Annotated in this window: 57 protein-coding genes (1 of these 57 cut by a window edge); 29 read left to right on the forward strand and 28 right to left on the reverse strand. The window is 69.6% G+C overall.

Features of this window, described 5'->3' with window-relative positions; genetic code table 11:
* The 12 genes from secY to MT347_RS01725 all read left to right on the forward strand — a co-directional run.
* On the forward strand, nt 1–700 hold the 3' portion of the coding sequence (gene secY, locus MT347_RS01670) for a preprotein translocase subunit SecY (protein WP_243497396.1). 623 nt of this gene lie to the left of the window's left edge; only the last 700 of its 1,323 coding nucleotides appear in the window; its start codon lies beyond the left edge, outside the window; its stop codon occupies nt 698–700.
* The gene (locus MT347_RS01675) at nt 697–1,293 is read left to right on the forward strand and encodes an adenylate kinase (RefSeq protein WP_243497401.1); all 597 of its coding nucleotides are present in this window, start codon (nt 697–699) and stop codon (nt 1,291–1,293) included. The genes secY and MT347_RS01675 overlap by 4 nt, the downstream gene beginning before the upstream one ends.
* A 1-nt stretch (nt 1,294) precedes the next feature.
* Complete coding sequence (gene map / locus MT347_RS01680; RefSeq protein WP_243497407.1) at nt 1,295–2,134, forward strand: type I methionyl aminopeptidase; 840 nt, start codon at nt 1,295–1,297, stop codon at nt 2,132–2,134.
* Nucleotides 2,134–2,841 (forward strand): thioredoxin domain-containing protein, encoded by a 708-nt coding sequence (locus MT347_RS01685; protein WP_243497412.1) that lies wholly within the window; start codon nt 2,134–2,136, stop codon nt 2,839–2,841. The genes map and MT347_RS01685 overlap by 1 nt, the downstream gene beginning before the upstream one ends.
* Nucleotides 2,842–2,982: 141 nt before the next feature.
* Nucleotides 2,983–3,204, forward strand: a complete 222-nt coding sequence (infA, locus tag MT347_RS01690; RefSeq protein ID WP_013583992.1) for a translation initiation factor IF-1 — start codon at nt 2,983–2,985, stop codon at nt 3,202–3,204.
* A 58-nt stretch (nt 3,205–3,262) separates the two neighbouring features.
* Nucleotides 3,263–3,379, forward strand: coding sequence for a 50S ribosomal protein L36 (gene rpmJ / locus MT347_RS01695; RefSeq protein WP_005050492.1), 117 nt, complete (start codon nt 3,263–3,265; stop codon nt 3,377–3,379).
* A gap of 167 nt (nt 3,380–3,546) precedes the next feature.
* Nucleotides 3,547–3,921, forward strand: a complete 375-nt coding sequence (gene rpsM, locus MT347_RS01700) for a 30S ribosomal protein S13 (protein ID WP_243497414.1) — start codon at nt 3,547–3,549, stop codon at nt 3,919–3,921.
* A 34-nt stretch (nt 3,922–3,955) separates the two neighbouring features.
* Entirely contained in the window at nt 3,956–4,354 is a 399-nt protein-coding gene (rpsK, locus tag MT347_RS01705; RefSeq protein WP_013583990.1) for a 30S ribosomal protein S11, read from the forward strand.
* A gap of 189 nt (nt 4,355–4,543) precedes the next feature.
* A complete protein-coding gene (locus MT347_RS01710; protein ID WP_058230893.1) occupies nt 4,544–5,533 on the forward strand; it encodes a DNA-directed RNA polymerase subunit alpha in 990 nt (329 codons plus the stop codon).
* A 42-nt stretch (nt 5,534–5,575) separates the two neighbouring features.
* On the forward strand, nt 5,576–6,127 hold the full coding sequence (rplQ, locus tag MT347_RS01715) for a 50S ribosomal protein L17 (protein ID WP_243497416.1): 552 nt from the start codon (nt 5,576–5,578) through the stop codon (nt 6,125–6,127).
* 108 nt (nt 6,128–6,235) lie between these two features.
* Nucleotides 6,236–7,093, forward strand: a complete 858-nt coding sequence (truA, locus tag MT347_RS01720) for a tRNA pseudouridine(38-40) synthase TruA (RefSeq protein WP_243497418.1) — start codon at nt 6,236–6,238, stop codon at nt 7,091–7,093.
* A 68-nt stretch (nt 7,094–7,161) separates the two neighbouring features.
* Nucleotides 7,162–7,854: an endonuclease/exonuclease/phosphatase family protein gene (locus tag MT347_RS01725; protein ID WP_243497425.1), complete on the forward strand. Its 693-nt coding sequence runs from the start codon at nt 7,162–7,164 to the stop codon at nt 7,852–7,854.
* A gap of 86 nt (nt 7,855–7,940) precedes the next feature.
* Here the strand turns inward: MT347_RS01725 and MT347_RS01730 are convergent, their stop codons facing one another.
* Both MT347_RS01730 and MT347_RS18325 read right to left on the reverse strand, forming a co-directional pair.
* On the reverse strand, nt 7,941–8,495 hold the full coding sequence (locus MT347_RS01730; RefSeq protein WP_243497430.1) for a hypothetical protein: 555 nt from the start codon (nt 8,493–8,495) through the stop codon (nt 7,941–7,943).
* Between the two features lie 189 nt (nt 8,496–8,684).
* On the reverse strand, nt 8,685–10,451 hold the full coding sequence (locus tag MT347_RS18325) for a DUF4012 domain-containing protein (protein ID WP_243497436.1): 1,767 nt from the start codon (nt 10,449–10,451) through the stop codon (nt 8,685–8,687).
* 110 nt (nt 10,452–10,561) lie between these two features.
* Here MT347_RS18325 and MT347_RS01740 point away from each other — a divergent pair, with 110 nt between their 5' ends.
* Nucleotides 10,562–11,140, forward strand: a complete 579-nt coding sequence (locus tag MT347_RS01740) for a hypothetical protein (RefSeq protein WP_243497438.1) — start codon at nt 10,562–10,564, stop codon at nt 11,138–11,140.
* 64 nt (nt 11,141–11,204) lie between these two features.
* Here MT347_RS01740 and MT347_RS01745 read toward each other — a convergent pair whose 3' ends face one another.
* Nucleotides 11,205–12,869: an ATP-binding protein gene (locus MT347_RS01745; RefSeq protein WP_243497440.1), complete on the reverse strand. Its 1,665-nt coding sequence runs from the start codon at nt 12,867–12,869 to the stop codon at nt 11,205–11,207.
* 89 nt (nt 12,870–12,958) lie between these two features.
* Nucleotides 12,959–14,038 (reverse strand): hypothetical protein, encoded by a 1,080-nt coding sequence (locus tag MT347_RS01750; RefSeq protein WP_243497443.1) that lies wholly within the window; start codon nt 14,036–14,038, stop codon nt 12,959–12,961.
* A 143-nt stretch (nt 14,039–14,181) separates the two neighbouring features.
* On the opposite strand from MT347_RS01750, the gene MT347_RS01755 reads away from it, so the two are divergent.
* On the forward strand, nt 14,182–15,636 hold the full coding sequence (locus MT347_RS01755; protein WP_243497449.1) for a glycosyltransferase: 1,455 nt from the start codon (nt 14,182–14,184) through the stop codon (nt 15,634–15,636).
* A gap of 82 nt (nt 15,637–15,718) precedes the next feature.
* Here the strand turns inward: MT347_RS01755 and MT347_RS01760 are convergent, their stop codons facing one another.
* Together MT347_RS01760 and MT347_RS01765 are read right to left on the reverse strand one after the other, a co-directional pair.
* Nucleotides 15,719–16,585, reverse strand: a complete 867-nt coding sequence (locus MT347_RS01760; RefSeq protein WP_243497451.1) for a response regulator transcription factor — start codon at nt 16,583–16,585, stop codon at nt 15,719–15,721.
* 114 nt (nt 16,586–16,699) lie between these two features.
* A complete protein-coding gene (locus MT347_RS01765; protein ID WP_243497453.1) occupies nt 16,700–17,722 on the reverse strand; it encodes a glycoside hydrolase family 6 protein in 1,023 nt (340 codons plus the stop codon).
* Nucleotides 17,723–17,793: 71 nt separating this feature from the next.
* Here MT347_RS01765 and MT347_RS01770 point away from each other — a divergent pair, with 71 nt between their 5' ends.
* The gene (locus tag MT347_RS01770) at nt 17,794–18,108 is read left to right on the forward strand and encodes an ATP-dependent DNA ligase (protein ID WP_243497455.1); all 315 of its coding nucleotides are present in this window, start codon (nt 17,794–17,796) and stop codon (nt 18,106–18,108) included.
* A gap of 7 nt (nt 18,109–18,115) precedes the next feature.
* Here MT347_RS01770 and MT347_RS01775 read toward each other — a convergent pair whose 3' ends face one another.
* Nucleotides 18,116–18,571 carry a MarR family winged helix-turn-helix transcriptional regulator gene (locus tag MT347_RS01775; protein ID WP_243497457.1) on the reverse strand — a complete coding sequence of 152 codons (456 nt, stop codon included), beginning with the start codon at nt 18,569–18,571 and terminating at the stop codon, nt 18,116–18,118.
* A gap of 217 nt (nt 18,572–18,788) precedes the next feature.
* Nucleotides 18,789–19,082 (reverse strand): hypothetical protein, encoded by a 294-nt coding sequence (locus MT347_RS01780; protein ID WP_243497458.1) that lies wholly within the window; start codon nt 19,080–19,082, stop codon nt 18,789–18,791.
* Between the two features lie 152 nt (nt 19,083–19,234).
* Between MT347_RS01780 and MT347_RS01785 the strand changes: the two genes are divergently transcribed.
* The 4 genes from MT347_RS01785 (at nt 19,235) to MT347_RS01800 (ending at nt 21,275) form a co-directional block, all read left to right on the forward strand.
* Nucleotides 19,235–19,612: a hypothetical protein gene (locus MT347_RS01785; protein WP_243497459.1), complete on the forward strand. Its 378-nt coding sequence runs from the start codon at nt 19,235–19,237 to the stop codon at nt 19,610–19,612.
* 7 nt (nt 19,613–19,619) lie between these two features.
* Nucleotides 19,620–20,162: a 2'-5' RNA ligase family protein gene (locus tag MT347_RS01790; RefSeq protein ID WP_243497460.1), complete on the forward strand. Its 543-nt coding sequence runs from the start codon at nt 19,620–19,622 to the stop codon at nt 20,160–20,162.
* The gene (locus MT347_RS01795) at nt 20,156–20,533 is read left to right on the forward strand and encodes a PPOX class F420-dependent oxidoreductase (protein ID WP_243497462.1); all 378 of its coding nucleotides are present in this window, start codon (nt 20,156–20,158) and stop codon (nt 20,531–20,533) included. The genes MT347_RS01790 and MT347_RS01795 overlap by 7 nt, the downstream gene beginning before the upstream one ends.
* 250 nt (nt 20,534–20,783) lie before the next feature.
* Nucleotides 20,784–21,275: an FBP domain-containing protein gene (locus MT347_RS01800; protein WP_243497464.1), complete on the forward strand. Its 492-nt coding sequence runs from the start codon at nt 20,784–20,786 to the stop codon at nt 21,273–21,275.
* An 84-nt stretch (nt 21,276–21,359) separates the two neighbouring features.
* Here MT347_RS01800 and MT347_RS01805 read toward each other — a convergent pair whose 3' ends face one another.
* The 11 genes from MT347_RS01805 to MT347_RS01855 form a co-directional block, all read right to left on the reverse strand.
* Nucleotides 21,360–22,325 (reverse strand): TIGR03557 family F420-dependent LLM class oxidoreductase, encoded by a 966-nt coding sequence (locus tag MT347_RS01805; protein WP_243497466.1) that lies wholly within the window; start codon nt 22,323–22,325, stop codon nt 21,360–21,362.
* Nucleotides 22,326–22,432: 107 nt separating this feature from the next.
* Entirely contained in the window at nt 22,433–23,455 is a 1,023-nt protein-coding gene (locus MT347_RS01810) for a TerC family protein (protein WP_243497991.1), read from the reverse strand.
* A 246-nt stretch (nt 23,456–23,701) separates the two neighbouring features.
* Nucleotides 23,702–25,261 (reverse strand): glycoside hydrolase family 32 protein, encoded by a 1,560-nt coding sequence (locus tag MT347_RS01815; RefSeq protein WP_243497993.1) that lies wholly within the window; start codon nt 25,259–25,261, stop codon nt 23,702–23,704.
* 78 nt (nt 25,262–25,339) lie between these two features.
* Nucleotides 25,340–26,734, reverse strand: a complete 1,395-nt coding sequence (locus MT347_RS01820; protein WP_243497468.1) for a glycoside hydrolase family 32 protein — start codon at nt 26,732–26,734, stop codon at nt 25,340–25,342.
* Nucleotides 26,731–27,720: a LacI family DNA-binding transcriptional regulator gene (locus MT347_RS01825; RefSeq protein ID WP_243497470.1), complete on the reverse strand. Its 990-nt coding sequence runs from the start codon at nt 27,718–27,720 to the stop codon at nt 26,731–26,733. Before MT347_RS01825 ends, MT347_RS01820 begins: the two co-directional genes overlap by 4 nt.
* A gap of 16 nt (nt 27,721–27,736) precedes the next feature.
* On the reverse strand, nt 27,737–28,648 hold the full coding sequence (locus MT347_RS01830; protein ID WP_243497472.1) for a carbohydrate ABC transporter permease: 912 nt from the start codon (nt 28,646–28,648) through the stop codon (nt 27,737–27,739).
* Nucleotides 28,648–29,526, reverse strand: a complete 879-nt coding sequence (locus tag MT347_RS01835) for a carbohydrate ABC transporter permease (protein WP_243497995.1) — start codon at nt 29,524–29,526, stop codon at nt 28,648–28,650. The genes MT347_RS01830 and MT347_RS01835 overlap by 1 nt, the downstream gene beginning before the upstream one ends.
* Nucleotides 29,527–29,602: 76 nt before the next feature.
* The gene (locus tag MT347_RS01840) at nt 29,603–30,940 is read right to left on the reverse strand and encodes an ABC transporter substrate-binding protein (protein WP_243497479.1); all 1,338 of its coding nucleotides are present in this window, start codon (nt 30,938–30,940) and stop codon (nt 29,603–29,605) included.
* Between the two features lie 39 nt (nt 30,941–30,979).
* A complete protein-coding gene (locus tag MT347_RS01845) occupies nt 30,980–32,452 on the reverse strand; it encodes a glycoside hydrolase family 32 protein (protein ID WP_243497487.1) in 1,473 nt (490 codons plus the stop codon).
* A gap of 98 nt (nt 32,453–32,550) precedes the next feature.
* Nucleotides 32,551–34,440, reverse strand: a complete 1,890-nt coding sequence (locus MT347_RS01850) for a glucose PTS transporter subunit IIA (protein ID WP_243497997.1) — start codon at nt 34,438–34,440, stop codon at nt 32,551–32,553.
* Between the two features lie 225 nt (nt 34,441–34,665).
* A complete protein-coding gene (locus MT347_RS01855) occupies nt 34,666–36,273 on the reverse strand; it encodes a glycoside hydrolase family 68 protein (protein WP_243497489.1) in 1,608 nt (535 codons plus the stop codon).
* A 268-nt stretch (nt 36,274–36,541) separates the two neighbouring features.
* Between MT347_RS01855 and MT347_RS01860 the strand changes: the two genes are divergently transcribed.
* From MT347_RS01860 to MT347_RS01870, 3 genes are read left to right on the forward strand one after another with little or no spacing between them, the layout of a single operon-like run.
* Complete coding sequence (locus tag MT347_RS01860; protein ID WP_243497490.1) at nt 36,542–37,666, forward strand: choice-of-anchor L domain-containing protein; 1,125 nt, start codon at nt 36,542–36,544, stop codon at nt 37,664–37,666.
* Entirely contained in the window at nt 37,663–38,745 is a 1,083-nt protein-coding gene (locus tag MT347_RS01865) for a hypothetical protein (RefSeq protein ID WP_243497491.1), read from the forward strand. The genes MT347_RS01860 and MT347_RS01865 overlap by 4 nt, the downstream gene beginning before the upstream one ends.
* Nucleotides 38,742–40,373 carry a glycoside hydrolase family 32 protein gene (locus MT347_RS01870; RefSeq protein ID WP_243497494.1) on the forward strand — a complete coding sequence of 544 codons (1,632 nt, stop codon included), beginning with the start codon at nt 38,742–38,744 and terminating at the stop codon, nt 40,371–40,373. The genes MT347_RS01865 and MT347_RS01870 overlap by 4 nt, the downstream gene beginning before the upstream one ends.
* Before the next feature lie 142 nt (nt 40,374–40,515).
* Here MT347_RS01870 and MT347_RS01875 read toward each other — a convergent pair whose 3' ends face one another.
* Nucleotides 40,516–41,490, reverse strand: coding sequence for a LacI family DNA-binding transcriptional regulator (locus MT347_RS01875; protein ID WP_243497496.1), 975 nt, complete (start codon nt 41,488–41,490; stop codon nt 40,516–40,518).
* A 42-nt stretch (nt 41,491–41,532) separates the two neighbouring features.
* On the reverse strand, nt 41,533–42,129 hold the full coding sequence (locus tag MT347_RS01880) for a TetR/AcrR family transcriptional regulator (protein ID WP_243497498.1): 597 nt from the start codon (nt 42,127–42,129) through the stop codon (nt 41,533–41,535).
* A gap of 118 nt (nt 42,130–42,247) precedes the next feature.
* On the opposite strand from MT347_RS01880, the gene MT347_RS01885 reads away from it, so the two are divergent.
* Together MT347_RS01885 and MT347_RS01890 are read left to right on the forward strand one after the other, a co-directional pair.
* A complete protein-coding gene (locus MT347_RS01885; protein ID WP_243497503.1) occupies nt 42,248–44,845 on the forward strand; it encodes an MMPL family transporter in 2,598 nt (865 codons plus the stop codon).
* Between the two features lie 161 nt (nt 44,846–45,006).
* Complete coding sequence (locus MT347_RS01890) at nt 45,007–45,195, forward strand: hypothetical protein (protein ID WP_243497505.1); 189 nt, start codon at nt 45,007–45,009, stop codon at nt 45,193–45,195.
* A 235-nt stretch (nt 45,196–45,430) separates the two neighbouring features.
* On the opposite strand, the gene MT347_RS01895 is transcribed toward MT347_RS01890, so the two are convergent.
* Entirely contained in the window at nt 45,431–45,679 is a 249-nt protein-coding gene (locus tag MT347_RS01895; protein ID WP_243497507.1) for a hypothetical protein, read from the reverse strand.
* A 120-nt stretch (nt 45,680–45,799) separates the two neighbouring features.
* Here MT347_RS01895 and MT347_RS01900 point away from each other — a divergent pair, with 120 nt between their 5' ends.
* On the forward strand, nt 45,800–46,504 hold the full coding sequence (locus MT347_RS01900; protein ID WP_243497508.1) for a triacylglycerol lipase: 705 nt from the start codon (nt 45,800–45,802) through the stop codon (nt 46,502–46,504).
* 72 nt (nt 46,505–46,576) lie between these two features.
* On the opposite strand, the gene MT347_RS01905 is transcribed toward MT347_RS01900, so the two are convergent.
* Nucleotides 46,577–47,368 carry a transglutaminase family protein gene (locus tag MT347_RS01905; RefSeq protein WP_243497513.1) on the reverse strand — a complete coding sequence of 264 codons (792 nt, stop codon included), beginning with the start codon at nt 47,366–47,368 and terminating at the stop codon, nt 46,577–46,579.
* Nucleotides 47,365–47,958, reverse strand: a complete 594-nt coding sequence (locus MT347_RS01910; protein WP_243497515.1) for a MarR family winged helix-turn-helix transcriptional regulator — start codon at nt 47,956–47,958, stop codon at nt 47,365–47,367. Before MT347_RS01910 ends, MT347_RS01905 begins: the two co-directional genes overlap by 4 nt.
* Before the next feature lie 81 nt (nt 47,959–48,039).
* Here MT347_RS01910 and MT347_RS01915 point away from each other — a divergent pair, with 81 nt between their 5' ends.
* Nucleotides 48,040–48,411, forward strand: coding sequence for a hypothetical protein (locus tag MT347_RS01915; RefSeq protein ID WP_243497517.1), 372 nt, complete (start codon nt 48,040–48,042; stop codon nt 48,409–48,411).
* 123 nt (nt 48,412–48,534) lie between these two features.
* Here the strand turns inward: MT347_RS01915 and MT347_RS01920 are convergent, their stop codons facing one another.
* On the reverse strand, nt 48,535–48,762 hold the full coding sequence (locus MT347_RS01920; protein ID WP_243497519.1) for a hypothetical protein: 228 nt from the start codon (nt 48,760–48,762) through the stop codon (nt 48,535–48,537).
* Nucleotides 48,763–48,904: 142 nt separating this feature from the next.
* On the opposite strand from MT347_RS01920, the gene MT347_RS01925 reads away from it, so the two are divergent.
* Entirely contained in the window at nt 48,905–49,483 is a 579-nt protein-coding gene (locus MT347_RS01925; RefSeq protein WP_243497521.1) for a hypothetical protein, read from the forward strand.
* A gap of 30 nt (nt 49,484–49,513) precedes the next feature.
* Here MT347_RS01925 and MT347_RS01930 read toward each other — a convergent pair whose 3' ends face one another.
* Both MT347_RS01930 and MT347_RS01935 read right to left on the reverse strand, forming a co-directional pair.
* Nucleotides 49,514–50,452: an aldo/keto reductase family oxidoreductase gene (locus tag MT347_RS01930; RefSeq protein WP_243497526.1), complete on the reverse strand. Its 939-nt coding sequence runs from the start codon at nt 50,450–50,452 to the stop codon at nt 49,514–49,516.
* A 33-nt stretch (nt 50,453–50,485) separates the two neighbouring features.
* Nucleotides 50,486–51,880, reverse strand: coding sequence for a cell division initiation protein (locus MT347_RS01935; protein ID WP_243497530.1), 1,395 nt, complete (start codon nt 51,878–51,880; stop codon nt 50,486–50,488).
* Between the two features lie 506 nt (nt 51,881–52,386).
* On the opposite strand from MT347_RS01935, the gene MT347_RS01940 reads away from it, so the two are divergent.
* Both MT347_RS01940 and MT347_RS01945 read left to right on the forward strand, forming a co-directional pair.
* Nucleotides 52,387–53,103 carry a DUF998 domain-containing protein gene (locus tag MT347_RS01940; protein ID WP_243497532.1) on the forward strand — a complete coding sequence of 239 codons (717 nt, stop codon included), beginning with the start codon at nt 52,387–52,389 and terminating at the stop codon, nt 53,101–53,103.
* Nucleotides 53,100–53,351 (forward strand): hypothetical protein, encoded by a 252-nt coding sequence (locus tag MT347_RS01945; RefSeq protein WP_243497534.1) that lies wholly within the window; start codon nt 53,100–53,102, stop codon nt 53,349–53,351. Before MT347_RS01940 ends, MT347_RS01945 begins: the two co-directional genes overlap by 4 nt.
* Here the strand turns inward: MT347_RS01945 and MT347_RS01950 are convergent.
* Nucleotides 53,326–55,797, reverse strand: a complete 2,472-nt coding sequence (locus MT347_RS01950; RefSeq protein WP_243497538.1) for a LuxR C-terminal-related transcriptional regulator — start codon at nt 55,795–55,797, stop codon at nt 53,326–53,328. The genes MT347_RS01945 and MT347_RS01950 overlap by 26 nt on opposite strands.
* Nucleotides 55,798–56,057: the final 260 nt, after the last annotated feature.

Raw genomic sequence — 56,057 nt, forward strand, 5'->3', positions numbered from 1 at the left:
GCTGTCGATCCTGAACGCCCGCGGCGTGGAGGTCTTCCTGCTCGTGCTGGCCGTCAGCATCGTGATCGTCGCGCTGGTCGTCTTCGTCGAGCAATCCCAGCGGCGGATTCCGGTGCAGTACGCCAAGCGCATGGTGGGGCGGCGCACGTACGGCGGAACGAACACCTACATCCCCATCAAGGTCAACATGGCCGGTGTCGTTCCCGTCATCTTCGCCTCGTCGCTGCTGTACATCCCCGCGCTCATCGCGCAGTTCAACCAGCCGCAGCCGGGGCAGGAGCCTGCGCCGTGGGTCACGTGGATCTCGCAGTACCTCACGCGCGGAGACCACCCGCTGTACATGCTGGTCTACTTCCTCCTCATCATCGGGTTCGCGTACTTCTATGTCGCGATCACGTTCAACCCGGTCGACGTCGCGGACAACATGAAAAAGTACGGGGGCTTCATCCCGGGCATCCGCGCCGGTCGCCCGACGGCCGAGTACCTCGACTACGTGCTCACGCGAATCACGCTGCCCGGGTCCATCTACCTCGGTCTCATCGCCCTGCTGCCGCTCGTGGCGCTGGCCACGGTAGGGGCGAATCAGAACTTCCCGTTCGGCGGAGCCTCGATCCTCATCATCGTGGGCGTCGGTCTCGAGACCGTAAAGCAGATCGATGCGCAGCTTCAGCAGCGCCACTACGAGGGGCTTCTCCGATGAGCGCTCGTCTTCTCATCGTGGGTCCGCAGGGCTCAGGCAAGGGAACGCAGGGCGTTCGCGTCGGAGAGGCGCTCGGTGTCCCGGTCGTCTCGACAGGCGACGTCTTCCGCGCGAATGTCGCAGAGCAGACCGAGCTGGGCCAGCAGGTGAAAGCGATCATCGACGGGGGAGACCTCGTCCCCGACGAGCTCACCAGTGCGGTCGTCCGCGACCGTTTGTCGCAGGCAGACGCCGCAGAGGGTTTCCTTCTCGACGGCTATCCGCGCAACCTCGCCCAGGTCATGCACCTCGATGAGTTCCTCGAGGGCCGCGACGAGTCGCTCGACGCCGTGATCGCCCTGATCGTGCCGCGAGAAGAATCGCTGTCGCGACTGACGGCTCGTGCGTCCGAGCAGGGGCGTGCGGACGACACCGAGGAGGCGATCGCCACGCGCCTGGGCATCTACGAGCGGGAGACCGCTCCGATCCTCGACGTCTATGGCACGCGCGGGGTCGTCGACGAGATCGATGGTGTCGGCAGCCTCGACGAGGTCACGGCGCGCATCTTCGCGGCGCTCGAAGCGCGCGGTCTCCTCGCGTCGCCGGCTGCGTGACGTGGGTTTCCGTTCCTCCATCTACAAGAAGCCGGCGCAGCTGCGGTCCATGATCGAGCCCGGCCTCATCACGGCCGACGCCTTGAACGCCGTCCGCGCGCTCATCGCACCGGGGATCACGACCCTCGAGCTGGACGCGGCGGCATCCGCGCTCATCACCTCGCGGGGGGCGGTATCCAACTTCCAGATGGTGCGGGGCTACCGCCACACGATCTGCGCCTCGGTCAACGAGCAGGTGGTGCACGGCATCCCGAATGATCGCCCGCTGCGGGCCGGAGACATCCTCTCCGTGGATGCGGGTGCCGAGCTCCGCGGGTGGAACGGTGATTCGGCGTTCACCGTGGTAGTTCCGGGCGACGCCCCGGAGGAGATCGTGGCGCCGCGTCGACGCCTTTCGGAGGTGACCGAGGGTTCGCTGTGGGCGGGCATCGCCGCGCTGAGCCGAGCCTCGCATTTGGGTGAGGTCGGGGCGGCCATCGAGCAGTACATCGAGGCCCACGCGCCCGCCGGCGGATACGGCATTCTTCGTGATTACGTCGGACACGGCATCGGCCGGAAGATGCACGAGTCGCCGAGTATCTTCAACTACGCCGTGCCCGAGCGAGGGGCTGAGGTGCGTCCCGGACTCGCGGTGGCCATCGAACCCATGGTCGTTATCGGCGACCAGGAGACGTTCGTCGAAGACGACGGGTGGACCGTGTCGACGCTCGACGGCACCGCCGGCTCTCACTGGGAACATAGCGTCGCCGTGCATGATGGAGGCATCTGGGTCCTCACCGCGCACGACGGCGGTGCCGAGAAACTGGCGCCGTTCGGAGTGGTGCCGAAGGAGATCGACTGATGATGATGGCCGCCGCCGCGCGCAAGTCCACCAACTGGTTCGCGATCGGCGTGACGGCTGCCGCGCTGGTGATCGTGCTCATCGTCGGCGGCGTCGTCTGGTTCGCCAACAGCCAGGCCTCCTCGCCCGGCACTCTGCCGGAGTCCTCCGCCGTCAACACCGAGACGGGGGCGATCGCGGTCGGCACGGGCGAGAAGACGGTCGACACGTATGTCGACTTCATGTGTCCGATCTGCAACCAGTTCGAGCAGAGCTACGGACCGACGCTCGATGAGCTCGTGCAGAGCGGCGAGATCACCCTCAACATCCACCCCATCTCGATCCTCGACCGACAGTCCCAGGGCACCGAGTACTCCACGAGATCCGCCGCGGCCGCGTACTGCGTCGCCGTCGATGACCCTGCCAACGTGCAGGCGTTCGTCAAGGCGCTCTACGCTCAGCAGCCCTCGGAGGGCACCGCCGGTCTCGACGACGTCACGTTGGCCTCGATCGCGACCTCGGCGGGGGCTTCGGATGCCGTGTCATCCTGCATCAGTGACGGGACGTACACGAGATTCGTCACGGCGATGACGCAGAAGACCCCCTTGCAGCCCAACGCGAGCGGGATCGCCACACCGACGATCGCGGTCGACGGCACCGTGTTGCAGAACCAGACCGACCTCTCCGGAGATCCGACGAAGGACATCGTCGAGCGTCTCAACGGTTGACGACCCGCCCGGCGAGTTGCCGGACCCACCGATACCACGTATGCTTGATCTTTGGTGCGTTGCGCCTTCCTTGGCGTGTCGAGGCACCGAATCCCCATCCACCGCAGACCGGCCGGTCTGCAATTGAGCGTGAGCGAGTTTATGGCGAAGAAAGACGGTGTCATCGAGATCGAGGGCACGGTGTCCGAGGCACTGCCCAACGCGATGTTCCGTGTCGAACTGACCAACGGTCACAAGGTGCTTGCCACCATCTCGGGCAAGATGCGACAGAACTACATCCGCATCATCCCCGAGGACCGGGTCGTCGTCGAACTGAGCCCGTACGACCTCACCCGCGGTCGTATCGTCTACCGCTACCGCTGAGTCCGGCCGAGAAGTAACGAGCCGCACCGCGGCTCGAAGACAGCGAAACAGGAACATCATGAAGGTCAATCCCTCCGTCAAGCCCATCTGCGATCACTGCAAGGTGATCCGCCGCCACGGGCGCGTGATGGTGATCTGCAAGAGCAACCCGCGTCACAAGCAGCGCCAGGGCTGAGCTTTCCGTCGTTCGACCCCTCTTCCAACTGAATACACACCGGCAGGATCAGATCCGCCATCCGGACGCGCCGACAAGCTCGACGACCGGATGACGGGGACACCTCGGGGCGGAGGCCCGAGCACCGATCCTGCTCCACACCTCCACGACACTCTGAGGAGAGCCGCATGGCACGTCTCGCCGGCGTCGACATCCCGCGCGACAAGCGCGTGGTGATCGCACTTACTTACATCTACGGCGTGGGTCGCACCCGCTCCGTCGAGATCCTGACCGCAACGGACATCAGTCACGACATCCGCGTCAAGGACCTCACCGACGACCAGTTGGTCGCTCTCCGCGACCACATCGAAGGCACCTACAAGGTAGAGGGCGACCTCCGCCGCGAGGTCGCCGCCGACATCCGCCGCAAGGTCGAGATCGGCTCCTACGAGGGCATCCGCCACCGTCGCGGCCTCCCGGTGCGCGGTCAGCGCACGAAGACGAACGCTCGCACCCGCAAGGGTCCCAAGCGCACCGTCGCCGGCAAGAAGAAGGCGCGCTAGGCCTCCGCCGGCGCAGGATTCAGGAGAACCGCACATGGCACAGGCCAAGTCCGCCGCGCGCAAGCCGCGCCGCAAGGAGAAGAAGAACATCGCCGTGGGTCAGGCCCACATCAAGTCGACGTTCAACAACACCATCGTTTCGATCACCGATCCCTCGGGTGCCGTCATCAGCTGGGCGTCGTCCGGCGGTGTCGGGTTCAAGGGCTCGCGCAAGTCGACGCCGTACGCCGCCGGCATGGCCGCCGAGTCGGCCGCCCGCCAGGCCCAGGAGCACGGTGTCAAGAAGGTCGACGTCTTCGTGAAGGGTCCGGGTTCGGGTCGCGAGACCGCGATCCGCTCGCTCACCGCCGCCGGCCTCGAGGTCGGCTCGATCCAGGACGTGACGCCCCAGGCCCACAACGGCTGCCGTCCGCCGAAGCGCCGCCGCGTCTGATGCGCGATCGTTCCCGGGGAGTGCTCGTCACTCCCCGGGAACGCCGCCCTGACGCGCACCCACACTTCCGGACGCCGCGGCGAGCCCACTTCGCATCACCGGGCTCCCACGCCGTCCCGCGAGTACAACTCAACACCTCACCCCATTACACGTGTCATATAGCGGGCACGTGATCGAAAGGAACACATAGTGCTCATCGCACAGCGTCCCACTCTGACCGAGGAGAAGATCGGGGAGTTCCGCAGCCGTTTCGTCATCGAGCCGTTGGAGCCCGGCTTCGGTTACACGATCGGCAACGCGCTGCGTCGCAGCCTCCTGTCGTCGATCCCCGGCGCGGCCGTCACGAGCATCCGCATCGACGGTGTCCTGCACGAGTTCAGCACCATCCCGGGCGTGAAGGAAGACGTCACCGAGATCATCCTGAACATCAAGCAGCTCGTCGTCTCGAGCGAGCGCGACGAGCCCATCACGGCGTACCTGCGCAAGACCGGCGCCGGTGAGGTCACCGCCGCGGACATCTCCGCGCCCGCGGGTGTCGAGGTGCACAACCCCGAGCTGGTTATCGCCACGCTGAACGACACCGCCAAGTTCGAGCTGGAGCTGACGATCGAGCGCGGTCGCGGCTATGTCTCGGCGACGCAGAACCGCAACGAGTACGCCGAAGCCGGTCAGATCCCGATCGACTCGATCTACTCGCCCGTTCTCAAGGTCAGCTACCGCGTCGACGCCACTCGCGCCGGCGAGCGCACCGACTTCGACAAGCTGGTCCTCGACGTCGAGTCGAAGGCATCCATCGCCCCGCGCGACGCCGTCGCCTCGGCTGGACGTACCCTCACCGAGCTGTTCGGTCTCGCCCGCGAGCTGAACGTCGAGGCCGAGGGCATCGAGATCGGTCCTGCGCCGGTCGAGACAGTCCTTTCGAACGAGCTGTCGATGCCGATCGAAGACCTCGATCTGTCGGTCCGCTCGTACAACTGCCTCAAGCGCGAGGGCATCAACACCGTCTCGGAGCTGGTCGCCCTTTCGGAGACGCAGCTCATGAACATCCGCAACTTCGGTCAGAAGTCGGTCGACGAGGTGCGCGACAAGCTCACCTCCCTCGGCCTGTCGCTGAAGGATTCGGTGCCCGGCTTCGACGGCGCCCAGTTCTACAGCGGCTACGACGAAGAAACCGTCTGACCTCGTCGGACCCGACCGAACCTCTCACTGGAGTAACACGACATGCCCAAGCCCACGAAGGGTCCCCGCCTCGGAGGCGGCCCGGCCCACGAGCGTCTGCTTCTCGCGAACCTCGCCGCAGCGCTGTACACGCACAAGTCGATCAAGACGACCGAGACCAAGGCCAAGCGCCTGCGTCCGCTCGCCGAGCGCCTCATCACCTTCGCCAAGCGTGGCGACCTCCACGCGCGTCGTCGCGTGCTGGGCGTCATCGGCGACAAGGACGTCGTGCACACGCTCTTCACCGAGATCGCGCCCCTGGTGGCTGAGCGCGAGGGTGGCTACACCCGCATCACCAAGGTCGGGAACCGCAAGGGTGACAACGCCCCCATGGCCGTGATCGAGCTCGTGCTCGAGCCCGTCGCCAAGAAGGCGTCGAACAAGGCCGCTGCGGCCGCAGCGGCACCGGCCGCGGAGGAGCCCGTCGCTGACGAGGCTCCCGCCGAGGAGAACACCACCGACGAGGCCGCCGACGCCGGCGCCGAGTCGCCCGAGGAGGGCGCGGCCGCGGAGGCCGCTGCCGAGGACGCCGTCGAAGGCGACACCAAGGCCTGAGACCCTCTCACCTCGTACGATGCCCCCACCCCGTTTCGGGTGGGGGCATCGTCGTGTGTGCGGGCCGGGTCTTCGCTCCCCGCAGGCTCGGACTCGTAGGCTGGTGGCGTGCGCATCCGCCTCGACATCGCCTATGACGGCACTCACTTCCGGGGCTGGGCCCGTCAACCGGGTCTCCGAACGGTGCAGGGGGAGCTCGAGGGGGCGCTCGCGCGGATCGTCGGCGGTGAGCCGCGCCTGATCGTTGCCGGACGCACGGACGCGGGAGTCCACGCCTCGGGGCAGGTCGCACACGTCGACCTGAACGAGGACCAGATCGCGCGCCTGCCGCGGCGCCGACGCGACAACGACGAAGGCGACGCGGTCGTCGCCTTGGCTGGACGGGTACGAGGTGTGCTGGGCCTTTACGCGGACGTCACCGTGCGCCGAGCGTCGCGCGCCCCCGAGGGATTCGACGCGCGCTTCTCCGCGGTGTGGAGGCGCTATTCGTACCGTCTGGCCGACGCGACGACGGGCTACGATCCGCTGAGCCGACAGCGGACGACGACCCTCCGCGGTGTTCTCGACCTGGAGAGGATGGATGCCGCCGCGTCGCGGTTGATCGGCCTGCACGACTTCGCTGCGTACTGCAAGGCTCGCGAAAAGGCCACCACCATCCGCACCCTGCTCGAGTTCGATTGGCGCCGGGACGACGGCGGCGTCCTCGTGGCCAACGTCCGCGCTGATGCGTTCTGCCACAGCATGGTGCGAGCTCTCGTGGGCGCCTGCGTGGCGGTGGGGGAGGGGCGGATCGAGGTCGATGACGTCGTGGCCATCCGTGACGCTCGCTTGCGGATACCCGAGACCAAGGTGCTGGCCGCGCGGGGTCTCGTGCTCGCGGAGGTCGGCTACCCCGCGGACGAGCTCCTGGCGGCGCGCGCCGAGCAGACGCGCAACCGACGGGATGCCGACGACTCGGCATCCTGAGGTCCTCCCGCGCGGCCGGGGCAAGCCCTCGGAGATCTCCGTGGGAGCGGACGTATGCTGACATCGCCATGAAGGTCATCTCGTACAACCTCAACAAGCACCGCGCCGCCGGTGAGCTCACCGAGCTCGTCGAGAAGCACGCGGTGGACGTGCTGTGTCTCCAGGAGTGCGACACGAACGACATCCCCGACCACGTGGGCAGACTCCGCCTTGCCGAGGCGACCCAGCGCAACCGCCTCGGGCTTGCGCTCTACTACCGCGAGAACACCTTCCGCGCCGAAGAAGTCCGCGCGATCTCGCTCAAGAAGTCACTGCACGACTACGTCCTCAAGCCCGCGGAGGAGCGGATGCTGGGTGTGCGGCTGCGCGATATCGACACCGGTCGCGACGTGATCGTCGCCTCGTTCCATGCAGCGCCGCTCACCGCGCTCAACTCGTTGCGCCGACACCAGATCCGCACGGCGCTCACCGAATTGCAGAACCTCGGCCCCGGTCTCCCCGCGCTCATGGTGGGGGACTACAACTACCCGGTGTTCAAGGAGAACCTGGGCCAGAAGGTCCGCGACCAGGGCTACGAGCTGACGCTGAGCGATGCTCGTACCTACACGCGCTACCGGTTCTTCAAGGGGCACTACGACTTCGCCACGTCCGTGGGCTTCGACATCGCCCACATCAAGACCCTGCCGCAGGGGCTCAGCGACCATCTGCCGATCCTCATCACCGCCGAGGTCACAACCTCCCGTGCACGTGGTCTGACGTAGGTCGGCGGCGTGCCGGCTTCGGCCGGCGGCAGGGAACGACAGAGGGGGCCGTCCGTAGACGACCCCCTCACGCGTACCTCCGCGGATCAGGATGCCAGGTGGCGCCGGCGACGGACCACGGTGCCGACGGCCACCGCGCCGCCCGCGACGACGAGTGCCCCGCCCGCGATCCAGAGACCTGCCGTCCCACCCGCGTCGAAGCCGGTCACGGCCAGGCCGCCCTTGGCGGGTGACGTGCTCGATCCCGCCGGGGTGACGGTCACGCTCGAGTGCAGCACCACCCCGCTCGTGGCGCCGGTGAAGGTGAAGGAGTAGACCCCCTTGGCATTGCTCGGAAAGCGCACCGGCGTCTTGAGGTAGCCGTTGACCGCGCGGGAACGGAGAGAGTCGTTGGTCTCGGTCGCGACCGAGGCGAGCGTGATGCTCTTCGCGGCACCGCCGGTGACGGAGATGATGATCTCTTCGTCGCCCTGGTAGGCCGCGCGGTCGGTCGTGAACGTGGCCACGCCGCCGGGGGCGACCGTGGACGGCGAGACGGCGACGACGGCGGGGTCGGTGTAGGCGTTGGCGGCCGTGGGAGCCATCAGCGCGGCCGCGGCGAGCGAGAGCGCGGTGACGGCCCGGATGATCGTGGTCTTCATGGGGTGCCCCATCTGCTTGGCGAAGTCGAGCCGATACGAGGACAGCGAGACGAGGTCCGACGCTCGCCGTCCGAGTGGCTTCTAGCCGAGAGTCTTGTGGAGGAGCAGTACGCGACTCGCGAGGGAGCGAGAGGTTTCATGCGGGCACACCCCGGACTTCACCCCATCGCGCGAGCGGTCCGTGCGCGGTCATCCGCGGAACCGGCACTCCCCGATACGCGGGACCTCGGCGCCGTCACGGGTGGGTGTTGCCACGGCATCCAGTTCGGGGGTCCTCGCCAGCCTCACGAGGAGCTCCAAGCGAGCGGTTTCGCCGGGGGCCAGCTGCACGGACCACTTCACCACCTGACGTTCGTCGTGCACTCCGCCGGCGAACCCCGGGGCGTCGCCGTCCGCACTCGTCCGACGCTCGACGAGGACGGCTCCCGGCGGAAGGTAGACGTACACCCCCGTCAAGGCGTCGCCGACCGGCACGCCGTACTCGCCACCCCCGGTCACGTACGTCGGGAGAGAAGCCGGGTCGGGAGCGTCGCTGCGCAATTCCACGTGCAGCGAGGCCGTGTCGTCCGTGCACCAGGCGATCTCGACGTGCGGGTGGAGGTAGTAGTCCATCTTGGAGCCCGTGCCGTCGTTCAGGTAGACGCCGAACGTCGTGCGTCTGTCATCGGACGTGGGAAGGGCGCCCTGCAGGGTCGAACCGTCGAGGACGGCCTGCTCGGTGGCATCCGCGTTCCAGATCAGCAGCCGTCGCTCCTGCGCGGAATGGCTGACCGCGTCGACCAGGGCGACGGGGTCGACGTGACCGTCGGCGAGCGCCTGGAACACCGCCGCCGAGGCACTCTGGAAGAAGGCGTCCTGATCGCGCGGATCGGCGTAGCGACGATACGTTTCATCGAGGAGAAGCGGGACGGCGTTGTCGGTCGTCAGAACGTCGCCCGAGGGGAGGCGCACGGGTCCCGTCGCCCGCAACAGATACGCCAGGGTCACCGGATCGAGCGCCACCACCGCATCGACGGTCGTACCGTGCACGCGCCGCCACATCTCTCGTGCGAGAGGAGCGCCGACCGAGAAGTCCGGCACCTGGGTCGTGTTCTGCAGATACCGGGCGGGGCGGGTGTCGTAGATGCTTCGCACGTCGTCGGGGAGCTCGGCCACGGGAGAGTCGCCCGACGCGGCGACGTCGGCGGAGGACGCCTGCGCGGCGAGCGTCATCCGGCCCTCGACCGTGTCGAGCTGCACGACCGCGCCCACGACGCCGCCCAGCGAGCGCCACTCGGCGTTGTTCTGGAGGAGCACGAGGGTGGACCGGGGACGATCGGCGCCCAGCATCGCCGGGACGAGGCGTGTGGCCCGCTCCAGGGCATCGGCCGCGTCCGCCGCGGTACCGAGGAGTTCCCCCGCCTCCGAGACCCCCTCGGACACCCGTCCGAGGAGCGGCAGACGGTCGATGGCGTCGACACGGTCGGCTGACTCCCGCAGCGTCGCGGCGGCGTCCGCCGCGGCGGGGGCGACGGCGGCGATACGGGAGACGTCGATGGCGCCGTCGACGGGGCGCAACACGTCGAGGGAGAGTGCCGCGGCGGCCGCGGCGAGGGGATCGACGGCGGCGACGGCGCCGTCGATCGCAGCGGCGGTCTCGGACACCGCGGACAGCTGGGGCCCGACCCAAGGCAGGGTTTCAGCGAGACGCCAGATCGGGTCGGCGGTCAACTCGCGGGCCGCGGACGTGTCCGCACCGGCGGACGAGAGCGCGGCCGTCGCGGCCGCGAGGTCGTCGACGTCGCTCACCGTCGCCGACACCACCGCGCGCGCCTCGCTCAGGTGGCCCTGAGCGAGCGCGGCCCGCACACCGACCCACGTGGTGAGGGCGAGTCCCAGGACGGCGACGAGGCAGACGACGCCGGCGAAGACCCGGCGCGCACGGGACGAGGATCCGGAGCGGGAGGTGGCGATCACGCGAGAACCCTAGGCCAGCCGGTTCGCCGGTCTTCGCTCCCCTAGACTGAGGCAATCGACTCGGGGGAGAACGCATGTCGCTTGGAGTGCAATGCGTCAGGGTGACGGCGGTGGCCCTGACGGGGATGCTCCTGCTGGCATCGACCGGGTGCGGCGCTCCGCCGTGGCAGCAGAGTGCGGGCGAATCGACCCCCGCTCCGACCGCATCGGTCGTTCCGCAACCGGTGCCCAACGACCTCTCGAGCGGGTCCACGAAGCGTTCCCTCACCACCGGGGCCGTGACGGCGACAGTGGACTATTGGTCGACCCTGTCGATGGATCGCTGGACACGGACGGCGTTGAAGCCCGTCAACCTGTCGATGGTGACGGTCGTCACCCCGGACGACGGCCAGAAGGTCTATCTGCAGCGCGCCACCATGACGGCGGTTCCGGGTAACGCCTCCGAGTCACTTTCGCCGCTGCCGCAGCAGGTCGATCAGACGGAGTCACCGGGGTATCTGGTGCTCTCCCCCTACAGCTACTCGCAGGTCTTCACCGTCGGCGAGGTCCCGCCCGAGAGCACCTTTGTCACCCTGCAGTTCACCTTCGAGTACCTCGTCCAGACCACCCCGACGTCGAGCGAGTACGCGAAGCAGACCGCCACCGACTCGCTGACCGTGGCCCTCGCCGACGGGGTCTCGGGCGGCTGAGACACGTCCTCCGGTTCACCGGGGGCGTTGTGCGCGCGGTCGCTGCTCGGCGTGAGCGGGCCGTTCAGACCGGGGTGTCGTCGGTGACCGCCGGGAGGACGACGGTCACGGTCGTGCCGACGCCGGGCTCGCTCTCGAGGAACAGCGAGCCGCCCTGTTCCTCGACGATGCTGCGGATGATCCCCATGCCCAAGCCGGTCCCCGGGGTCTCGCTCTCGCGGGCCGTGCGCGCGCGGAAGTACGGATCGAACACGCGCTCCAGATCTTCGGCGTGGATGCCGATCCCGGTGTCGGCGAAGTGGAGGATGACGTCCTCCGGGGACACCTCGCCCGAGATGCGGATCGTGCCGCCCGACCGGGTGTACTTGATCGCATTGCTCAGGATGTTGTCGAACGCCTGACGCAGCCGGAAGCCATCGCCGGCGACCCGGGTCGCTTCGGGGAGCTCCTCGATCAGGCTCACGCGCCGCGCGGTGGCTGTCGGACGGAAGGACTCGAGCGCCGACGCGATGATGCGGCCGGCATCGGCGACCGCGGGGGTCGCCGGCTCGCGGAACACCCCCCGTGACGTCGCGAGGATCTCGGAGATGAGCTTCTGCATGCGTTCGCCCGCCGCGGCGATCACCTCGAGCTGCTCGCGCACCTTCGGCGTGAGATCCGGAGCGTCCAGGGCGAGGTCGGCGTGACCGATGATGGCCGTGAGCGGGTTTCGCAACTCGTGCGACACCGTTGCCGCCAGTCGCTCGCGGGCGCGTTCGGATTCGATCAGCGCCGTCACGTCGTGCACGATGAGTAACGTGCTCTCGGGCTCGTCGGCCGAGACGAGTCGACGCGTCGACGCGGACAGGGCGCGCCACTCGCCGCGGGCGTCGAACAGCCACACCCGCTCGTCGTCGAACTGTTCCCCCCGGGCAGCGCGCACGAACGGGCGCTCGTTGTCGGACAGGGGCGCTCCGCGCAGCGTCGCGTACTCGACGGTTCCCCCCGGGCGCTGGGGTTCGTCTCGCTCGATACCGTACAGCGCGACGTAGGTGTCGTTGAGGGCGAGCACCTCACCCTCTGCCGACAGTCGGGCGATCCCGGTGTCGAGGCCGTTCAACATCTGGGACACGCGTCGCTCCTGACCCGAGACGCGCTGGAGCGTCCCCTGCAGCCTCCGTGCCTGACGTCGCAGCAGCTGTTTGAAGGCGCGGGTCTGCCGCGTGAAGAGGTAGGTGTTGATCGCGATGAAGGTCAGCGACAGCAGGACGACGAGGAATCGCAACGCCGAGGAGGGGCCGGTGGCGTTCAGCGTCGCGTCGAGCAGGATGATGGCGCCGACCGCCACCAGGGCGGAGATGAGGGATGCCAGCGCGAAATGCGTGGCGATCCACATGATGGGGAACACCCAGAAGAACCCGAAACGCAGGTCGGTGCCCACACTCATCAGGCCGATGGCGATGATGTCGCCGAAGGGGATGGCGGACACCGCCGCGCGAGGGAGTTTGTGCCAGGGCACCACGATGGCCACCGCCGTGAGGGCGATCACGATGCCGATGCCGGAGGAGAAGGACCACGAGGTGAAGAGGATCGGCTCGATCACCTGCACGAGCAGCACGGTGATCATGACGCTCGCACCGAGGATCAGCTGCAGGAGCCATACCGACCGGGTGCGCCCGCCGGAACCGGTCCTGTCGTCGTCGCGCGCGCTGTCCGAGGGAGCTGGTGTGACGCTCCTCGGGGGTGCCATGTTCCCGAGCTTATCGACAGGGGTGCGGGGGACCGGCGAATCCGACCGGCGGCGTCCCGCGGCGTTCGGCGGGAGGGAGCCCGGGCACATCAGGCCTCACCGGCCGCATCGGTGTGCGGGCGCGAACGCCGGCTCTTCATGAGCGCAGACAGGCCGTCGACCGTGCGGACCATCGAGTGCTCGAACGACAGGTCCGGCACGTCGTCGTAATCCAGCAGGGGCATGCGCTGAGCGAACGCGCGTCGCACCTCCGACTCGAGATCGTCTTCGACGGTCTCCGCTGGAGTCACGGCGAAAACGGTGTCGCGCGAGGGGAGACCCGCCACCACCTCGGGCAGTGCTTCGTCGATGGCGCCGGCCGCAGCGCGGAGCACCTCCCGACCGCGCGCGCCGCTGTGCGCGGTGCGGATGAGATCGATCTCGGGCAGGTGGACGAGCGTGACCCGCGCGCAGCCGTGCGCCGCGATGAGTCGCGCTGCTTCGCGTCGCAGAGCACCGCGGTCGTGCGCTCGCGTCCCCGGGGACGGCCGATCGTCGAGTTGTCGACCGACGCGGACGGCGCCTGCCAAGACGAGGGCGATCGCTGCGGCGCTCACGAGCGCCGTCGCTTCGGCGGAGAGCATGCCCGGCTGGGTCAGGACGGCCACACCCGACACCGCGACCACGACGAGACGGGAGGCCATGTAGACGGCGTATCCGCTCAAAGTCCACGTCAGCAGTCGGCTCCCCCGCAGCGCCCCCAGCGGCCGTCGCGCACACTCGAGGGCCCCGAGGACGGCGAACACGACCAGTCCCGCGATCTTCAGCAAGGTGGCGTCTTCGAGCGGGACGAGGAAGGTGAGGCCGAGCAGGAAGACGCCCACGGCTGCGATGCCGACGGCGCCGACCGAGCGGCGGTGATTCAGGCGCCGCGCACCCGCCCACACGAGCCCGGCCGCCATCACGTTGGTGGCGTTGCCGCCGGCAGCGGCCGCCGTGCCGCCGCCCGCCGCCTCCAGGACGTTCATCGACCCGCACAGCAGGGCGGCGATCGCAGCCATGCCGAAGTACCGCACCAACTCGGCGCGCGCACCCCCGCGATCGTCGTCGAGGCGTCCGTGCGCGAGAAAGAGAATGGCGAGCGCGACGCCGGCGGTGGCGATGGTCGAAAGGAGCAGGAGGACGATCATGCGGCGACGTCTTCCTCCCGCAAGGACGGCGAACCTTGAGGGGATCTTGCGGGGACGCCTGTCCGGTGCAGCGGATGCATTGCGGCCGGCCCGTCACAGTGGGACCAGGCCGATAGGTCGAAGACCGACAGGAAGGCACCACCATGATCGATGTGCGCGGCACCTCTTACACGCACGAGCTCCGATCGCGTACGCCGGAGCACGAAGGCCGCTTCGGTGACGACTTCGAGGCCGTCATGGGGGACACGAGCGTGCACCGCTCGACGATCGGGTGCGTCATCCCGGCCTACAACGAGGAGGAGTCGATCGCCGGCGTCATCGAGGCGCTGCTCGGGCAGACCCGTGTGCCGGACGTCATCCATGTCGTGGTCAACAACACCTCGGATGCCACGGTCCGGATCGCCTCCCGCTTCAGCGGTCCCCACGAGGTGCTCACCGAACTCGGTGAGCAGTTCACCGAGGTGTTCGTGCATGACATCGGCAAGAACCCCGACAAGAAGGTCGGCGCCCTCAACTACGGCTACTCCCTCGTCGAGGGCTACGACTACCTGCTGGGGGTCGACGGTGACACGGTCGCCGACTCCCGGGCCGTGGAGTACCTCGAGGCCGAGGCCGTCTCGGACACCCGCATCGGCGGGATCTCCGCGATCTACACCATCGACGACAAGCCCATCCGGGGTGGCGTGGCCCGATTCCTCATCGCCGGCCAGCGCACGCAGTTCGCGGCGTTCAACCTGCAGAACATGCTGCGCGGTCGGAACATGGCGGTGTTGGGCGGGCAGTTCTCGATCTTCTCCACCACCGCGCTGCGCGACGCGATGGTTCAGAACCATCAGTCGACGCCGTGGGTGAAAGACTCGGAGGTCGAGGACTCTCTGCTCTCCCTGCAGATCAAGAGCGCGGGCTACCTCACCAAGATCAGCCCCGTGGCGCGCGCCGACGTGGGAGGCATGACCACGCTGTCGGCCTACGACGCCCAGCAGGTCAAATGGACCTACGGCGCCATCGAACTCATGTGGCCCGGTCAGCGCGGCGACACCAAGGGGCAGCCCTTCCACCCCAACCTGCGCCTGAGGTGGTTCGAGAACGTCGGCATGCTGACGAACCTGTTCGTCCGCGTGGCGTTCCTCGCGCTTCTGGCGGGCTCGTTGTCGGTCGGTGCGTTCGTCTTCTCGCCGTGGTGGCTGATCCCGCCGGCCGTGGCGATGCTGCTGAATCTCCGCATCGCGCGAACGATGCAGAACGTGAATCGCACCGACATCTTGTTCGCGGTGCTCTTCCTCCCCGCGGAGGTTTTCATGTGGGTGCGTATCAGTCACTTCGTGCGCTCGTGGTCGCGCTTCCTGTCGCGCAAGAAGGTCGACAACTGGGCCATGCAGGCGAAGGCGGAACGCGGTGGAGGGCTGGGTCACTGGGTGCCGATGCTCGTACTGGTCGCCGTCGCCGTCGCGCTCGCCGTCATCTGGATGCTGGTGGGACCGACCATGCAGTCGTCGATCCTGTGGGTCGGGTGGCCCATCGTCGGTGTGGTGACCGTGCTGCAGACGCTCATGATGTTCTCCAAGCTCGTTCGGCGCCAACACGGATTCAAGGTCTGACGGCGCTCCGCGCCGATGTTCCGACCCCTCCGAGACGGGCACCTCGGTCTCGAGAGGCGGGGTACCCGCTCTTCGTGCGGCCTCAGGGGGCGGCGGTCTCCGACGTGAGGCGGTACCCGACCCCGCGCACCGTCTCGATGTAACGCGGAGTGACCGGATTGTCGCCGAGCTTGCGGCGGAGGTTGGTCATGTGTGCTTCGATCGCGCGCTTGTCCGCGTCTCCCACGAAGTAGCTCGTCACGTACGACTCGCCGCGCAGGACGAGCGTCAGATCGGCCTTGCTGCGGACACGGCGCTTGGACTCCATGAGCGTCGCGAGCAGGTCGAACTCGGTCCGGGTGAGGTCGAGGTCTTCTCCGGCGAGTCGCACGAGCCGACTGTCGGGATCGAGGTGCAGATCGCGGTGCATCAACCAGGCGGTACCGGCGGTGGCGACCTCGCCCGCGGTCGGGCGCAGGAGGACATCGGTCCCCGCGGATGCCGCCGAGGTGTCGATCTCGACCCGGGCGGTCGGGAACGAGGGGCCGACGCTCTCCTGCCGCGGGGTGGCCGCGGCGGCCGACTCGCCGGCACGCGGACGACGCAACAGTGCTTCGATGCGCGCGCGCAGCTCCCGCGGACGGAAAGGCTTGACGACGTACTCGTCGGCACCGGCACCGAGGCCGAGGACGACGTCGGCCTCTTCCTCGAGGCCCGTCAGCATGATGATGTAGGTGTCGCTCTGCTGGCGGATGCGCCGGGCCGCTTCGAAGCCGTCCATCCCCGGCATATTCACGTCGAGGGTCGTGATCAACGGTTGGTAGTTGACGACCGCGCGGACCCCGTCGATCCCGTTGCCGACCGAGACGGTGGAGAATCCCGCCGACTCGAGGACCTCGGCGAGGAGGTGACGGATATCGGGATCGTCCTCGACGATCACCGCTGTCTTCACGAGCTCCGCACTGCTCATCTGACCCACTCCTCCGCCGTCGCGCATTCGCGCCCGCGTTCTCCCCCGAGATGCGGTGTCGCATAGCGACGCGCGCAATCTTGGCACATTTATGTGTGCATTCCGGTAAGCATGTCAGAAGACGCCTCTCGTCAGTTCGACTGCGGCATCCGGCCACCACGAGCCGGCCGAAGGGCCGCCGTTGCATTCGCCGTCGCTCTCGCCCGGAGGCTTGATCCACAGGTTGGTGTCGACCACCCCGTCGCCATACGAGCCGCCCGCGCTCCCCACCGACCGCCCGCGCGGGTTGCACCACTGCGCCCCCGCAGGACCGGCCCCGTTGCGCGACGTGTCGATGACGGCGTGCGTGCCGCCGAGCCGGTCGGAGAGGGCGTGCGCATAGGCGAACTCGGCGGCGGTGTCCTGATAGTTCGAGACGTTGAGAGCCACGCCGCGCACCATCGGCAGGAGCCCGCTCGTCCGCAGGAGATCGGCCATCTCGTCCACCGGATGCCAGGCGGAGTGGCCTCCGTCGATGTAGATCCAGGTGTCGGGGCCGGCGAGATTGTCGACCGCGGTTCTCAGGTGAGCCATCCGTTCGTCGATCGAGCCGCACGAGGAGGCCAGGGCGATGCTGTCCGGCTCGAGGACGATGATCTTCCGCAGCGCGGGCGCCTCATCGAGAGCGCGTCCGATGCGCTCCGTCCACTCGCCGTAGGCGTCGGGATCCAGGCCGCCCGCCGAGAAGTTCCCGCAGTCACGGTCGGGAAGGCCGTATACCGCCAGAGAGAGCGTCGCATTCTGGTCACGCGTCTCTTCGATGAGGCGGGAGACCCGATCCTGAACGGCGTCGACCGGATCGGTCTCCGGGGTCAACCAGACCGTCGTGGGCTGCTGTGCGAGCCATTCCGCCGCGGCCTTCGCGGACGCGTTACCGGCGGCGGTCGAGGCGGAGGACGCCTTCGAGGTGTCGGATACGAGCACACGTGTGCCGACGGCCGGCGCGATAGCCGCCGCAGCCTCCAGCGCGCTGACGGTCATGCGGCCGACGGTCACGATGGAGGCGACGAGGACCACGGCGACCAGGAGAGCGGCAACGATGAGCGCGCGGCGAAGTCGTGCACGTCGGATCTTCTTCATCGGATGCGGGGCAGCCACGCTGCACTCTATCCACCCCTGGGGGGCGGCGAACAAAATAGTTCAGGGAGGAAGCGACGTAGACTGTTGCGGTGGGAAAACTGGTTTACAACTCACTCGGTCACGCGTTCGACATCGAGGACCGGACGCTGTCCCATCTGCGCGTCGTGTTCATGAACAAGCTCCGACGCGGGGAGCCGTTCATGTTTCACATCCCGATGGGTGACGGGAGCGGAACGAGGTCGCTGTGGGTGTCGCCGTCGATCCCGCTCGTCTTCCACTTCTACGGCAGCCGACCGCCGCACCTGAACCGGAGGTGGGTCGACGAGCTGATGAACGAAGCGAGTAATCCGCAGGGGCTCAGCGTCGTCGCTGAACCCGACCCCGACGCCGCCCCCCGAGACTGATGGCGACTCAGGTGCACTCGGCGTCGACGACCTCGCGGACGCGATCGAGGAAGGCCGCCACGTGATCAGCCGCCTCGTGGGGTAGTTCTGCGGCGAAGTCGCGGATGCGCGCAGTGACCGGGTCGATGGCGTCCGGATCGGTTCCGCGATCGAAGGGCACGATGAACTTGCTGCGGCGATCCGACGGGTTGGCCACGAAGGTGATCAGGCCGCCCGCGTGGAGTCGGTCGAGCATGCCCGTGACGGAGGCCGCGGAGATGCCCAGGTACTGTGCGATCTCGCTGGGGGTGACGGTGGCCCCCGCGTCGGCGCGCTCGAGCACGAGGCGCATGGCCGCGCGGGCGTTCTCGCTGGGGCCGCAGTGGGACTGGCGTCGGCGCGCGAGTCGGTCTTCGGCGAGACGGAGGCGTTCGACCGCCCGAGCAGCGGTCATCGCGGCGTCGTTTTCGATCTCGATCGTCATACGTCTCCTCGAGGTCCAGCAACCCGTGGACACATCCTAGTTCGGCCTCCCAGATTCTTGGTTGACGAGGGAATTCAGGTCTCCGTCCAACAATGCGTCGTCCTGGAGGCGTCGAGCAGCGCTCGTTACCGTCGGGTGCGAACGCCGCGAACGGACGGGCGCTCGAGCTCTCCGCACAGGCGGGATCCGTGACGCAGTCGGTGAACGCCCGGCCGAGTCAGCGACCCGCGATGGCGTGCCGGTGCGCGATCGCCGAGACCCACTGCATTCCGGGGCACGGCGGAGCCGCGCGGCCCCGCATGCGCTCCCAGGCTTCGACGTAGATGCCCTCGAGCAATGCCTCTGCGCGGTGCGCGACACCCGTCAGCGACAGGAGGACGGCATAAACGCGCGGTGCCGTCGCGTCGTAGAAGGTGACGAACGCGTCGCAGTCGCCGGACGCGGCCCGCACCAGGAGGGCGTCGAGATCGTCCTCTCGGGTCGAGAGGGACGCGGCGTCGGCCAGGGTCACGGGGCACCTCCTTGGTGGGGGATTCCAGTCAACCGGGGTCGGTCCGCCCCTGCCTGGGGTTGCACAATCGGAACGGGTGCCGTAGCGGGACCGGGCCGGCGTGCATCGTCAAGCCCGCGAGGCGGGGCGGCGGGTCCCATTACCGTGACGACATGAGATCAGTCGTGCGTTGGATGCTGGCTTCGGCCATGGTGTTCGCCGGTATTTCCCACCTCACCTTCGCGCGGCGCGACTTCCAGGCGCAGGTGCCCGACGCGCTCGTCGAACGCGGTCCACTGGACAAGGACGCCGTCGTCGTGGCATCCGGAGTCGTCGAGGCCGCCTTCGGCCTCGCACTCGTCGCTCTGCCGAAGGAGCGCCGCCGGATCGGTGCCGCTCTCGCGGCGTTCTTCGTCGCGATTCTTCCCGGCAACATCGATCAGTGGCGAAAGGGTCGTTCCGCGTTCGGCCTCGACACGGACCGGAAGCGTTTCACCCGCCTGTTCTTCCAGCCGCTGCTGATCGCCGCGGCGTGGTGGTCGACGCGCTGAGCGCCCCGTGTCCGATGTCGTCAGCCTCGAGCTCGTCTTCGACGACGCGTCGGAGGCGGCGGTCCGCCGCGAGTGGGACGCGCTCGTCGCCGCGGATCTGCCGAGCCAGGCGCGCCACACCGGGGCGAGCAATCGCCCGCACATCACCCTCCTCGTCCGTCCCGCCCTGGGTGATCCCGACCTGTCGGCGCTCGCCGCTCGTCTGCCGCTGCAGCTCACCCTCGGGGCGCCGTTGATCTTCGGCACGGGTCGGTCGCGGGTGATCGCGCGTTCCGTCGTCCCCTCGGTCGCGCTCCTCGACCTCCACTCCCGCATCCATGCGCTGGCGGGACCGGGGGACGACGCTGTGCACACGCGGCCCGGATCGTGGACGGCGCACGTCACGCTCGCGCGGCGGGTGCCGCTCGACAGTCTCGGGAAGGCGTCGGGCGTGCTCGCGGAGGCCGGGGAGGCGGAGCTCGCCGTCACCGCCACGGGGGTGCGCCGGTGGGATTCGGCGTCGCGGACGGTATCGGACCCCGTCTCCCGTGGCACGCTGGAGACGTGCTGACCGACGACGCGCGCTCCTTCTTGAGCGAATACCACCTGGCCACCCTCTCGACCATCGGGCGATCGGGACGTGTGCACGCCGTCCCCGTCGGCTTCACCTACGAGGACGGCGTCGTCCGGGTGATCGGGTCGCGGGGAACGCAGAAGTTCGTCAACGCCGCACGGAGCGGCCGCGCCTCGATCTGCTCCGTCGACGGAGGCCGCTGGATCAGTTTCGAAGGCCCCGTCCGCGTGACCGACGAAAGGGAGGCCGTGGCGCACGCCGTCGAACTGTACGCGTCGCGCTACCGCCAGCCGCGAGTGAACCCGGATCGCGTCGTCCTCGAGATCACTGTCGAACGCACTTTGGGTTCCGCGGCCCTGCGCGCCTGACCGGCGTATCGTGGAGGGATGGCTTCCTCCACCTCGTCGATGCCCTCCGGGCGTGAGGGGGTCGTCGGCGCGCGGAGCGCCGGCGGCACACGCGCCGTGCGCGCCGCCTTCCTCGCCGGGTGACCGGCGCCGACGTCTCGCCTATCGCGCGGGCGTCGCCGACCGCGGACCTCTCGGCCCCGGCCCCCGTCCGCATACTCTGCGGATGCCGCGCGGCCCGATAGCCGGGTCGACCCATCGACGGGAAATCATGCACGCTCTCTCCGCAACCGCTCTCCGCGTCTCGTTCGTCAACGTCTCCACCCGCGAACGCAGCGCCATCGTCATCCCCACCGACATCGACGACGCCGACTGGCCGCGCCTCGACTACGTCGGCTGGCGCGACGCGAAGGCCCCGCTCCTCGGATTCGTCGTGGCCGAGATCGACGGGGAACCCGTCGGCCTCCAGCTGCGCCAGGCGGAGCAGCCCACCCGCTCTCGGCCGCAGTGCTCGTGGTGCTCCGATGTGACACTGCCCAACGACGTGGTGTTCTTCTCGGCCCGCCGCGCCGGCAAGGCCGGCCGGACGGGCAACACCGTCGGAACCCTCGTGTGCGCACGGTTCGAGTGCTCGCGGAACGTCCGGCGCATGGATCCGCCGGCGTATCTCGGACACGATGCGGCCGCGGCGCGCGATCGTCGGATCGACGGCTTGCGGTCCCGCGTCGACGCCTTCTTCCGCGATCTGCGCGACGGCGTCTAGGAGGCGCGCGCTCGCCGGATCGTCACGGTCGGATGTCGGATATCGGATGCCGTGGAACGCGCCGCGCACGCCTCGCGGCGTCGCTCACAAGGCTCGGAGCTTCTCCAGGAGAGGCGCGGCGACCTCGTCGACGAAGCGCTGCTGTTGTTCGTCGCCGACCTGCACGATGGCGATGTCGGTGAAGCCGGCGTCGAGGAAGGGACGGACGCTCTCGGCGAGTTCGTCCAGATCGGGACCGCACGCGATGGCCTCCGCGACGTCGTCCGGCCGCACGAACTGCGAGGCGCCCGCGAAGCCCGCCGGGGTCGGCAGATCGGCGTTAACCGCCCAGCCCCCCGCGAACCAGCGGAACTGATCGTGGGCGCGGGCGATCGCGGCATCCTTGTCGGGGTCCCAGCTAATCGGGATCTGCCCGATCTTGCGCGACGCCCCGTCGTGGTGCGCATCCCATCCCTGCACGATCTCGGCGTCGGGCTCGGTGGTGATGAGGTGGTCGCCGAGGGGCGCGAAGCGCGCGATCGAGTGCTCACCCGAGACGGCCACGCCGATGGGCACGCCCCCCTCGGGGGAGTCCCACACGCGCGCCGAATCGACGCGGAAGTACTCACCGTCGTACGTGACGAGATCGCCGGTGTGCAGGGCGCGGATGATCTCGATCGCCTCGACGAGCATGTCCTGCCGCGCGTGCACGGCCGGCCACCCCTCGCCGACGACGTGCTCGTTGAGGTTCTCGCCCGAGCCGAGACCGAGCGTGAAGCGGCCCTCCGACAGCAGCTGGAGGGTGGCGGCCTTCTGGGCGACCACGGCGGGGTGGTACCGCACGGTGGGGCAGGTGACATACGTCATCAGCTCGACGTCGGATGTGGCCTGCGCCACGGCACCCAGCACCGTCCACGCGTAGGGGGCGTGTCCCTGGCTGGTGAGCCACGGCGAGTAGTGATCGCTCGAAGCCAGGAAGTCGTAGCCGGCGCGCTCGGCGCCGACGGCGTAGTCGACGAGCGCCCGGGGGCCGCTCTGCTCGGTCATGAGGGTGTAGCCGAATCGCGTCATGACCGCCACGGTAGGCCGCGGCATCCGGGCTCTTCCCCGGGGTTGCGCACCGCCCCCGGATACGACAGCGGGCCCGCGGCATCCGCCGCGGGCCCGCTGGACGAGGGTCAGTCCTCGGGCGCGTGGATGATCTTCTCGCCGTCGAAGGTCTCCCGCTCCTTCTTCTGACTGTCGTTGCGGGTCTTGCGCAGGCTGAGGAACGTGGCCACCGCGACCGTCGCGGCGATGAACAGCAGAGAGAACCAGATGGGGATCTCGGGCACCCACAGCAGCGGCTCGCCGCCGTTGATGAACGGCAGTTCGTTCACGTGCAGGGCGTGGAATACGAGCTTGACACCGATGAAGGCCAGGATGACGGCGAGTCCCTGGGCGAGGTACACCAGGCGTTCGAGCAGGCCGCCGATGAGGAAGTACAGCTGGCGCAGACCCATGAGCGCGAACGCGTTGGCGGTGAAGACGATGTACGCCTCGTTCGTCAGGCCGTAGATGGCGGGGATGGAGTCGACCGCGAAGACGAGGTCGATGAAGCCGATCGCGATGATGACCAGCAGCATCGGGGTGACGAAGCGCTTGCCGTTCTTCTTCACGGTGAGCTTGTCGTCGTTGTACTCCTCGCTGACGGGGAGCACGCGACGCACGAACTGCATGAACTTGCCGTTCGCGGGGTCGCTGTCGCCGTGCGAGAACGCCTGGCGGTAGGCCAGGAAGAGCAGGAGGGCACCGAAGATGTAGAAGATCCACGAGAAGTTCTCGATGAGCGCCGCGCCCACGGCGATGAACGCGCCGCGCATGATGAGCGCGATCACGATGCCCACCATCAGCACCTTCTGCTGGTAGATCTTCGGCACGGCGAACCCGGTCATGATGATCAGGAACACGAAGAGGTTGTCGATCGACAGGGCCTTCTCGGTCAGGTAGCCGGCGAAGTATTCACCGCCGAAGGTCCAGCCGGAGACGAGGCCGATGCCGACGCCGAACAGCAGCGCGAGGCTGATGTAGAAGACCGACCACCGAGCAGACTCGGCGATCGTCGGCTCGTGCGGCTTGCGCACGTGCACGAAGAATTCGAAGACGAAGAACGCGATCGTGACCGCGATGGTGATGATCCAGACAAGGGGTGTGACGCCCAAGACGGCCTCCAAGGGGATTTCGGTGTACAACAGAACACCAAGGTCTCCTCCACCCGACGAGATGGGCCGACGTCCCGGGCTCACGATGGCGTGAACCGTACTGACGAGATCGTCGCGGTGGGAGTACTCCCCTTGCTCGGATCCATTCTACGGGATGGGGCGCGGGAAGCGGGACGGGGTCGCCCGCTCCCCGCACCGAAGGCCGGGGGCGCGCAGCGCACGCCCCCGGCCGGGCCCCCTCTTCCCCTACACCGGCACCGCGAACTCCCGGATCGTGATGCCGGAGAACGTCGCCGCACCCCCGTCGGTGTACAGCGAGATGCCGGTATCGCCCTCGAGGAAGTGCACCTGTTGCGACAACACCGTGTGCCCGGCGTTGACGAAGACCTCCACGCTCTGACGGTCGACGAAGATGCGCAGGTGCACCGATCGTGCCGCGGCGTCGATCGGCGCCGCGGCACGGGTGTAGGGCGTCAACGCGTAACCGCTGCGTTCGGAGGGACCCCGGTCGACGTACACGTCGGAACCGTACTTGCCGATGTTGGTGTGCCGGGAGCCGTCGGCCGAGCGACCGACCGATACGCCGACGTTGGTGGCATCCGTCCACGAGATGTCGAGCTCGAGCTCGTAGGCGCGGCCCGTCCACGGCAGCACCGCACCGCCGTTCACGGTGCGATCCGGGAGCGTCACGGTCGAGGTGGCGCGGGAGGCGAGGGCGGCGATCGGTGCGCTCAACAGGCTGTACCACCCGCCCGACTGCCGCTCCAGCCGGAGCTCGCGCACGATCGAGTTCTGGCCGTTGTACCCGTCGGTGACGTCGGTGGGCACGTCGCGGGCGGCGTACTTCCAGTTGTTCATCCACCCGATCGCCAGGCGCTTCGTGTCGGGGGCCTCGATGCTCGGCCAGGTCACCGCGCCGTACCAGTCCCACCCCCAGTCGAGCCACTGCGGGGTGAGGTCGTCGGCGACGAACCGTGTGCCGTTCCAGGTGCCCATCCAGTACGCGTACGTCATCGGGAGGCCGACTCCGTAGGCATCCATGCTCGCGCCCAGCACCCAGTGCCGAGAGCCGTCGTCGGCCGTCATCTGGAACAGGTCGGGGCACTCGATGCCGCCGAGCTGCGGGTTGGGGTAGTCGAAGTTGCTCTTCCAGGTCCACTGCCGCAGGTTCGGCGAGGTGTAGAAACCGGCGTAGCGGGCGCGGCCGAGGGCCATGACCCACTCGCCGCGGACGGCATCCCAGTGCACCTTCGGGTCGCGACACCACTCGGCGTTGTCGATCTCGGCGGGAGTCTGGGCGGTGCGGCCGTCGGTGTTGACCAGCACGGGGTCGGGCAGCATCGAGAAATGGAAGCCACCGTCTGTCGAGAAGTACAGATACTGCTCCTGATACTTCCGGATGCCGCCGGTCGGACGTGTCGCGAGCGCGATGACGGCTCCCGCGCCGAAGCCGGCGGTGTTCGCCGTGTCGACGACGAGGCATCCCGACCAGACGGGCACGCCGTTCGTGAGGGGGAGGACCGTGCCGTGGTGGGTGAAGCTCACGCCGTCGGTGGTGGCGTGGTCCCACCCGCCGGCGCCGTTGTTGACATCGGAGTGCAGGTAGTAGAGCTGATACTTCCCGCCCGAGACGATCGGTCGCTGCGGGTCGCACAGCCACGCGGTCGGGGGCGTCATGTGGAACATCGCGCGTTGTGACGCGGCCTGCGCGTGGGCTGCCGGTGCAGCGGGGGAGGCCAGGGCGAGGGCGAAGGCCCCGGCTCCGGCGCCCTGCAGGAGGGCGCGTCGGGAGATCTCGAACGGCATGGTGCTACTCACTTCCTCGTGATCGGCGGGCGCGACGGTGCGCCCGCCGGGTGGGCCGGCGGTTCAGGGAGACGTCGGTCAGGCGGCCGCCGGAGCCGCGGGACCTTCCTGCGCGGGGTCGCCGGTCGCCCCGACGCGCACCGCCCCGACGCGAACGCTCGGGACGACGTCGGTCTCGGCGCTCGCCGCGATGGTGACGGGGCCCGCGCCGAGGGTGACCAGATGCGACAGCACCGTGGCGCCGTCGTCGGAGAACACCTCCAGCAGCGGACCGTCGAGGACGAGGGTGACGGCGCCGGAGGTCGGCCCGACCAGCGGCGCCGATCGGATGCCGGCGAAGTCGGGGTGCAGCACGTCGGCCGCGCGTCCGCTGCGCGAGACCGAGAGCGTGCGGGCAACCGGATCGTGAACCACGTCGACCGCGGCGTCCGCCTCCCCCTCCAGCCGGAGGCGCACGGTTCCCGTGGCGCCGGGGTCCCACCGCACGTCGAGCACGGCATGCGGCTCGATGACGACAGCGCCGGTCTCGACGGCGCCGGGGGGTGGAAGGACGGGGTGCTGGACGAGATGGAGCACTCCGTCGATGCGACGCAGGCCCAGCGTGCGAGGCAGCGACATCGCCCCGCGCCACGGCGAGGTCGGGACGACGTGCGCGTAACGCCAATTCCCCATCCACGCCAGCATGACGGCGGCTCCCCCCGGGGCGCTGTCGAAGGTGACGCCGGCGTAGCAGTCGCGACCGTGGTCGAGTGGACGGAGGTCGACGGCCGGGGAGCGGAAGACGCCGTCGTCGAGGTCGCCCACGACGTAGTGCATCGCCGAGCCCTCGGGATCGGCGTCGTCGCCCACCGGATTGGTGCTCAGCAGCAGCACCCACGCGCGCTCGGTCGTCCCCTCCACCGGTAGCCGCACGAGGTCGGGGCATTCCCACACCACGCCCTCGGGGCCGAGCGGGCCGAACGACCCCGTCTCGCGCCAGGCGGTCAGGTCGTCTGAGGCGTAGAACACCACACGGCGCTCCACGGCCTCGACCGCGAGCATGAGCCAGCCGCCGCCCGGCACGCGCACCACCTTGGGGTCGCGGAAGTCCGAGCTCGTGCGATCGAGCACCGGGTTCGCGGCATCCATCGTCCAGGTGAATCCGCCGTCGACGCTGGTCGCGCGTGACTGGGCCTGGATGCCGCGGTCGTACGCGCTCGTGTAGAACGCGGTGAGCGTGCCGTCGTCGCCGGACACGATCGAGCCGGAGAAGATCTGCTCACCGGGGCGGTGGCGGAGCGCGACGGGGTGCTCGTCCCAGTGCAGCAGGTCGGGGCTGGAGGCGTGGCCCCAGCTCATGTTTCCCCAGTCGTTGCCCTCGGGGTTGAACTGGAAGAAGGCGTGCCACCGATCGTCGGCGAAGACGAGCCCGTTGGGGTCGTTCATCCAATTCTGCGCGGGGGCGAGGTGGAAGCGGGGACGGGGAAGGCTCACACGGACTCCCGGGGGATCGAGGGGCAGGCGATCAACTGTCGCGCGCCGGCGGCGGGGGATTCGAGGCCGAGTAACGTGCGCACTCCCGCGGCCCCCAGCTCGTAGTGCGGCAGGGCGACGGTCGACAGGGGCGGGCGCAGGTGCGCGGCGATGACGTCCTGGTTGTCGAAGCCGATGACGGCGACATCGTCGGGGATGCGCAGGCCGCGCTCGCGGAGACCGTCGTACAGCCCCATCGCGACGCGGTCGTTGTGGCAGAAGACGGCGGTCGCGCCCGAGTCGACGACGGCCGCCGCCGCGTCGTAACCGCCCTCCTGCTCGGGCGCAGCCTCGAACACCAGCGCACCGTCGGCGTCGACGCCCGCCGTCGCCAGCGCCGAGCGGTACCCGGCGAGCCGGCCGCTGCGCGCGGGCGAGGGCGACGTGGTGTTGATGAACGCGATGCGGCGATGCCCCGCCGCGAGCAGCTGCTCGGTCGCGGTGCGCCCGCCCTGCTCCTCGTCGGGCACGATGGCCGGGAACGCGTCGTCGGCGGCGAAGCAGTTCACCAGCACCGTCTCGGTGTGCTGCAGGGGCGGCGGCACCTGGATCTCGCGGTGGTACCAGGTGGAGTACAGGATGCCGCGCACCTGGTGCTCGAGCATCATCGCGATCGCGTCGTTCTCGGCGGCGGCGTTGCCCTCGGTGTTGGCCACGAGCAGGACGAAGCCGTGACGCCACGCTTCGTCTTGGGCGCCGTGGATGATCTGACCGGCGAAGGGCGTGGTGGCGATGGCATCCGCCACCAGCCCGATGAAGCGAGAGCTCCCCTCCGACAGTGTCTTGGCCAGGGCGTTGGGTCGGTACCCCAGCGCGACGACGGCCTCCTGCACGCGGCGCCGTGCATCGTCGCCGATGCGGGCGCCCGGCTTGTCGTTGACGACGTGCGACACGGTCGCGACCGAGACGCCGGCGACCTTGGCGACATCGCGCATGGTCGTGGTCATGAGGGGGTCCTCGCGTTCATCCCTTGGTGGCTCCGCTCTCCAGGCCGGCGATCATCGCTTTGTTGAGCACGAGGAACACCAGCAGCAGCGGCGTCACCGTGACGCACACCGCGGCGAACGTCGCCGTCCAGTCTGTATTGCCCATCGCTCCGATGTAGTTTTGCAGGCCCAGCGGGATGGTCTTGAGCCCGTCGGAGAGCACGAAGGTGTTCGCGAAGATGAAGTCGTTCCAGATGAAGATGCTGTTCACGAGCACCACCGTGATGATCGTGTTCACCGAGAGCGGCGCCGTGATCTGCAGGAAGATGCGGTACGGACCCGCTCCGTCGAGGGAAGCCGCCTCGTAGAGCTCGCGCGGGATGTACTCGTAAAACGACGAGAACAGGTACACCCCCATCGGCAGGGAGAACGCCGCGAGCGGCAGGATCATCGAGAGGTGGGTGTCGAGCAGGCCCACCTGCGAGTAGTCGATGAACAGCGGCACGAGCGCGATCTGCACCGGCACGATGATCCCGAGCAGGAACAGCGCACGCACCACACCGCTGAGACGGAAGCCGAGCACCTGCAACGCGTACGCGGCCATCATGCCCGCGACCACGATGAGCAGGCTCGCCCCGAGGGTGACGATGAGCGAGTTGCCGATGTTCAGCAGGAGGTTGCCGGTGCCGAAGGCGCGGGCGTAGTTGTCGAGGGTCCACTCGCGGGGGAGGGCGAACGGGTCGCCTCCGGCGAAGTCGCTCGCGGAGCGGAAGCTCGTGAGGAACAGCCACAGCAGGGGGTAGACCTGGACGACGACGATCAGGACGACGGTGATCGTCAGCAGAGTGCGCTGCATCCGCAGCCGCGGCGAGCGGTGCACCCGGCGCGGTGCGGGCGCGGGGGCCGGAGGAACGGATGCCACGGGGGCAGGGGAGAGGGTGATGCTCATCACGCGTCCTTCCGACGCAGCAGCAGGAAGATGAGGCCGACGGCGACCAGGCACTCCACGACGATGAAGACCGAGATCGCGCTGGCGTAGCCGTAGTCGGTGTGGACGAACGCCGTCTTGTACATGTAGGTGGTCAGCAGTTCCGACGATTGGCCGGGGCCGCCGTTGGTGAGCAGGTACGGGATGTCGAATCCCCGCAGGGCGAAGGTCGTCGCCATGACGGTCGTGGTGATCCACACGGGACGGATGTAGGGGAAGCGGATTCGCCAGAACGTTTGCCACCAGGAGGCACCGTCGAGGCGGGCTGCCTCCTCGAGCTCCTTGGGCACGGCGATGAGGGCCGCGTAGATGATGAGCATGTAGAGCCCGGTGAAGCGCCACCCCTCGGGGATGGAGACTGCCGCCAGCACGGTCTGCACGTTCGACAGCCACGCCGTCTGCAGCCCTTCGAGGCCCACCCACGCGAGCAGCTGGTTCAGCAGGCCGACCGGCTCGAGCGAGTACACCCGCAGGAACAGGAACGCAATGGCCACGGTCGAGATGACGGCCGGCAGCAGGTAGAGCGTCTTCACCAGTTCGCGTGCCCGGGGAAGGGCCGTGAGCAGCCCCGCCACCGCGAGCGCGCCGCCCAGTTGGAGCACCAGGCAGATGGCGAGGTAGCCGAGCGCGTTGCCGAAGGCGGTCCAGAACACGTCGTCGCGGGTGAACATCTTGACGTAGTTGTCGAGACCGACGAACTGCAGGTCGGTGATGCCGTCCCACTCGAAAAGGCTCAGGATCAGCGACTGCACGATGGGCAGCAGCACGGCAGCGCCGTACAGCAGCAGCGGGGGCACGAGGAAGACGGCCACGGCCAGCCCGGAGCGCCGCGGAAGCATCGACGTGCTGAGCGGCCGCCGGCGCGGCGCGGGCCGGCCGGCCCCGGTCACCCGGGGCCGGCGAGGTGCGAGCGTGTCAGCCACCGACGTTCTCCGTGAGGGTGGCATCCATCGTGCTGACGAAGTCGTCGGGCGTGATGTCGCCCTGCACGAGCAGGGTGAGCTCCTGCTGCAGGCGGGTGTTCGTAGCGGGGTCGAGCTGGGTGTCCCAGGGCATCGCGAGCTTTTGGCCGACCTCGCCCGCCTGTGCAATGGCGCGGTCGTACAGCGGCGTGGCGTTCGCCGGAATCTCGGTCGGAGCGTCCGAGGTCGGGGACAGAGCGCCGGAGGCGGCGACCTCGGCCGGGTAGCGCTCGAGGGCGAAGGCGAGGAAGTCGCGCACCAGCGGGTCATAGGTGGCGGCGTTGACGGCCATGCCGATCCCCGACGGGGCGACGTACTCGTCGTCGGCGGTCACCGCACCGGGGAGCGTGGGGAGGGTGAAGTAGTCGACACTGTCGCGCACCCCGGCATCGAGCTTGTCGGTCGCAAGGTTTGCCAGCTCCCACGTGCCGATGTTGTAGACCGCGGCTTTGCCGGAGGTGAACTGCGCCTGCGCGTCGGCGTACCCGGTGGACGAGAAACCCTCTTGGAAGCACCCGGCCTGACCCAACCCGTACAGCCAGTCGGCAGCCGCACGGCCGGGCGCGTCGGAGAACGCCGCCTCGCCCGTCTTGAGCTTCTGCACGTACTCCGGGCCGGCCTGGCGGAAGGGGTAGTAGGCCATGTAGCGCTCGAGCGGCCAACCGTCGGCGCCGTCGAGGGCGATCGGGGTGATGCCCTTCTCGCGAAGCGCCTCGCACATCGGGGCGAAGTCATCGAGCGTCGCGGGCACCTCGACGCCGGCCTGTGCCAGGAGGTCGCGGTTGTACCAGAAGAACTCCAGCTGGAACTCGAACGGCACCATGTACAACGAGCCGTCGTCGAAGCGCTGGTAGTTCAACGCCGCCTCGCGATAGTCGTCGGCGAGGCCGAGGTCGTCGAGCAGCAGGTCGACGTCGACCATGCGGCCCTGCCCGGCCAGCTTCTGCGCGAACGGGGTGGCATCCGTGTCGAAGAGCTCGGGCAGCTTGTTCGCCGCGGCGAGCGTCTCGTACTTCTGGATGTAGCTGGGCCGGTCGGGTGTGGTGATGAGGGAGAGCGAGAACCCGGGGTGATCTGCGGCGTACTCGTCGGCGATCTTCTGCATCGCGGTGATGACGCCACCGTCGGCCGGGCGCGAGAGCAGCCAGGAGATCTCCCGGGGCTGGATCTCGCCCTCCGGGTTGACGTCGGTGGGGTCGCCGCCGGTGCCGGTACCGGCGCAGCCGGAGAGGACGAGGGCGCTGGCGGCGGCCAGGGCGACCCAGGGAGCCGTGCGGGCGTAGTGGACCATGTGAATCTCCGTTGATGTGTGGTTCGGGTGCGGGTGGGTTTACGAGGAGGCGACGAGGAGTTCGTCGCGTTCGACGGCGGTCGGGGCGTCGTCGGGTCTCGGCGCGGACACGTCGAGACCGAGGATGGTGGCGGTCCCCTCGCCGACGAAGGCGCCGACGCCGCCGGTGGTGCGGTCGTAGAGCCGGGTGCTGAGGGTCACGGCGCCGTCGACGGTGGCGACGCACAGGTCGCCGTCGACGATCACCTCGAGGCGGTGCGGCCCCGGTTCGAGCGTCACGTGACGTTCGAGTTCGATCGCGAAGGGCACGTCGCCCGAGATCTGCCATTGCTCACCCCCGGTGCGCCGGCGCGGCCACCGGTCGAACACGAGTCGGTTGCGACGCGGCTCGAGACGCAGCGCGTAGCCCTCGTCGCCGTCGGCGCTCGCGCGCAGCAGCAGGCCGCACTCGCTCGTGCCCGCGGCGATGTCGAACACGGCGTCGACGCGGAAGGTCGAGGGGATGCGCTCGGACAGGAGGAGATCGGCGTAGCCGTCGGGGGCGGTGAGGACGGTTCCGGATGCCACCGTAGCGACGCCGCGGCCGAAGCTCTCGGCCAGCTCGACCGGGGGATGGAACCGCAGCGTGCCGTCGGGGTTCTGCTCGGCCTCGAGCACCGACAGGGTGCCCGCCCATTGCCACGCCCCGTCGTCGGTGTCTCCCTCGCGCGAGGCGATCCAGCCGAAGAAGAAACGTCGGTCGTCCCGCGCGGCGGACTTGGCCGCGTAGTAGGCGCGGCCGTCGAGGGCATCGTCGGCGGGGACCGTCCACGGGCCGTGGAGGCTGCGCGAGACGCGGTAGCGGGTGGTGAAGGATTCGCTGAACTCGGAGTAGACGAGGTACCACCAGCCGTTCCACTCGAACACCTCGGGGCATTCGTGCGCGATGTAGCGCCGCGGGTCCCAGAACGTCTCGACGGGCTCCCAGGTGGCGAGGTCGTGCGAGACGCACTGCGCGATGACCCCTCGGCGGCGCTCGGGCCCCTCGGCGTGGCGGGCGGTGACGAGCATGCGCCAGAGGCCGGCGGCCTCGTCGCGGAAGACGAAGGGGTCGCGCCAGTCGGCGGTCTCGTAGCCGGCGGTGGCGCCGAACGTGTGCTCGGGGTGACGCTGCCAGGTGCGCATTCCGTCGGTGCTGGTGGCGTGCAGTACCTGCTGCAGCGGCTGTCCGTCGGCGCCGCGGCGCTCGGGGTTCTGCCCGGTGTAGAAGAGGTGATGGATGCCGTCGGCGACGACGACGCTGCCGGTGTAGACGTTGAAGTCGTCGGCATCCGGACCGCCGGAGGCCAGCGCGGATCCCGCCTCGGTGAACGTGACGAGGTCGTCGGTGACGACACGGTGCCAGGGCATGCCGACCTTGGGCGTCTGCCGCGATTCGTGCAGGTAGAAGAGGTGGAAGCGGCCGTCCTCCTCCCACGGGATGACGTCGCCGACCCAGGCGTGGGGCGGGCGGAAGAACCCTCGTTCGTGCATACGGATGACTCCTCGTCGAGACTCACTGCGCCGATGGAACCGGAGTGGTTAATCGGTTACGCAGACGCTAGCAAGCTCTTCGAGGGATGGTCAAGCGGTTAATCAGATTTCGTCGCGCTGCGTGTCCGACGCAGCACCGGAGTGCCGACGCGGACCTCGTCATCTCCGCCGACCGCGATGAACGCGCGCTCGTCGGCGTTCGTGACGATCGTCAGCACAACCGGGTCGAGGCCCGCCGCCGTCACCGCGGCGAGGTCGACGTGGACGAGCGCGTCGCCCGAGCTCACCCGATCTCCTACGCGGACCAGCGGGCGGAACCCCCGCCCCTCCAGCTTCACGGTGTCGATACCCACGTGCACGAGCAGCTCCGTGCCGTCATCGGTGGTGACCCCGTAGGCGTGGGCGGCGGCGGCGATCGCGCTGACCGTTCCCTCCGCGGGGGAGGAGATGAGCCCCGACGCGGGAGCGATCGCCGAGGTCGGGCCCAGCGCGCTCGCCGCGAAAGCCGGGTCGGCGAGATCGGACACTACGACCCGGGTGCCCGCCACGGGGGAGCGGACGACGGAATCGTCTCGAGGCTCGCCCGCGCCGTCACCCTCGAGGGGGCGACCCCGGCGCCGGCGCCAGCGCGCCCACACCAGTGTCCCGGAGAAGGACAGGACGATCGACACCGCGAGGCACAGCAGGAACGGCCCGACTCGACCCGGAGCGATCGAGAGGAAGCCGAAGATCCCCGCCGCTCCCAGAGTCACCGCCTCCACGCGGAAAGCGGCGAGGACTGTCGCGGAGATCGCCGTAGCACCCACCGCGATGACGAAGGGGACCCGCAGACGCAGCGTCACGCCGAACATCGCGGGTTCGGCGATACCGAGGGCGGCCGGCGCCGTCGAGGTGGCCGCCAGCGCCCGGAGCCGAGAGCCCCGGCGCGCCGACACCCACACCGCGAGCGTCGCCGCGGCCTGGGCGACGTTGGCGGCGGCGGCGACGGGGAAGATGAACGACCCACCGGTCGAGAGCAGCCCGAGCTCGATGGCGATCAGGCCCTGATGCAGGCCGGTCACGACGAGCGGGGAGTACACCGCCCCCACGACGGTGCCGCCGAACACTCCGGCGCTGGTATAAAGCCACTCCATCGCGACCGCAGCCGCGTCCGCGGTGAAGCGCAGCGCAGGTCCGAGGGCGAGGAAGGCGAGCAGGCCAGTGGTCAACAGCGTCAGCAGGGGGACCAGCAGCAAGCGCGCCGAGCCGCGCAACCGACGGCCGAAGAAGCGCTCGAGGCGCGCGAGCACGAAGCAGATCGCGATGATGGGCACGACCGTGCCCTGGTAGTCGATGGCGAGGACGTCGATCCCGCCGATCACCCACCCGGTCTCGGGCGGGAGATGGATGGCGGGCAGAGCCGAGTCCGCCGCGAGACCGGGCGCGGCCACCAGCGCCGCTCCCATCGCCGCGCCCAGGTAGGGGCTGCCGCCGAACCGACCCGCGGCCGAGAACCCGAGCAGCACGGGCAACAGCGCGAAGACGGCCGCACCCAGCAGGCCCACCAGGGCCACCGGTCCGCGTAGCCACGGCACGGCGTCCACCACCGCCAGGTCGCCGAACGCGCCGGGGCCGGCGAGGACGTTGTGCAGCGCCGTGAGCAGACCACCCGCGACGAAGGCGGGCAGCAACGGCGTGAACACGTCGACGAGCACGCTGATCGCGCGCGTCGGAAGGGGGCGGGCGGATGCCGCGGGTGACGGCGCGAGCCGACGCTCCAGAGCCTCCGCGACGTCGTTGACGGCCCCCGGCCCCACGACGATCTGCACCTGATCGCCCACCACCTGTGCGGCCAGCACGCCGGGGACGGCACCGAGGGCGGTGGCGTCCACCCTCGCGAGCTCCCGCGGGCTCACCCGCAGGCGGGTGGCGCAGTGGGTCGCGGCCGCCACGTTCTCGGCGCCGCCGAGAGCGCGGAGCACGGCGTCGGCCATCGACATGGCATCCATCGGCACCCGGACCCCTCGCACCCCTCCCCAGGGGTGGTGAGATCCAGGGTACGCGCCCGGGCCCCACCTGCTGCCGGGGCCATCGTCCGGGAACGCCGAAACGGGGCCCCGCCGTGGCGGAGCCCCGTTCCTGGGGTGGGGTTCCCGTCATTCGAGGGGGGTGCCTCGTCTGTCGGGGTGGGGATGCCCGTTCATCAGGTGCAGCACCCGTTCACGGGCCGGGGGTCAGCCGATCGGCCGCGGGTCAGCCGTGCCGGCGATCTCGTGCGCGTAGCCCGAGGGGATGTCGGCCCACTGGCCGAGCCCGTTCGTGCCGTACGAACGGTCGACCGTGACGGCCTCGCCCTCGATGTCGAGGCGCACCGTGGGTGCGAGGGTGCCGCCCCGTACGAAGTCGTCGCTCGTGCCGATCGTGTCGATGAACGACTGCACGAGGCCGTCGGGCATGACGTAGTGCGAGTAGGCCTGGAACTGTCCCGGGTGCTGATCGGGGTGCGGGGCGAAGGGTGCGCCCACGGGGAAGTTCAGGTTCGCCGGGCTTCCCAGGGCGAGTCCCGAGCCGCGGTTCACGGGCTGGAAGTCGCTGCGGATGCCGTCGCCCACGAAGCCGTAGACGCCCTCGGGGCCGTCGATGCCGGCCGCGTAGGTACCGCGGTGGGTGATGGTGAACAGGTAGTACTTGCCGTCTTTGATGTAGATCTGCGGACGCTCGGTCTGGTCGTTCACGCAGTTGGCCGACAGGATCGGCGGCAGGAAGCGCCACTCGGTGAGGGCGGCGTTCTCGGCGACCGCGAGGCCGACGTTCGCCATCTGGAAGTGCGCACCCTTGTCCATCGCCTCATCGGCGGTCTCGGCGTGCGGGTCGCCGGGGGCGTAGCCCATGTCCTCCTCGGTGCACGCGCGCTCGCCGCGGGCGACCGCGGAGTTGCCCTCGAACACCATGTAGGTCTTGCCGGGGTGGGCGGGGTCTTCGAAGGTGAACGGGTCGCGGAAGTTGAAGAACTCGTTCTGCGCGCCGGTCTGGTAGTACTCGCCGTCGGCCTGCAGCATGTCGTGCTGGTCGCGGAAACCGGTCATCCACACGCCGTTCTCGTCGGCGAACAGGCGCCCCTCGCTCTGGACCAGGCGCGGGTCGTACGGTTTGCGGTTGGAGCCGTCGTCATTGCGGTAGAACGCCACCGCCGTGTAGAAGATGCGCAGCTTGTTGCCGTCGAAGATGCGCGTCGAGCCCGACCACTCGGTCTGGTGGCTGAAGGACTGGTCCTCGAAGATGGCGCCGGACGCGCCGTCGGGGAACACCAGGCCGCCGTACGTCCAGCCGCCGTCCGCGGGACGCTCGGCGACGTCGGCCTTGCGGAAGAAGTATCCGAGCTTGGCGTAGGTGTGCCGGTCGTCGAAGCCGAGCTTGCGGTCGGCGACGAGCGAGAACACGACCTCCCACCCCTTGAAGCTGGGCTGAGCGGAGGTGCCGTCGGTGAGAGTCCAGCTGTCCCAGACCCAGACCTCCTCGTTGCTCATGTCGGGGAAGTCCTGCGGCACCGTCGGCATCGTGTACTCCTCGGGCATGGAGTTCTCCCGCGATGCGGCGGCGGGATCGCTCATGGCCTGGAGCTGGCGCGCATCGGCGCGGGTCCACTTGGCGGTGAAGTCGGCCTCGGGATCGTAGGCCTTCTGGGTGTGCTCGGTCGGGGCGGGGAAGCCCGCGACGGCCTCGGGGGCGGGTTGCGCCTGGGCGGGGGCGCCCGCCGCCAGGACCGCCGTGGTGGCGATCACCGCGGCGATCGCCGCGAGTCGAAGGCGCGCACGCCCCGCTCGATTCTGCAATGTGGTCACGTCGTTCTGCTTTCTGAATCGCAAGACGTGGATCCTTCTCCTCGCCCTCAGCGTACGAAAGCGTGGCGTGTATGTCAAACGATTAACATAATTTGCATTCGCCCAGAATGTCTGGCACTCTCGACCTCGAGTCGCCGCATGGCGTGCTCCGTGGCATCCCTCCTCTCGCGGACATCTGAGCCCGCACCAGCCACCCTCTTCGCGACGACGTGAACCCGGTCGAAAAGACCCGTGTTCGTCGCGCCCACCCGTATCCCACAGGAGTGTCATGACCCAGCTCGTCCCCACCGCCCGCAGGTCTCCTGCGCGGCGCGTCCCCTTCGCGGTGGCGGCCGCCGCGGCCTCGTCGGCGGCCATCGTCCTGCTGGCCGCCGCGCCCGCGCACGCCGCGGCCACCGTCGCCACCCTTGAGGGTCAGGATGCCGCGACCGCGTCGAATTCCCTGATCGGCGGCCATGTTTCGCTGGCATCCGCATCGCTTGCGCTGGGCCGCACCGTGCAGGCGGGAACCGTCGCCGACCTGGACCTGGCCCTGCCGGCGGGTCCTTTCGCGGGCGTCGCGCTGAGCACCGGCTCGCTGCGTGCGGCCGACCCCGCCGCTCCCGCCGACGTCGACTTCACGTCGTCGTCCCTGGTCGGACCCAACGCGAAGCTCACGACCACGGGCGACCTCGGCGGGCCGGGATCCGCCCTGCTCGAGTCGTCGTTCGCCACGACGACCTACGACGCGGCGGAGCTCCGTCTGAGTGTCGTGCCCGAAGGTGACAAGCTGACAATCGTTTACCATATCGGTAGCGAAGAGTATGCCGGCTGGGCCGAGCGCGACTACACCGATGCGTTCGGTGTGTACGTCGACGGCCGCCTGTGCTCCACCCTCGGAGACGTGCCCGCGGGGGTCACCAGCCTCAATGCCGACACGCGCACGGAGCTGTACGTGTCGAACGTGACCGCCGCCGGCGCACCCGGTACGGCCGACACCGAGATGAACGGCTACTCGGTCGCGCTGACGTGCACCGCCGATGTCGCCCCCGGCCAGCCGGTCGAGGTCGTCGCCGCCGTCGCCGACACGGTCGACGGTCAGCTCGACTCGACGCTGCTGCTCGCGGCGAACGGCATCACCTCGGTGCCGGGGCCCGCGCAGCCCTCGCCGTCGCCCACGCCCGCCCCCACCGACGAGGACCCGGCGGCAACGCCCGCTCCCGTTCCCGCGTCGGTGACCGAAGCGGCCGGCACGGGCGCTGTTCGGCCCGGTTCACCGCTCGCGGTGACGGGTGTGGATTCGGCATCGCTGGTCGCGGGTGTCGGCCTCGCCGTCGCCGCGGTGGGCGCGGGGGCCGCGGCCCTGGTCGTCTCGCGTCGTCGGCGAACCGCTCGCGAGGTGAGCGAGCAGTGATCCGCGTCGGCTCCCGTCTCTTCTCCCGCTCGCTCGCCCTCACGGGCGGTGCGGTCCTCGGTGCGATCTTCCTCGCCGCACCCGCGCACGCCGCAGCCACCCTGGCGCTTCCGGCCCAGGTGGCGGTGACGCAGGACGGCGCGGCGACGGTCTCGGACGTGCGGTGGGAACTGCCCGCCGGTGCGGTGCCGGGTGGCGTCGTGACGTTGACGCTTCCCGAGCACGCGGGAGTCGCGGCGGGAGCCGACTGGATCGCCTCGACCGGGGCGGTGATCGGCACCGTCCGTCTCGATGCCACGGGTCTCGCCACGATCGAGCTGACAGAGGCCGCCGCCGACCCCGCCAACCGGCAGGGTGAGGTGCTCGTGCGCTCGGTGCTCGACGAGTCGCCGCCGACGATCGAGACGTCGGCCTCCACTGCCGACGCGATCCTTCGCCCGGGGGAGGAGCCCGGGCCGTTCTACGGCGCCCCCGATCGTTCGCGGGGCAATAAGTACGGTGCATGGACCGACGAGACCGAGACGCGCGCCCGTTGGGTGCTCGAGTCGCCGCGGGGTCCCTGGGACACGCTCGACATCGTCGATCGTCCCGGTCCCGGCCAGCGGATCGATTGCGCCGCGGGTGTGCGCGTGCGGGCGGCGAGCGAGGTCGATCCCGGGACCGGCTATCTGGTGGACCCGGTCGACCTGCCGGCCGAGCGCGTGGCCGTCGCGTGCGACGACACCGGGCTGACCGCCACGATCGAGCCGGTCGGCGACGAGATCGTCGAGCTCACCCTCGAGACGGTCCTCGATGCCGCATCGACCGAGGTGTCCAATGCCGCGGACTTCGTCGCGGAGCGATCCGTCGAGGGGCAGGCGACCCGCACGGTCTCGTTCGAGCCTCGCCTGACGGTCGCACCGTCGCCGACGCCCACTGTTCCTCCCGTCACCGAGACACCGGAGCCCGATCCGGGTCTTCCGGACCGCCTGGCGGAGACCGGAACGGATGCCACTGTGCCCGTGGGCATCGGTGCGGTGCTGCTGCTGGCCGGCGCCGCGATGGCGGCCCGCCGACGACCGACTGGGAGCCGCGCATGATGGGGATCGACCCGCGCCCCGTCGCGCGCTCTCGAGGACGCCGTATCGGCATCCTCATCACCTCGATTATCGCTGTCGTGATCACGGTCGTCCTGGTGATCGTGTTGCTGCCGCGAGGTGAGGAACCGGTGCCGGAACCCTCGCCCTCGGCGACCCCGGACGCCTACGCCACCCCCGAGGGCTGGGAACAGTTCCGGCCGACGTTCCACCTCACGCCCGAGCAGCACTGGATCAACGACCCGCAGCGCCCGGTCTTCGTCGACGGCGAGTGGCGGCTCTATTACCTCTACAACGCCGATTACCCCGAGGGGAACGGCACCGAATGGCACCTTGCGACGTCGACCGACATGGTCACGTGGAAGAACCGCGGGGTCGCCATCGAGAAGTACCGCAACGGCCTGGGGGACATCCTCACCGGCAGTGCCGTCGTCGATGAGCGCAACACGGCCGGGTTCGGGGCAGGGGCGATCATCGCCCTGACCACCCAGCAGGATGACGGCGTCCAACGCCAGTCGCTGTTCACCTCGACGGACGGCGGCGTCACCTTCCAGAACTACGAGGGGAACCCGGTCATGGAGAATCCCGGCGCGACCGACTGGCGCGACCCGAAGGTCGTGTGGGACGACGCCCGCGAGCGGTGGATCATGGTGCTCGCCGAGGGGGAACGGTTGGGGTTCTACACCTCCGAGAACCTCCGCGAATGGACGTACGCCTCGGACTTCGTGCGCACCGACTACGGTCTGCTCGAATGCCCCGACCTGTTCGAGATGGTCGATCCGACGACCGGTCGCCGCACCTGGGTGCTGGGCGTGAGCGCCGACGCGTCCGCGACGGGTGGCACGACGGGCTTCGCCTACTGGACCGGCGCCTGGGACGGTGAGCGCTTCTCTGCGGACACCGACGAGCCGCAGTGGCTCGACGGCGGCGCCGACTTCTACGCGGCCGTGACGTGGGACGACCCGCGCGATGGCGACGATGGTCGGCTGGAGCGCCGCTACGCGCTCGGCTGGATCAACAACTGGGCGTATGCCCGCGACCTCCCCGGCGGGAGCTGGCAGGGCGGTTCGCTGTCGACCACGCGCGAGATCGTCCTGCGAGAGATCGAGGGGCGTCCCACACTGCTGTCGCAGCCGGTCGCGGCCCTCGCCGCCCAGGAGGGCACGGGCGCGACCGCGCCGACGCTCGCGGTCGCACCCGGCGAGACCGTGGACCTGCCCGTCCAGCCCCGCTCGGATGCATACCGTCTGCGGGCGCAGGTCGATGCGCCGGATGGGGGCGAGGTGCGCCTGCGTTTCGGGTCCGCCGAGGCCGAGGTGACCGTCGGCTACGACGCCGATGCGGGGGTGGTGTTCCTCGATCGCCGCCACGACGCGGTGGCGGATGCCATGCCCGAGACGTACCGCGAGATCCGCACCGCCTCGGTGGATGCCGACGGCTCGGTCTCCCTCGACATCCTGGTCGACGCGTCCTCGGTCGAGGTGTTCACCGGCGACGGTCGTGCGTCGCTGACCTCGGCCGCTTACGTCGACGCCCGCGCGGGTGTCACGGCCGAGGCCGTCGGTGCGGCGGTCGGCATCCGGAACCTCTCGGTGACCCCGCTCGCGGTCAACGATCCGAACGCCCCCTGAGCCCGCGGCCGCACCGCACCCCCCACCCGGTGCGGCCGCGGCCCCTCCGGTGCGGTGCGGATCCCGCGGCCGGCCGCCTCGATCGCCGATGCCGTCGCCGAGACGCCGCGATCGTCGATCCCGCAGCCGAGACGCTCGGGTGTCAGGACGTCCAGCCGTGACGCAGGGCCACCGGCAACGGCTGCTCCGCGCCGGTGGTCGCCGCGGCATCCGCCATCCGTTCGAGGAGCAGGTCGACCGCCCGTTGCGCCATCCGATCGATGGGTTGGCGCACAGTGGTGAGGCCGGGAACAGCCAGGTGCAGGGACGCCGCCCCGTCGTATCCGACGATGCGAAGATCGTCCGGCACGCGACGCCCGGTCTTACGCGCCCATTCCAGCGCCATGAGAGCGGTCAGATCGTCGCTCGCGAAGACGCCGTCGCAGGCGTTGACCGTCAACCACGTCTCGATCGCTGCCCGGCGCTCATCGTGCGACGTGTCGTAGCCGTAGGCCATGACCCGGGGTTCGAGGCCGTGGGCGAGCATCCGTTCCCGATAGGCGGCGGCGCGCTGGTTTCCGGGGTGGTCCGTTGCGGTGAGGTGCACGGGGGAGCGTGAGCCGCGGGCGATGAGGTGCTCGGTGGCGAGCACGCCGCCGGTGCGGTTGTCGCTGTGCACGGTGGGGATGCCCTCGCCCAGACGTCGGTCGATCGCCACGATGGGCAGGTCGGCGCGACCGTAGCCGGCGACGTCGCGGTTGTGCGTCGAGCTGATGATGCCGTCGACGCGATTGCCCTGGAGGAGGTCGAGGTAGCGCTCCTCGCGCTCGGGGGTGTCGTGGCAGTCGCAGAGCAGCATCTTGTAGCCGCGCTCGGCGAGCGCCCCCTCGACGTGCGAGGCAAGCTCGCCGAAGAACGGATCGGCGACGGTGGGCACGATCAGACCCACCAGCGTCGATCGTTGGCCGATGAGCGAGCGGGCGATCTCGTTGGGCCGGTAGCCGAGCTCGGCGACCGCGTCGTCGACGCGCCGTTTGATGTCGTCGCTGAGGTAGCCGCGGTTGTTGAGGACGCGCGAGACGGTGGTGACCGAGACGCCCGCGCGCGCGGCGACGTCCTGCAGCTTGGGTCGGCTCATCGGATGCTCATCGGGTCGAGGGGGAGGGCGGACGCTTCGACGCTATCCCACGGCGGTCGATGGCCCTTCCGCACGGGCGGGGTGTTCGCCCACGATCGCACCGACGAGCACCCGCATGTCGCCGTCGTCGAAGTCCTCGCGGCTGAGCGCGCGCAGGATCACGGCCCCCACCAAGGCGTCGGCGGCCGCATCCAGCCGTGGGCCGGTGACGCCGCCCATCGACCGCGACAGCCGGTCGATGAGGGGGGCGGCGAGGATCTCAGCGCGCAGCCGTCGTCCGGTCTCGGCGCTTCCGGCCGCAGCCGCCACAAGGGAGCGCAGCAGACCTTCGCCGTCGGGGCTCGCGCGCAGGGTGAACAGCTCGGTGAGCCAGGCGGCGAGGTCGGTGCGCGGGTCGCCGGTGTCGGGCAGGTCGCGGCGGCCGTCGAGCAGGCGGCCCTCGAGGAGTGCCTCGGCGATGACGTCGCCCTTGCTCGGCCACCACCGGTAGATGGTCTGCTTACCCACTCCAGCGCGGCGCGCGATCCCCTCCATCGTCAGGTGGTCGTAGCCGCGCTCGGTGAAGAGCGAGACGGCGGCCTCGAGGATCGCCAGGCGCGCGGCTTCGCTGCGAACGGGACCACTACGCGGAAGTGCCATGACACATATTGTGCGCGACATCGCGAGATCTCAAGACGAGACGGTGCGTGTTATCTTTGCCGAGACTGGTCGGAGCCGACGGTGCTCCCTCGCGCGCACCGCACGAGAGGAACCCCGCATGGCCGAATTGCTGCATCGTCTCGGAACCTTCGCCGCGCGACGCGCGTGGACCGTGATCGTCGCGTGGGTGGTCATCCTCGGCGTCGTCGGCGGCGGCTTCGCGCTCGGTTTCAAGGGTCTGAGTTCCAGCTTCGACATCCCCGGCACGGCATCCGGAGACGTGATCGCCGAACTGCAGGACGAACTGCCCGACTTTAGTGGCGCGTCCGGCGCGGTGGTGTTCCGCACCGCCGACGGCTCGGCTCTCACCGACTCCCAGAAGGTCGACATCACCTCGCTGGTGGAGTCCGCGGGTGATCTCCCCGACGTCGCGCGGGTCACCGACCCCTTCGCGACACAGGCGCAGCTCGACGCTCAGCGGCAGCAGGTCGTCGACGGCCGCCAGCAGCTCGCCGACGCCCGCACCCAGGCCGAGGCGGGTCAGCAGCAGCTCGACGACGGCACGGCCCAGCTCGACCAGGCTCAGCAGCAGCTCGACGCCGGGCGCGCGCAGCTCGAGGCGGCGCCCCTTCCCGACGCCCAGAAGCAGGCACAGCTCGACGCCCTCGACGCGCAGCAGGCGCAGCTCGATCAGCAGCGCGCCGCACTCGAGCAGCAGCAGACGCAGGTGACCGACGGCCTCGCCCAGATCTCCGCACAGGAGACGCAGCTGGCCGACGGCGCCGAGCTGCTCTCGTTCGCGGATGCCATCCGCCTGGTCTCCGATGACGGTTCGACCGCGATCGTCAACGTCTCGTTCGGCGAACCGCGTCTGGAATTGTCGGAGACCTCGAAGGAAGCGGTCGTCGAGCACTTCACCGCGGATCCCATCGACGGCGTCGACGTCGCCTTCAACACGGAGATCTCGCAGGGCGTACCCGAGATCCTCGGAGTGGGCGAGGCGATCGGCGTCGGGGTCGCCGCGGTGGTCCTCATCGTCGTGCTCGGTTCGCTGCTGGCTGCGTCCTTCCCGATCGTCACGGCGCTGGTCGGCGTCGCCATCGGCGCCATGGCCACCCTGTCGTTCTCGGGGATCGTGCAGATGGCGTCCGTGACCCCGATCCTGGGCGTCATGCTGGGGCTCGCCGTGGGCATCGACTACGCGCTGTTCATCCTCTACCGTCACCGGCGCCAGTTGCTCCAGGGCGCCAACGTCGTCGAGTCCGTCGGTCTCGCGAACGGCACGGCGGGCAATGCCGTCGTGTTCGCGGGGATGACGGTCATCGTCGCCCTGCTCGCGCTGAACATCACCGGCATCCCCTTCCTGGGGCTGATGGGAACCGCGGGCGCGGTGAGCGTGCTCGTCGCCGTCCTCATCGCGGTGTCACTGACGCCGGCGTTGCTGGGGCTGGCGGGCATGCGGATCCTGAGCCGCCGTTCACGGGCGCGCATCGCCTCGAACGACGCAGCGGGGCACCCGCGCCGCGCCGCACGTACGGGAGCCGACGCCGGCGATGCCGCGCGGCACCCGCGTCGCGCGGCGCGCACCGGCGCGGTGGCCACGGCGACGGCGGTTCGTCCCATGTCCACCCTGCGCGCTGTCGTGACGATGATCGTGGCCGTCGCCGCCCTCCTGGCCGTCGCCATCCCCGCGCTGTCGATGCGACTGGGTCTGCCCGACGGCGGGTCCGAGGCCGAGGACTCCACCGCCTACCAGGCCTTCACCTGGACCGAGGACGCTTTCGGCGCGGGAGCCAACGCCCCCTTGCTCATCACCGCCGCTCTGCCCGAGGGAACCGCGGAAGGCGACGTGCAGGGACTGCAGCTCGAGGTCGCCCGGGAGCTGTTCGCGCAGGACGACGTCGCGGCTGTCGCCCCCGTCGCCGTCTCCGACGACCGCACGCTCGGCGCGTTCCAGGTTATCCCTCAGGAAGGGCCGAACGCGGTGTCGACCGAGCAGCTCGTCCGCGACCTGCGGGCGCTCCCACCGGTGAACGGCGACATCGACCTCGGCGTCGCCGGGGCTGCCGCCATCAACATCGACATCTCCGAGGGGTTGGCCGACGTGCTGCCGATCTATCTCGTCGTGGTGGTGGGGCTGTCGTTCCTCATCATGGTGATGGTCTTCCGCTCCCTCGTGGTGCCGTTCATCGCCACGGCCGGCTTCGTGCTCTCACTGTTCGCCACGTTCGGCGCGGTGACCGCGGTCTTCCAGTGGGGCTGGCTGGGTGATCTGCTGGGCGTGCACAATCCCGGCCCCATCTTGAGCTTCCTGCCGGTGATCCTGGTCGGCATCCTCTTCGGGCTCGCGATGGACTACCAGTTGTTCCTCGCCACGGGCATGCGCGAGGCGTGGGCCCATGGGGCGTCGCCGCGTCTGGCGGTGGCTCAGGGCTTCCGCGCCGGCCGCACCGTCGTCACTGCCGCGGCGGTCATCATGATCGCCGTCTTCTCGGGCTTCATCGCCTCCGATTCCGTGATCATCAAGTCGATGGGCCTCGGGCTCGCCCTGGGCGTCCTGTTCGACGCTTTCGTGGTGCGTATGCTGCTGATGCCCGCCGTCATGCATCTGCTGGGCGGATCGGCCTGGTGGCTGCCGCGGTGGCTGGACCGCATCATCCCCAACGTCGATGTCGAGGGGTCGGCGCTCGAGCGGCGGCATCCCGCGCACCACTGATCGGCGAGGGCGGCGTTCGCGTCCGGGACCGACACGCGCCGGGAGACGTCCCGTGCACGTGTGCCGGTCATCGACGGGGTGGCGGGCTCCGCGCAACCCCTCCCTCGGCCAGGCGCCGCTGCGCGAGGATTCCGATCACACCTGATCCGAGGAGGACGACGATGACTGACCGCGAAGAGACCCAGGACGCCCCCGTCATGGACGGCGCGACCGACGCCGGCGTGGAAGAGAAGAAGGACGGCGCGCGCGAGCAGCGGGCCGCCGACGCCGCCGTCGCCGACGAGGGCCTGCCCACCGAAGATCTGAAGGGTGACCTCCGCAGCATCCGGGGCTACGGCGAGGATCGCTGAGGCGAACGCGGATTCACCGCCGGACGGACGACGACCCTCGTCCGGAGCCACGTGGGGGAGAGGCTCGACGGGCGAGGGTCGTCGAGGACGCCAGAGGGGCGTCACCCGCACCGGCGATGCCGGGATCGGGTAGTGGAACTGTACGCCGCACATCGTCGGTCCTGGCGGTATCTCAGGCAATCCGAAGGCTCGGGCGGCGAGACTCCCGCGCGACCGTCCACGCCCGGGTCTTCGGTCACCCGGCGTCGTCGGTGGGGACCTCTCCGGCGGAGATCGCATCCGCGTATGTCCGGATGTCCGGGCCCGGTTCGTAGTCGATGAAGCGGTCCTTGATGCGTGCGTTGATCTGGGCGAAGGCTTCGTCCGACGAGATTCCGCTGTTTTCGCGGGCGATGGCGACGACCGCCTCTCGCAGCACGTTGTCGGCGTCGTCGAGGATCTTCTGGCGGGCGGGTTCGTTCCAGCGGATGTCGGAGATGTCCATGGGCGACACCATAGGACGCCGGTCACGGGCCCTTTTCGGGGTTGCGCTGTGAGGCTGCGTGTGCGGAGCCGACCACGCAACCCGGGTCGGACGCCGCCCCCGCCTCGTCAGGATGGACCCATGTCGACGGATGCCGTGAAAAGCAGGGGGACGCGGGTCCGGACGGGGCTGCGCGATCTGAGGTGGTGGGTGCAGGACTACGTCTATGCGCTGCGCGGGCAGTGGCGCGCCCTCACGGGCCGCGAGGGGGCCGAGAGTCTCACGGAGGGTGACAGCACGCCCATCGTGCTGCTTCCCGGCATCTACGAGACGTGGCGCTTCCTCGAGCCTCTGGCTCGCGCCCTGCACGAACGCGGTCACCCGGTGCACGTCGTCGACGAACTGGGGGACAACCGACGCCCCATCTCCGAGCAGGCCTCTCGCGTCGCCGCATTCCTCGTCGCGCGCGGTCTGCACGACGTCGTCGTCGTCGCGCACAGCAAAGGGGGGCTCATCGGCAAGCACGTGATGGCGTTCCACCCCGCGGGATCCCGGGTGCGGGCGATGGTGGCCGTCGCGACGCCGTTCGGTGGTTCGCGGTACAGCCGGTTGATGCCGACTCCGTCTCTGCGGGCCTTCGCCTCGGGTGATGCGACCATGCGCGCTCTCGCCGCCGCCGCGGAGGCCAACGCCCGGATCGTATCGATCTACGGGACCTTCGACCCGCACATCCCCGAGGGGAGTGAGCTGGCGGGAGCGCGCAACGTCCGCCTGTCCGGGGGAGGGCATTTCCGCGTCCTCGCCGATCCGCGGGTCGTCGCCGAGGTCGTCCGGGTCGCGGAGTGAGCCCGTCGCCCGGTCGCCCGGAATCCGGACACCGTCCGTAGGCCCCGCGCGAAGGCGTAGGGGTCGCGCAGTTCAGCGCAGCAGTACCGTCCGGGTGTAGTCGTCGGTGGCGAGGTCGCCCGTGGCGACGGCGGTGACTTCCAAGGACTCCAACGACAGGGCTCCCGACAGGGTGGTGAGAAACGCCGTGTCGGCCGCGTCCCGTCCGGTCGCGATGCGCACCAGGTGGTCGCGGGGCGCCAAGCGGGTGGCATCGAGGACCTCCCATCGACCGTCGACGAACGCCTCGACCACGGCGTGGAAGTCCATCGGGTCGAGTCCCGGTGCGAACGCGGACACCAGGCGCGCCGGTACCCCGCTCGCGCGCAACAGACCGACGGTCAGGTGCGCGTAGTCGCGGCAGACACCTCGCCGTGTCCGCAGGGTGTCGACGGCGGTGTCGGTCGGGCCGCTCGATCCCGGCTCGTAGGAGAGGGTGTCCCCGACCCACGCCGTCACGCGCTTCACCGTTTCTCGCGGGGGGAGTCCCGCGAACGGCGACGCCGCGTCGTGCAGTTCGTCGGAGGGGGCGTAACGGCTCGGGCGGAGGTACCGCACCGGGTCCATTTCGTCCGAGGGCACCGGCACCGCCGGCGGCGCGACGTCCGCTCGGTAGGTGATCCGCACAGCGCCCCGCGGCAGGATCGCTCGGTGCAGTCGCGCCCCGTGCGCGTCGGCATGCTCCGTGGCGGACACCGCACGCCCATCGACCACGACCTGCAGATGCTCATCGACGACCCAGCCCTGCGCGGGCACGATCGACAGCACGACATCGGCCTCTTCGTCGACGCGGAGGGCGATGACCGCTTGCACCGATGCGCTCACGCGGCCGCGTCCGGGGCCGTCACGGCATCGACGAGCAGTGGGGTCGGCTCGGGCGCTGGCGGGCCGACCAGGGAACAGCACGCGCTCCCGGCCGCGTCGCAGAAGTCGGCTACGGCGCACTGCATCCGATGCAGGAAAGAGATCACGGCGACGGTCTCGCTCTCGCTCATGCCCCGTGTGGCCTGCATCATGCGAGCGTGCATCGAGGAGAGTGTGTCGCGCATCTCGATCTCTGCGTGGCCCGTGGTGGAGACGAGCACCTTCCGTCGGTCCGAAGGATGCGGTCGCCGTTCGAGGTGACCCGAGCGCTCCAACCGGTCGAGAAGGGCCGTGACCGAGGCGGTCGAGACCCCCAGGTGTCGGGCCAGATCCATCGGCGTCACCTCCCGCCCCGACGCCGATGCGCGGGTGAGGAAGCGGAGGACGAGCAGTTCGTTCTCGCCCATCGCCATCGACGATTGGGTGCGGCGGCGCATGGCCATCTCCGCGGCCCGATACGAACGCATCGCGTTCATCACGCGTGCTCCACGGTCGTCGTCGGCGCTTTCGCTGTACCAGTACGACGGAGGCGATGGGGTGTTCGTCGTCATCGTCTCTCCTAATATCTCGTTTGCCTATTCGCTAGTCTACCTAGTAAGTTCTAAACCAAGCAACGAGCAGAGGGGTACATCATGGCGAAGCTCTACTACGGCACTACAACCGAACCGATCACCGTCGAGGACCGAATGCTGGCACACGTGAAGGTGGTCGTCTCGACCAAGCTCCGGCGCGGTGAGAGCTTCACCCTCTCGTGGGTGCACGGGCCCGACGAACCCGTCGGTCGCTCGACCATCTGGTTGCAGCCGTCCATTCCGTTGCGCTTCGTCTTCGACTCGGAGCAGCCCGAGACGCTGGACCAGAACCTGCTGAAGCGCATGGCCAACGACGCCAACTCGTCGCGGGGACTCAGCCTCGACATCGCGGTGGAAGACGCCGCCGCCGCCGGCGCTCCGATTGCGCAGGCCCGGTCCAAGGGTGCGCGCTCGCTCGCACGCGCGGCGTGATCGCCCCCGCGGCCGCGTGGGACGTCCCCACGGAACCGATCTCGATCGTCACCGCCGAGATGCTCGATCCCACCGCACGCTGATCTCGCGTCGGTCGGGTCGGTGCGTATCGGGCATCGCCTCTCAGGACTCGGGGGTGTCGTCGCCGTCGGTCGCCGCTCCGCGTGTCGGGCGGTCCTCACGGCGAACGAGCACCGTTCCGACGACGAACACCACCGCGGCGACGGCGAGCAACGCCACCTTCGGCGCGTTCGGTGAATCCGCCGGCAGAACAAGGGTAGGTACGGCGCAGATGACAGCGGATACCGCGCTCGACAGAGCGCCGAGCGGCAACCGTGTGAGAGGCCTCATCCGTCTCCTCTCGCCGAGCAGGCTCGGATCAGTTTATCGAGCGTGCGCGAGGGTGTCCTAGCGCGTGATGGCCGTGTCGTCCAGCGCCGCGCGTGGGCGATCGCTCGTGGCTAGCGTGGCCCGGACCGACGAAGGGACCCCCGTGCGAATCAGAACCATTCTGCCCGCGACCGCCGTTCTGCTTGCTGCGCTGGTGAGTGTGCCGTTCTCCGCCTCGGCGGCGACGCCTCCCAGCGTCGTCGGGGAGCCCTCGACGGTGTCTCTGGGTGAGACGACGACCATCACCGCGTCCGGGTTGGGCGGGCTCGAGACGGCCACCTTCGGCATCGACGACACGGATGCCGGGGCGTTCAGCGGCGACGGAGTCGAGAGTAGCGAGACGACCGTGGCCGTGCCGGTGACGCAGGGGACAGCTGTCGTGGAGTTCACCCCCACTCGATCCGGCGACATCGTCATCGCCGTCGGTACGGGTGAGTCCGTTCTGGCTCAGGCCACCATCGCGGTCTCGGCGGCCACCGCGGAACCGGCACCCGCCGCTCCCACCCCATCCACGACGACCACCCCATCGGCGGGCGACGACTCCGCTCAGGCCGCGCCCGATCCCGAAGCCGAGACAGGGCGCCTCACGTTCGTGCTCATCCCGCTCATCGCCGCCGCGGTGGTGGTCGCCGGGGGCATCTTCGTGATCACCCGTGGACGGCGCAAGCGTCGCGGCGACTGAAGACCCGCCCGCGGCTCGCCGCGAGGTCGATCAGGGAACGATATAGCCCGCCGCGCGAACGAGTGCGTACCACTCCGCGCGCGTGAGACGCAGGTCGGAGCCCGCGGCCGCGTCGGTGACGCGGTCGGCGTTCGTCGTGCCGAGCACGACCTGCATGTCAGCCGGATGCCGGGTGATCCAGGCGACCGCGATGGCCAGGGGCGTCACCCCGTACGCCTCCGCCAACTGGTCGATGACGGCGTTGAGTTCGGGGTACTCGGGGTGACCGAGGAAGACGCCCCCGCCGCCGCGGGTGCCCTGCAGTGGTGACCAGGCTTGGAGGGTGATGCCCTCGATGCGGCAGTACTCGACAAGACCTCCGCCGTCCAGAACGGAGGACTGCGTCGCACTCTCCATATTCGCGGCGATCCCCTGGACCACGACGGGCGCGTGAGCGATCGACAGCTGTACCTGGTTGGCCACGAGAGGCTGCCGGACGGCAGTGCGCAGCAGATCGATCTGGCGGGGCGTGTGATTTGACACGCCGAACGCGCGCACCTTGCCCGAGTCCTCGAGATGGTCGAAGGCGCGGGCGACTTCGGCAGGCTCGACGAGGGCGTCGGGCCGGTGCAGCAGCAGAACGTCGACGTAGTCGGTGCGCAGGGCGCGCAGCGACGCCTCCACGGACGAGACGAGGTGCTCGTACGAGAAATCGAAGAAGGGACCTTCGCGCACGATGCCCGCCTTGGTCTGCAGGCGGATCTCTCCTCGCTCGGCGTCGCTCAGTCGCAGCGCCTCGGCGAACCGCTCCTCGGCGGAGTGCAGCGAGCGCGCGTAGATGTCGGCGTGGTCGAAGAAGTCGATCCCGGCGGCGCGCGCGGAGTCGTAGAGGGCGCGCACCTCGTCGTCGGTCTTGTCGTCGATGCGCATCATGCCGGCGACGACGTTGGGGACGGTCAGGCCGGTCGTGCCGAGGGGAACGTTTCGCATGGCTCCACGTTAACCTGCGGCGCGACGGGCGGCTCAGTCTTGCTGACCGGATGCCGGGTCGTCCGGCGCATCGGCACCCGACACGTCGCCGGCGGGTGCGTCGGCGTCCGATCCCTCTGCACCCGGTGCGGGTGAGAGGCTGTCGTGGGCCCATGCGGGGGTTCCGCGCGGGACCGTGCGCAGGAGCTCGCTCATCTCCGTCAGGAAGCTGTCGAGCTGCTGCTGCTGCCACCGGAGGTCGCGCGCGCGGTCCTCCGCATCGCGCAGCACCCCGACGCTGTGCGCGCTGATCGTGTCGGCGATGCGCCGCGCCTTGTCGCCGGCGTCGTCGAGGATCTCGCGCGCCCGCATCTGCGCGTCGGCTTCGACCTGTTGAGCCTGCGCGCGGGCGAGGCGCTCGTAGTCGTCGGCGCGCGCACCGATCCGCCGCGCGTGCTCGAGGGCGGCGGACACCTGCTCGCTCGCGTCGGTCGTGATGCGTTCGGCGTGTGCCACAGCCTGGTTGTGCAGGACGAGGAACTCCTGCTGCGCCTCGTCCTGGCGTCGCGTGAGGGACTCCTCGAACTCGAGCACGCGAGCGGTCATCTCGCGCACGTCACGCTCCGCCGCGGCGCGGAGTTCGCTCGTCTCGCGTGACACCATCGACCGCAGCGCCGCGGCGCCCCTCTCCGACTCGGTGCGCACGGCGACGGCCTCGCGCTCGGCCTGATCGACCCGTTCGGACGCGTGGGCGCTCTCGCGCTCGAGGCGCGCGGCATGGGCCGTCGCCTCCGTCTCGATGCGCAGACGTACCTGGTCGGCTTCATGCCGCGCCTCGGCGCGCACGCGCTCCTGCTCGGCGATGGCCTCCTCGCGCAGGGATGCCACGTCGTCGCGCGCCCCGGCGAGCAGCCGTTCGGCCTGACCGACGGCGTTCTGCACCAGCACCGATGCCTGTTCCTCGGCGACGCGGAGGATCGCGTCGAACTGCTGACGTTCCTGCGGGGTATCGGACTGCTCGCTGCGGCGAGCGGCGAACTCGCTCGACAACGCGGCGACCTGCGTCTCCGCGTCCGCCGCGCGCGCCGCGGACGCGCGCACGTCGTCGTGGAGGGCGGCGGTCGCCGCGGCGTATCGACGGGCGGCTTCTTCGAGTTCCTGGTCGTGCTCGGCCTGCTGCTGCGCGAACATCGCTTCGGCGCGCAGCTTCGCTTCGTGGGTGTCGGCTGTGGCCCGTCGCACGCGCTCGCCGAGCGCACGGACGGCGCCGTCGACCGCGTCGCGGTCGTAACCGCGGAAGCCGATCGGGAAGACCGGAGCCGATCCGTCGTCGGTGACGAGCGCGTTCAACAGCGTGTCCAGCGGCGAAGCGTCGGCAGCAGCGCCGAGCGGCCACGACGTCGGATCGCGCCGCGCGTCGCCGAGTTCGTGGGCGGTGGGCTCGATCATGGGTGACCTCCTCGGTTCGGGCGTCCGTCGCGGATGTCTTCCATCTCGTCGCGGCCGACGCCCGTCGACGCGGCGGGAGGTTCGTGGGAGATGCGCGGTCCCGCGGTTGGGGTGCCGGGGCCGCGGGACCGCGCATCGGGGGAGAACGGTCGCCTTGGGAGAGTCGAGATCTTGGGGGAGAACCACTCGACGACCGCTCGGTATCGAGATTTGCACAGCGGCCGGACACCAGCCGGTGATCCGGCGCTTTTCTCACCCGCGCTTTCGCCCGTGCCGGACGGGTGCCCGTGCCGCTGCGCGTGGCATCACCCGACGGCGATGCGAGGTGCGGGCAGAGCGAGAGCATCAAGCGGTGCGGCCCCCCGGCTCGCAGGCGACGCCTCGCTCTGCCCGCACGTCCAGCTTGGTCTCGCGCGCCGGCCCGCCGCGACGGTGCACAGCGAAATCACCCGCACCGACGGACAGATCACCTCAGGCCGCCGGCGACGCCAGAAGGAGACGATAGGGTGGCCGAGCCCCACCAGGAGGAGCCGATGACCGACACCCTCGAGCGGCCCGCCGATACGCGAGCCGGGCGCGCTGTCAGCCGCTCGACGCGGTTGGCCCTGATCGGCGGGATCTCCGCCTTCGCGAGTGCCGGACTCATCTGGATCTGCCGCGCGGCGGATCCCCACGTTCATTACGTCAGCCAACTCGGAGCGACGGGCATGCCGACGGCACCCGTGTTCAACCTCGCTCTGCTCCTGCTCGCCGTGGCCACGGTCCTCGTCGATCGCGCGACGATCGCGCGCGGCGCGGGCTTCGTGGCCGGATGGCCGGTCGCCACGACGCTGCTGCTGTGCGGTCTGTGCTTCGGAGTGGCATCCGTCATCACGTGCTCACCGGGCTGCCCCGTTCCGTTCACCCCCGGTGCCCTCCCGCAAGATCTCGTCCACATCTCGTTCGCGGTCCTGGGCTTCGCGCTCGCCCTGGTGGCCATGGCCCAGGTGGCGGCTCTCCGTCGTCGGCCGTGGATGCGCGCGGCGAGCGTCATCACGTTGGTCGCGGTGGGTGCCACCTCTCTCACCGGAGCGATGATCGCCCTCTTCCGTGGCGACACGGTCCTGGGGGGCAACCTGGAATTCACCGCCGCCACACTCGCCATCGCGTGGTTCGGAGTCTTCGGCCTGCAGGTCGCCGCCGACAACCGGGCGACGACACGACGCGACGTGTCGGCGCCATGAGTCGTCGTCGAGGCACTGACAGTGCGCCCGCCCGTCTGGGGCGGCTGCGTCGGGTGGCGGGGTGGGTGATTCCGCTGGCGTCGTTCGTCGTCATCCTCTTCGTGCTCCGCGGGGCCGGGGTGCCCCTGTCGGTGCCGGGAGTGATCGTGGTCGTGGTCCTGCTGGCCGTGGCGCGCATGATCGTGGGGCGGTCGCGACGAGGCCGCCGCGACCGCCCCACGATCACCCCTCCGGATCGCTCTCGATGAGCCCCCAGGCGTGGGCCGCCCGGATCGCGCTCGACCGGTCGGAGACCTCGAGCTTGCGGTAGAGGCTCTGCAACTGCGTCTTGACGGTGTTGGGTGAGACCACCAGGGCTCTCGCGATGTCGGCGATGGTCGAGGCCGGCGTGAGGTGGGCGAGGACCACCTGTTCGCGCTTCGTGAGGTGCGGAACGCTGACCGACGAGGCGAAGAACGAGCATCTCCGGGTGATCTCCTCCCTCGATGCGGGCGAAAGCATCTGAAGGACGAGACCGCGATCCTCGGGGGCGACCGCGCTCCAGGGGCTCCACAGATCGTGACGTGCGCTCAGCGCTTCGGCGCGTTGCGCCGCCGTTCGGTGGGCCGCGTCGCCGTTGAGGCGTACGTCGGCGATGACGCTGACGACCAGACTCTCCAGCGCCGCCCGCGGTGACGGCTCGTGGTGCAGCCCCCACTTCACGCTCATCACGAAAGCCTCGTGCGCGCGTCCGGCGTACAGCTGCGACAGGGCGATGGCGGGCGCCGTCGTCGACGCGAGCGCGAAAGGCCCCTCGAACAGCGAGAGCGCCTTGCGCGCCTGACGGAGGGCGATGAGGACCTTGGCGCGTGCCGTGAGGATCTGCGTGGACTGGAAGTGGGAGGGCGGGGTGCTGCGCGCCCGGGTCATCCAGGTCCTCAGGAGACCGAGCGCGTCGGACGCCGAGCCCGACAGCAGGAATGACACGGCGTGCACGCCGGCCGCGAAGGGCCAGAGCTCGCGTGCTCCCTCCGTCGCGGGGAGCCGGTCGAACAGTGCACGAGCGCCCGCTGCGTCACCCGCCTCCAAGCTCAGCCACGCCTCGGCGAGTCGGATGCCCTCGCCCCAGGGCGAGCTGCGCCAGTTGTCGTCCCTGTCGGGTGCCACCACCTGCTGCGCGCCGCGGATGTCGCCCTCGAGCAGATCGATGACCGCGATCGCCCCACGGGCGCGCATGCGCCGGGCGGGGGGCGCTGCACGTTCGGCCTGGTCCAGCGCCATGCGGGCGTCGCGCAGTCTTCCCATCGCGAACGAGGTCATTCCGATCTGGTACCACGCCTCGCACACCATCTCGGCGCTCAGATCGCGGGAGCGGCGGACGACGTCGGTGAGCAGGGATGCGGCCTCGGTCGCGAGAGCGAATCGGCCGGCCGCCCGCAGCAGACTCACGCGCAGGATCAGGGCATCGGGGTTTCCCGAGGCCGCGCTCTTGGCATCCGGGAGCTGACCGAGAGCGGCGACGACGAGACCGGGGGTGTCGAGCGACGTCGCCGTCGCGGGGTCCAGAGCCAGCAGGGCGTCGACGATCACCGGCGTGACGGGACCGCGCGTTCGTAGCAGCGCGACCAGACGATCGAACCCGTCCGGGTCTCGGGCCCAGATCTCGGGGCCCGATGAGCGCAGCACGCCGGCGAGGGTGGCCCACTGCTCCGCGTCCGCCGCCAACTGGGCGGCGAGCAGCGGCTCGCCGCCGGCGACGAGGTGTGCGAGCAGCCGCAGGCGGGCGTGCGCCACGTCGTCGGGTCGGCGCGCGGTGATCTCACGCAACCACTGCTCGCGGATGGGTTGCGCCAGCGTCAGGCGCGTCGAACTCGGCCACATGAAGCCCGCGTCCTGCAGGTGGGCGACCAGCTCGCCCGTCGACCCCTCCGTCGGATCGACCCCCATCGCATCCGCGATCGCCACGGTCACGTGCGGCGCCACGGCCAGCAGGCGGACGTCGTCGGAGACCGGCACGTCCAGCCGGTGCTCGAGGTCGCTGGTGAACGCGGCGTTGGCGTACTCGGCGACGGCCGTCGCCTCGTCGCGCGTGCGCAGGGGCATGCCCTCGAGACGCAGGCGTGCGCTGGCGAGTTGAACCAGTGCGGGCCATCCGTGGGTGCGCTCGGCGAGCGCGTCGATCCCCACTTCCGTCGTCGCGACACCGTTCAGCGCCAGCACGTCGGCGAGATCGTCCCTCGTCATGAGCAGACGCTCCGCGGGGATCACCTGGACGTCGAACTCGAGGGCGACCAGCGGGCTCTCGAGCCCCGTCGCCTGCCGGGTCGCCACGACGATCTGCAGATTCGAGTCGGAGCGCAGGAGATGCAGCACGTGCTCGGTCGACAGCCCCGTGCCCTCGATGTGGTTGTCGATCAGCAGCACGTGCGCACTCGGACCCTCGCCGAAGGCGGCGAGGATCCGTGGCATGCTCTCGGGGGTCGTGCGACTGCCGTCGATGAATTGGACGCCGCGATCGGCGTCGTCGTCGAGGGATGCCGCGAACTGTCGGAGCAGAGACGTCTTGCCCACTCCGGCCGGGCCCCGCAGCAGGACGACGTCGCTCGAGAGCGCGTCATGCAGGAGCGTGAGGGGTTCGGCGCGCGGTGCCCAGAATCGGCTGATCCGTCGGATCGCTCGGACGCCGGTGGGGACGGTGTCCACGTCGATGAGCATGGGTACCTCCAGGAGATGAGGACGACCCCTTCCTCGGGCGGGCGAAGAGGTTCGTCGGCGCGGCGAGGCGTCGACCGCGTAGAGATGATCCTGAGGGTGAGGGCGAGTCGGATCGGGCGAAAATCGCATCTTTCATCCTGTCCGTCATCCCCTTCTCACCCCTATCGACGTCACCCTGTTCATCGCCCGTCGACTTCGCCGACGACGCCTTCGCCCCCGGGTTCCCGGCCACGGACACGTCAGGACCCAGCCGTCCATGT

Origin of the sequence: Microbacterium sp. VKM Ac-2923, from assembly GCF_022815605.1 — a bacterium.
In the GTDB taxonomy this organism is placed as follows: domain Bacteria; phylum Actinomycetota; class Actinomycetes; order Actinomycetales; family Microbacteriaceae; genus Microbacterium.

What these genes read in the sequence shown, in the direction of transcription:
- MT347_RS01675 (WP_243497401.1), top strand. Translation starts at nt 697, where the DNA reads ATGAGCGCTCGTCTTCTCATCGTGGGTCCGCAGGGCTCAGGCAAGGGA.
- MT347_RS01685 (WP_243497412.1), top strand. Translation starts at nt 2,134, where the DNA reads ATGATGATGGCCGCCGCCGCGCGCAAGTCCACCAACTGGTTCGCGATC.
- infA (WP_013583992.1), top strand. Translation starts at nt 2,983, where the DNA reads ATGGCGAAGAAAGACGGTGTCATCGAGATCGAGGGCACGGTGTCCGAG.
- rpmJ (WP_005050492.1), top strand. Translation starts at nt 3,263, where the DNA reads ATGAAGGTCAATCCCTCCGTCAAGCCCATCTGCGATCACTGCAAGGTG.
- rpsM (WP_243497414.1), top strand. Translation starts at nt 3,547, where the DNA reads ATGGCACGTCTCGCCGGCGTCGACATCCCGCGCGACAAGCGCGTGGTG.
- rpsK (WP_013583990.1), top strand. Translation starts at nt 3,956, where the DNA reads ATGGCACAGGCCAAGTCCGCCGCGCGCAAGCCGCGCCGCAAGGAGAAG.
- rplQ (WP_243497416.1), top strand. Translation starts at nt 5,576, where the DNA reads ATGCCCAAGCCCACGAAGGGTCCCCGCCTCGGAGGCGGCCCGGCCCAC.
- MT347_RS01725 (WP_243497425.1), top strand. Translation starts at nt 7,162, where the DNA reads ATGAAGGTCATCTCGTACAACCTCAACAAGCACCGCGCCGCCGGTGAG.
- MT347_RS01730 (WP_243497430.1), bottom strand. Translation starts at nt 8,495, where the DNA reads ATGAAGACCACGATCATCCGGGCCGTCACCGCGCTCTCGCTCGCCGCG.
- MT347_RS01745 (WP_243497440.1), bottom strand. Translation starts at nt 12,869, where the DNA reads ATGGCACCCCCGAGGAGCGTCACACCAGCTCCCTCGGACAGCGCGCGC.
- MT347_RS01750 (WP_243497443.1), bottom strand. Translation starts at nt 14,038, where the DNA reads ATGATCGTCCTCCTGCTCCTTTCGACCATCGCCACCGCCGGCGTCGCG.
- MT347_RS01755 (WP_243497449.1), top strand. Translation starts at nt 14,182, where the DNA reads ATGATCGATGTGCGCGGCACCTCTTACACGCACGAGCTCCGATCGCGT.
- MT347_RS01760 (WP_243497451.1), bottom strand. Translation starts at nt 16,585, where the DNA reads ATGAGCAGTGCGGAGCTCGTGAAGACAGCGGTGATCGTCGAGGACGAT.
- MT347_RS01775 (WP_243497457.1), bottom strand. Translation starts at nt 18,571, where the DNA reads ATGACGATCGAGATCGAAAACGACGCCGCGATGACCGCTGCTCGGGCG.
- MT347_RS01785 (WP_243497459.1), top strand. Translation starts at nt 19,235, where the DNA reads ATGAGATCAGTCGTGCGTTGGATGCTGGCTTCGGCCATGGTGTTCGCC.
- MT347_RS01800 (WP_243497464.1), top strand. Translation starts at nt 20,784, where the DNA reads ATGCACGCTCTCTCCGCAACCGCTCTCCGCGTCTCGTTCGTCAACGTC.
- MT347_RS01805 (WP_243497466.1), bottom strand. Translation starts at nt 22,325, where the DNA reads ATGACGCGATTCGGCTACACCCTCATGACCGAGCAGAGCGGCCCCCGG.
- MT347_RS01815 (WP_243497993.1), bottom strand. Translation starts at nt 25,261, where the DNA reads ATGCCGTTCGAGATCTCCCGACGCGCCCTCCTGCAGGGCGCCGGAGCC.
- MT347_RS01825 (WP_243497470.1), bottom strand. Translation starts at nt 27,720, where the DNA reads ATGACCACGACCATGCGCGATGTCGCCAAGGTCGCCGGCGTCTCGGTC.
- MT347_RS01830 (WP_243497472.1), bottom strand. Translation starts at nt 28,648, where the DNA reads ATGAGCATCACCCTCTCCCCTGCCCCCGTGGCATCCGTTCCTCCGGCC.
- MT347_RS01835 (WP_243497995.1), bottom strand. Translation starts at nt 29,526, where the DNA reads ATGCTTCCGCGGCGCTCCGGGCTGGCCGTGGCCGTCTTCCTCGTGCCC.
- MT347_RS01840 (WP_243497479.1), bottom strand. Translation starts at nt 30,940, where the DNA reads ATGGTCCACTACGCCCGCACGGCTCCCTGGGTCGCCCTGGCCGCCGCC.
- MT347_RS01845 (WP_243497487.1), bottom strand. Translation starts at nt 32,452, where the DNA reads ATGCACGAACGAGGGTTCTTCCGCCCGCCCCACGCCTGGGTCGGCGAC.
- MT347_RS01850 (WP_243497997.1), bottom strand. Translation starts at nt 34,440, where the DNA reads ATGGATGCCATGTCGATGGCCGACGCCGTGCTCCGCGCTCTCGGCGGC.
- MT347_RS01860 (WP_243497490.1), top strand. Translation starts at nt 36,542, where the DNA reads ATGACCCAGCTCGTCCCCACCGCCCGCAGGTCTCCTGCGCGGCGCGTC.
- MT347_RS01870 (WP_243497494.1), top strand. Translation starts at nt 38,742, where the DNA reads ATGATGGGGATCGACCCGCGCCCCGTCGCGCGCTCTCGAGGACGCCGT.
- MT347_RS01875 (WP_243497496.1), bottom strand. Translation starts at nt 41,490, where the DNA reads ATGAGCCGACCCAAGCTGCAGGACGTCGCCGCGCGCGCGGGCGTCTCG.
- MT347_RS01880 (WP_243497498.1), bottom strand. Translation starts at nt 42,129, where the DNA reads ATGGCACTTCCGCGTAGTGGTCCCGTTCGCAGCGAAGCCGCGCGCCTG.
- MT347_RS01885 (WP_243497503.1), top strand. Translation starts at nt 42,248, where the DNA reads ATGGCCGAATTGCTGCATCGTCTCGGAACCTTCGCCGCGCGACGCGCG.
- MT347_RS01890 (WP_243497505.1), top strand. Translation starts at nt 45,007, where the DNA reads ATGACTGACCGCGAAGAGACCCAGGACGCCCCCGTCATGGACGGCGCG.
- MT347_RS01895 (WP_243497507.1), bottom strand. Translation starts at nt 45,679, where the DNA reads ATGGACATCTCCGACATCCGCTGGAACGAACCCGCCCGCCAGAAGATC.
- MT347_RS01900 (WP_243497508.1), top strand. Translation starts at nt 45,800, where the DNA reads ATGTCGACGGATGCCGTGAAAAGCAGGGGGACGCGGGTCCGGACGGGG.
- MT347_RS01910 (WP_243497515.1), bottom strand. Translation starts at nt 47,958, where the DNA reads ATGACGACGAACACCCCATCGCCTCCGTCGTACTGGTACAGCGAAAGC.
- MT347_RS01915 (WP_243497517.1), top strand. Translation starts at nt 48,040, where the DNA reads ATGGCGAAGCTCTACTACGGCACTACAACCGAACCGATCACCGTCGAG.
- MT347_RS01920 (WP_243497519.1), bottom strand. Translation starts at nt 48,762, where the DNA reads ATGAGGCCTCTCACACGGTTGCCGCTCGGCGCTCTGTCGAGCGCGGTA.
- MT347_RS01930 (WP_243497526.1), bottom strand. Translation starts at nt 50,452, where the DNA reads ATGCGAAACGTTCCCCTCGGCACGACCGGCCTGACCGTCCCCAACGTC.
- MT347_RS01935 (WP_243497530.1), bottom strand. Translation starts at nt 51,880, where the DNA reads ATGATCGAGCCCACCGCCCACGAACTCGGCGACGCGCGGCGCGATCCG.
- MT347_RS01945 (WP_243497534.1), top strand. Translation starts at nt 53,100, where the DNA reads ATGAGTCGTCGTCGAGGCACTGACAGTGCGCCCGCCCGTCTGGGGCGG.
- MT347_RS01950 (WP_243497538.1), bottom strand. Translation starts at nt 55,797, where the DNA reads ATGCTCATCGACGTGGACACCGTCCCCACCGGCGTCCGAGCGATCCGA.